This is a genomic window from Streptomyces sp. NPDC002785 (assembly GCF_040295565.1).
GTDB lineage: Bacteria > Actinomycetota > Actinomycetes > Streptomycetales > Streptomycetaceae > Streptomyces.
In genome coordinates, this window is the sequence record NZ_JBEOVN010000030.1 from 1 (window position 1) to 50,491 (window position 50,491).

Genomic DNA, 50,491 nt, shown 5'->3' on the forward strand with positions numbered 1-50,491 from the left:
GGGCCCTCGCCCCCGCCGCCGACGCACATCCCGCACCACCTGACCGGTCCGGCATCCCCCGTCTCACCGACGACCTGGGACGCACGCTCACCCTGCGCGGCTGGAACGTCGCGGACAAGGCGAACAGCGGTGACCAGGCTCTCACCGGCATCACCGAGAAGCACTTCCGTGATCTGCGTGCCAAGGGCTTCGGATTCGCCCGGCTGCTCATCTTCTGGGACGACCTGGAGCCGCGCCGCGGCCACTACAGCACCGCGTATCTGCGCCGGATCGACCGGATCCTGGACTGGGCACGGAAGTACGACATCCAGGTGGTGCTCGACGCCCATCAGGACGTCTTCGGCCCGGCGTTCGGGAGCCGCGGCATCCCGGCCTGGGCGACCCGCACCGACGGGCTGCCCTTCACCCCGCACCCCGACGACTGGTTCTCCGAGTACTTCGAGCCCGCCGTGCAGCGCGCCTTCACCCATCTTTACGAGGACCCCGATCTCCAGCTCGCCCAGGCACGGATGTGGCAGGTCGTCGCCGAGCGCTACGCGCACCACCCCGCCGTCCTCGGCTACGACCTGATCAATGAGCCGATGGGGGAGATGCGGGAGGGGGAGGACCTGGCGACGGCCGCCCGTCGTATCGAGGCCCGGCAGCTCACCCCGATGTACAACCGGCTGGCCCGTGCGATCCGCTCGGCCGACCGCGCCAACTGGCTGTTCATCGAACCCACGCCCATCGTCGGCGAGGGCGTCCCCACGGGACTGGGCACCGTCGGCGACCGGCGGATCGTCTACGCACCGCACTTCTACAACGCCGCGATGGAGGCGGGCGGCGACTACGACCCGTCAGCCGGCTGGCTCGAGGCGTACGAGGCCGCCGTCACTACGTACCCGGCGCAGCAGCGCATTCCGGTGGTCGTCGGTGAATGGGGCCCGCTGAACAACACACTCCCGCGGATGGGCCGCTTCTACCGGGAAGCCATGGCCTCACTGAACCGCTACACCTCGGGCTGGGCGGGCTGGGTGTGGTGCTACGGCCGCGGCTACTGCGCCCTGGACGAGCACGGGGCCTTCGCCGAGAACAAGGAACGGACCGCCACACCGTACGCGCCCGCCGTCGCCGGAGCCGTCCACTCCGACACGTACGACGACACCACCGGCGTCTACCGGCTCTCCTACACGGCGGGCCGCCGCGGCACCACGGAGGTCTCCCTGCCGCCGACGGCCGGGGAGTGGCGGGTCGCGGTGGACGGTCACGCCAAGGTCCGCAGGCGCGGGGGAGAGGTGCGCATCCGGGCCCGCGAGGGGGCTCGCGTCACGGTCACGGTGACCTGGGCGGCACGCGGCTGAGGGAAGGGGCGAGGCGACGGCCCCGCCCCTTCCCTACCCCTGGCGGCCGGGCGCCCCGCCGTCGTCCTTCCGCAGCAACGCCCCGATGTGGGCCGCCGCAGTCGACAGATGGCCGCGAGCCTCCGTCAGCTGGGCCTCTGTGACGCCCCGGTCCCGGGCTGCGTCGCGGATGTCGTCGCGGAAACGGTCGAGCAGGCGGTCCAGATCGCGGGCCGGGTCGCCGGTCCCTGCGGTGTCCTTGCCCCATTCCGGGTCGGCGTCGGAGGGCTCCGGCTTGATGTACGGAGGCCAGCTGCCCGTCCTCGCGAAGCTGCCCAGCTGGCCGGTGATCTCGGCCAGCCCCTCCCGTACGCCCGAGGGCCAGTCTCCGCGCGCGAAGTGCTCCTGGACCTGGCGGGCGGCGTTCTGCATCTGCTCGCGCGCCCTGTCCTGGGCCTCCTTGGCCTGGCGCCGGGCCTGCTGCGCGTCCTCGCGGGCGCGGCGGGACTCGTCCTTCGCCCGGCGGGCCTGCTCCTTCCATTCCTGCTTGGCCTTGCGCAGCTCCTCCTTCGCGGCGCGCCACGCCTCCTTGTCGCCGAGGGCGCCGAAGTTGCCGAGGTCGACGAGGTCGCCGAGGTCGCCGAAGGCGGACTCCCAGTCGCTCTTGCGTCCGGTGGGGCCGGCGGAGGTGTGCCTGGTCTCGTGCGCCGCGGCCCGCATCTCGCTGCGCAGCTTGCCGGCGGCGCCGCGTACGTCGTCCCGGATCTCGGCGGCCAGTTCGGAGACGGAGTCCCTGATCTCCTGTTCCAGATCGGCCAGTTCGTCCGTGCGGCCGGCCAGTTCGGCGCGGCCCGCGTCGGTGATCGAGTAGACCTTGCGGCCGCCCTCGGTGGCATGGGTGACGAGACCCTCGGCCTCCAGCTTGGCGAGGCGCGGATAGACCGTGCCCGCCGAAGGCGCGTACAGCCCCTGGAAGCGCTCCTCCAGGAGCCTGATCACCTCGTAGCCATGGCGAGGGGCCTCGTCGAGCAGCTTCAACAGATAGAGGCGGAGGCGGCCGTGGGCGAATACGGGGGGCATGTCAGAGCACCTTTCCGGTCGGCTCGGCATCGTACGGATCGTCCTCGGCCGGTGGGCGGCGCAGCAGGGCGATCGATCCCGAGACGGTCGTCGCCCTCAGCTTCCCGGTCCCGGCGCCGAGCGTGCCGGTGATCTTCTTCGCCCCCCACTGGCCGCTGACCCGCAGATCCTCGAAGCCGTTGGAGACGGCGCCGCTCGCAGTGTTCGCCTCGACCGTCGCGTCCGCCGGGTGCGGCAGCCGGATGGCGACCTCGCCGGACACCGTGACCAGCTGGATGTCCGTGTGCTTCCCGGTCGGGTCCAGGTCCAGAACCATGTTGCCGCTGACCGAGTCCGCCCGGACCGAGGCCCCGGCGCCCTCGACGACCGTCAGATCGCCCGAGACGGTCATGAAGCGCAGTTCGCCGGTGACCGACTGGGCCTCCACGCTGCCGGAGACGGTCTCGGCACGGACCGGACCTGCGAGCCCGACGAGCGTGGTGTCGCCGGTGACGCCCCGGACGTCCGTACGCCCGCGGATTCCGGATACGACGGCTCCGGCGCCGACCACGCCCACTTCCACCGCCGACCCGGCCGGCACGGCGAGCGAGACGACAGCGCTCCGGTGCCAGCCCTTGGGGTCGAACCACTTGAGGAAGCCGTTCCACGGCAGGCCCTCGTACGCGACCGTGAGGGCGCCGCCCTCCTGGGTCACGATCAGCGGCGGGCCCTCGATCGCGGAGATCTCCAGCCGGGCGGTCGGCTCCTCGGTGCCGACGACATTGACGGTGCCCCCGACGATGCGCACATTGAGCGATGTCACGGGGTCGTCGAAGGTCAGCTTCTGGGGCTCGGCGATGGCCCATGTCGACACAGGCATGGATCTGACCTCCGGGGAGCGCAGAATGACGCAACATATCGCGTCTCTTGAAGAACACGATATATCGCGGCTCGGGGAAGTCAAGGGAAGTCGAGGGGCATCACGAGGTCGCCGGTCGGTCAGAAGGCTTCAAATATGGGCAAATTGCCCTACCTCGTGTGGGCGTGAACGCGACACCCCCGGGGGCTGATGCCGTGCCGTGCCGAACCCGAGACCGTACGGCCGGTGGTCCATCTGCTGGGCGAGCGGGTGCTGCTCGCGCCCGCCGGAGGCGGGTGGTCCGTCCTCGTATCCGAGGGGAAAGCCCTGGCAGAACGATGGGGGTACGGAAGCGGAGCCGGTCGACCGGGCCGGCTGGGTCACCGCGCTCGCGGTCGGACTCGACCTGGCCCCTTCTCGCCCTGTGGTGGGACGGCAGCCTGGCCGGTCACACGCCGGCGTGCGGATTCCCGGCCCGGTCGGCTACGTCCGGCGGCTGGCTCTGCGCGGGGGCGCTGCAGGTGACGCACGGACCGCTCGGCCTCGCCTACGGCCGGTTCGGAGCCGAGGAGATCGAGAGGGCGATGGCGTCGGGCCGGTCCGACTACTCGTCCTCGTCCTCGTCGTCGAGGCGGGCCAGCCAGGTGGCGAGGCGCTCGACCGGCACCTCGAAATCGGGATTGAGATCGACGAACGTACGCAGCTGCTCGGCGAGCCACTCGAAAGTGACCTCTTCCTCGCCTCGCCGCTTCTCCAGTTCCTCGATACCTCGGTCGGTGAAATACATGCGGCAAGCCTAATGCCTGGTGGACAGCCCCTCGAAGGCCGGGAGCGCGACCCCGGGTCCGGTCCGCGGCAGCCGCGCGAGCCCGCCGAGAACCGGCCCGCTGCACCCCGGCGTCATGGTCCATGTATCTCGCATCGGCCGCGTACTGCCGTTAGCCTGCGGGTAGTTGGGAAACGGGGGTTTTCATGGGTGACAGCGGATCCCGTATCACGCGCATCGAGATGCCGGACGGCACACCGGTCTGGGCGCGGATCTCCGGGGCGGAGGAGCTGGCGAAGCCCGCCCGGGGGCCGGCGTTCACGGACATCGGCTACGGGGACTTCGCCGAGCAGGTGCAGGCCCGGGTCGAGAGCCTCCAGGCCGTCGTGACCAGCGTCGCGCATTCGCTCGCCGAGCCGTTGCGGGCGGTGCGGCCCGACGAGGTCAGCGTCGAATTCGGCATCGAGCTCACCGCGAAGGCGGGCAAGGTCGTCGGCCTCCTCGCGGACGGCGAGGCCAAGGGCGGCATCAAGGTCACGCTGACGTGGAGCGGTGGCGGTCCGCCCGCCGATCCGACGGTCCCGGCGCAGACGGGGGCGCGTGGGACGGGGCAGCCGCCACCACAGGCCACGGCGCCTTCGGCAGTGCAGACCGTGCCGGACTCCGCGGCGCACGCGGCGGGGCAGACGTCACCGCACCCCGCACCGCCCATGCCGCCCCCGCCCTCCTCGCCGCCCGGACATCCGCCCGCGCCCACGGCACCACCGGCAGCGGCCCCGGGCGCATCCACGGGGAATCCGGACGCCGGGGCATCCACCGGCGCACCGGCGCAACCGGACGGCGCCGGGCCGGACGCCGGAAGCCCGTCATGACCCGGCCGCCGGGCAGGGGCGCAGGGGGCGGTTCGGAGAGTACGTACCGTGCGCTGGCGGGCCTCGTGATGGCGGCGACCGTACGCATCCATCGCCCGGAGCCCGGGTATGCCCCTGACGGATCCGACAGCGGCTTCCTGGGGAGCGGCTTCTTCATAGCCCCGAGCTGGGTCCTCACGTGCGCGCACGTGGCGATGGAGGGGGAGGGGCGTCATGTGAACGTGGTCTTCAAACCGGACCCGGGCAGCGCCGAGACCGCGGTCGAGGGCACCGTGGCCGCCGCCCTGCCCGAGAGCCGTCACGCCACGGCCGGGCCCGGTGGCATGCGGGTTCCAGCGCCTTCGGGCGGCTGGCCCGCCCCCGACCTCGCGCTCATCCGGCTGCTGCGGCCCGTCGAGCACCCCTGCGTGTACGTCACCGAGCGCCCGGCGGGCATGTTCGGCGGCGGCTCGGTCCTCTACACGGGCTGGACCGACGGCGGCTCGGGGCAGCTGACCCGGTTCAGTGGGCGATGCCAGGTGATGGGCACCTTCGGCGACTGGGCCGAGGACGACGAACAGATGCGGCTCGACGGCGACCGGATGTATCCGGGCCTGTCCGGCGGACCCGTGGTGGACCTGGCCCGCGGCGAGGTCGTCGGCGTACTCAAGTCGCGCTCCGACGGCACGACCGGCGGTACCTCGATCGGCGTCGAGCGGCTGCGTACGCTGCCCGTGCCGCCCGGGACGGTCTCCGCCGAGTCCGACGACCCCTACCGGGCGGTGTTCCACGCCCACGACCGCTACCACGCCGACCGGCACACCAGCCCGGTCGGCACCGAGCGGACCTGGGCCGATCTCCAGCGCGAACTGGGTGCCGGAGCGGGGCTCGCCCTCAGTCCCCAGCAACGCGTCGACCTGCTCGGCCGGCTCGCCGAACTCCCGCCCCCGCTCAGCACCCGCAGCCTCCTCGACCTCCTGGACCGGCTGCCGGACACCCACCCGGCCGAGCACCACGCCGCGCCGCGCGGCTGGCGCGACGGACTGGGGGCGCTGTACGACGCCCCCGGCGGCGACGGCGCACTGGAACTGATCCTGCGTTATTGCATGAGCGCCATCTCCGCCGAACGCCCCTACGTCCTGCCGTCCACCCGACTCGCCGAGGCATCCCTGTGGGAATGGGTGAAGCGGATGGCCGAGGACCGGCTCTCCCGCAAGTTCCGTCATGAACTTGCCGGGCTCCGGCACAACGGCCGGCACGCCCCGGGCCTCGAGCACCTGCGAACCTCGTCGCCGACGCTCGAAACCGCCAGGACACGCAGCGCCCCGTTCGTCCTGCTGGCGCTGGAGCCGCGCGGCTGGGAACGGGACCGCTACGACTGGCGGATCGGCGTCGCCCAGCACACCGGGGACGTCCTGCCCGTAGCCGAGGACAGTCGGGGTACCGCGCCGGAGGCCCTCCCGGCCCGGCTCGCGGGCCCGCTGGCGGAGGCGTTCCGCAGGTGCGACGAACCCGGCGAACCCGCCGTGCTCCAGGTCGCCGTACCCCAGGCCCTCATGGACCTGGAGGCCGACGGATGGCGGGTGCCGCCCGACGGGCGGCCGCTCGGAGTGCTGCGCCCCGTGGTCATCCGCCGCCTGGACCACCATCCGCTCCGGGCCGATGACGGGATCGACGAGCGCGAGGCGCGCTGGAACCGGACCATGACCGCCGCGATGCGGGCCGCCGTCGTCGACTGCGAGGACGGAATGCGGGTACCCGTACCCGTGGTGGAGGAGCTGCGGGGACTGGCGTACGAGACCGTCCCGGTGCTCTGCCGCTACGGCGACCGGACCCACCCGGAGGCCGCGGCCGGGCTCGGGCGGGTGCTCGACGGGGGTTTCGGGGTGGCCCTGTGGCGGCGCCGGACGGGCGAGCCGGCCGCGGTCTGCACGGAATTCCACCGGCGGGCCGGCGATACGATCGCCGAGGCCCGCAGCGCCGTTCAACTCCCGAAAAAGATCCATGAGTTGAGGCAGGGGCTGCATGCGGGCCGTGCAGAGACGTACTGGTCGGACGGGGTGGCCCTGTTCTACGACGATCCGCACCATCCGCTGCCCGGCTCCGGGCAGTTCCTGGAGGCACCGTGAACGACCGGGCCCTTACGGGGTGTACGCCGGATCGCTACCGTGATGCACGTTCGACTGCTGCCCCTGGCGGACGAGTGACGACGAGGAACACGCTATGAGTGAACCCAGCGAGTGGCTCATCTACCGAGGGGCCGGCGAACCGCACGAAGGCATCGAGCAGCTCCCGCCCCCACCGCCCTGGCGGGACTTCGCGGGCCGCGGCGCCCCGGACCCCGACGAGCAGGACGGGGACGGATCAGCCGACCGCCGCCTCGGCGGCTACCGGCACATCGCCGAACTCCACCGGCCGGGCGCCGAAGAGCTCGAAATGATCAATGCCGCGCTCTATCTGCGGCGTCCGCTGCTGGTCACCGGCAGCCCCGGCGCCGGAAAGAGCACGCTGGCCCACTCCGTCGCCCATGAGCTCGGGCTCGGCCGGGTCCTGCGCTGGCCCATTGTCAGCCGCTCGACGCTGCAGGACGGCCTCTACCACTACGACGCGATCGCCCGGCTCCAGGACGTACAGATCGCAGCGCACAGTGCGGCGGCCGGGGCGGCCGGCGCCGAATCGGCACAGAGCGTCGGCAGCTACATCCGGCTCGGGCCGCTCGGCACCGCGCTGCTGCCCTCGGACCGGCCGCGCGTACTGCTCATCGACGAGCTCGACAAGAGCGACATCGATCTGCCGAACGACCTGCTCAATGTGCTGGAGGAGGGCGAGTTCGCCATCCCTGAGCTGGAGCGGATCGCCGACCGGCTGCCCGACGGCGAGGCGGAGGTCCTCGACGACGACGGCAACAAGGTGAAAGTGAGGGGCGGCAGGGTGCAGTGCCGGTCCTTCCCGTTCGTGGTGCTCACCAGCAACGGCGAGCGGGACTTCCCGGCGCCCCTGATGCGCCGCTGCATCCACCTGGAGCTCGGACGCCCCGACCACCAGCGGCTCGCGACTTTCGTACGCGCCCACCTCGGCGACGAGGCGGCGCGCTCCGGGGACGATCTCATCGCCCATTTCCTGGAGCGCTCCCGCAGCGAACTCCTCGCCACCGACCAGCTGTTGAACGCGATCTACCTCACCGATGCCGCCGCCCCGGCCGGCCGCGACCGCCTCGCCGACCTGCTCATTCAGCGACTCGACCGGCCGAGGTGATGTGCTGATGGCCGACGGCAAGGCGCGGCACGGACCGGGTGAGGGACGCGGCCCCGACGGCGGTCCGGGTGACGCCGTGGAGCCGTACGGCCCCCATGTCCCGGGCGAGGCAACGGGCGCCGGGCCCGAAGCTCTGGAAGCTGTCGGGCCGGCGCCGGAGCCCGGCTGCGAGCCGCAGCAGCAGCCGGATTCCGAGCCGTACGACGGAGGCCTGCTGCGCGCATTCGTCGCCCGGTTGCGCGAGGCCGGGCTCGACCCCGACGCCGAGCAGCTCTGCGACGCCCTCTGGCTGGCCCGCTGGACCCGCCACCCCGATGCGCCGGACGACGAGAGCGACGCGGCCACGCCGCCCCTGCCCGCCGACCTGGCCCAGGCGGACCGGCGGGCCGGGCGCCCCGCGCCGCCGGTGACCGGTCGGGACGAAGCCCCGGGCCCCGCGCCGGAGGACGAGCCTGCGGAGCGGCGGGACCCCGGCGACGCCGACCGGCGGATCGCCCTCTATCCCGTACCCCGCACCACGCCACCCGGCGGCCGGCGCCCGGACGGCCCGGCCGGGCGCGGACGGAGCTCCACCCGGGGCGGCCGGGCGAGAGCGCTCACCCTCGGCGTACCCGCCGCCCCCGCCCTCCCCGCGCCGCTCCAACTCCAGCGAGCGCTACGTCCGTTGCAGCGCTATCGCCCGGCCGCGCCTCCGCTGCGCCGCACCCTCGACGAGACGGCGACCGCCGAGCTCAGCGCCCGGGCAGGCGGGCTGATCATTCCGGTGTTCCGCGGCGCGTCCCGGGGCGAGGCGCTGCTGCAGTGCGTCATGGACGCCTCGTCCTCGATGCTGGTGTGGGACCGGATGTTCGGCGAACTGCAGGAGCTCTTCGGCCAGTTGGGTGCCTTCCGGGATGTCCAGGTGCGCTATCTGCACCAGGGGCCCGACGGTGCGGCCGCGGTGAGCCGCAGCCCCGATCCGGCCGCCGCACCGCTGAACTCCGCGGACCGGCTGAGCGATCCGACCGGCCGCCGTGTCACCGTCCTCGTCAGCGACTGCGCCGGTCCGCTCTGGCACAGCGGCCGGGCCCACCGGCTGCTGCACCAGCTGGCCGGACAGGCCCCGGCCGCCGTGCTCCAGCCCCTGCCGCAGCGCATGTGGAACCGCACCAGGCTGCCGGTCACCTACGGTTCGCTGGCCCGGGGCGACGGGCCCGGCGGAGCCGCCGTACTGAAGGTCACGGAGCACGCCGGAACGGGGCCCGCCGTGCACCCGGGAGCCCTCGCGATTCCCGTACTCCCGCCGGTGGAAGGTGCGTTGGCGGCCTGGGCGCGACTGCTCTCCGGCACCGGTGCGGGGCAGATCTCCGGAGCCGTCGGCTGGGTGCGGGCCGATCAGCCCGCGGCGGCCGCGCAGCGCCCCGGCGACGGGCTGTCCTCGCTCCAACTGGTCAGCCGCTTCCGATCCGCGGCCTCCCCGGTCGCCGGACAGCTGGCCGTCTATCTCGCGGCGGCCCCGCTGTATCTGCCCGTGATGCAGCTGGTGCAGCGCACGATGCTGCCCCACTCCGGACCGTCCGAACTCGCCGAGGTACTGCTGAGCGGACTGCTGACACGGAGCAAGGCCGAGGACGGCGGCGCGGACGGCGGCCAGTGGTACGAGTTCGCGCCCGGCGTCCGGGAAGCGCTGCTCGGTCCGCTGGGCCGGGACGAGGCGCTGCTCGTACTCAAGCACTGCTCGCAGTACATCGAGCAGCGGTTCGGGAAGGGCGGGCCGAACTTCCCGGCCCTCGCCTTCGCCCAGCTCGGCGAGGGCAGACACGGATCGGCGCGGTCCACCCCTGCCATGGACACCATGGCGAAGAGCGCGCTCGACGGGCAGATCGAAGACGGTGACGAGAACGGGGAGAGCGGCGCAAGCGGCGCATCGCGCGCCCCCCATCCGTTCGCCGAGGTCGCGGTCCGCGTACTGGAGCGTTTCATGCCTCTGCCCGAGCAGTTCGTCATCCAGACCGACCGGGACGGCTACCGGAGCCCCGCCCGGACGCCGAACGCGGCGGTGGAGAGCGCCCGCGTCCTCGTGCGGCACTTCGAATCGGACAGCATGGTGCAGTACCTGATCGACGCCGTGCAGCTGCTTCGGGGTGCCACCGAGCGCGAGGAGCGGCCGGGTGCCGACCCCGAGCTGTGGGCGGAGTACTCGCGCTGCGTCCTGCGGCTGTGGGAGGTCCAGGGCGACGCCGAGCTGCTCCGCGAGGCCGAGTACGCCGCCGAACGGGCAGCTGCGCACCCCGGGGCGGCACGCGAACGGGCCGTACTGGCCAAGGTGTTGCACGCTGCGGCCGACGACCGGCGGCGGCGCGGCGACCGGCGCGGCGCACTGGAACTGCTGCGGCGCGCCGACCGCGAGTACACGGCCGCCTGCTCGGACCCCGGTCTGGAACCCGCCGAGGCCCTCCGGCTCACGCTGGAGCGGGTCCGGGCCCTGGAGGCGCAGTGGCGGCTCGACGGCGACACCGCTCTGCTGCAGGCCGCGTACGGCATGCTGGAGGCGTTCGCCGATGTCTGGCCCGACCAGGAGAACCGGCCCGCCGCCCTGCCGCTGGCACACGGCCGGACCCTGCTGAGACTGGCCGGGGCCACCGTCGACACCGAACAGTCCCGGGTCTATGCCGGTCGGGCGGCGCGCTCCCTGCGCACGGCGTTCGAACAGGGCGGCGGCCGGCACACCATGGGCACCGAGGTGCGCATCCTGCTGGATCTGGTGGACGCCCTGCTCGCCTCCGGTGAGGAGCCGGACGAGGCGGCGACCCTGATCGAGCAGGCTCTGGAGACCGTACGGGAACAGCGGCAGCGCGCCTTGCTTTGGACTCGGGCCGCCCGAGTCCGTGTCGCCCGTTACGAACACACCGGAAATCCGGATGAACTCCTCGCAGCGGCCGACTGGTTCGCCCGCGCCGCACGCGGCGTCCCGCGCGACTCGCAGGCTCACGCCGATCTGCTCGCCGAATGGGGCGGCACCCTGCTGCGCCGCGCCCAACTGCCCGACGGCCGCGCGCACATCGGCGCTGCGGTACGGGTGCTGCGCGACTGCCGTACGGAGACGGCGGCGGGCAGCGCGCGCCAGGCCGAGCGGCTGCTGATGCTGGGGCGGGCGCTGATGCTGCGGCACCGGGCCACCGAGGACCGGGTCGATCTGCGGGAGGCCGAGCATCTCTTCGGGCTCGCGGCCCAGGAGGCGACCGACCCGCTGACCGCGGCGCGCTGCCGGCTGGAACTGGGCTTGTCCCACCTCGACGCCTCCCGGGTGCTGCAACGTCCGGCCCGGCTCGACGAGGCGGCCGAGGCGTTCCGGGGCGCGGCCGACGCGGCCGGCACGGCGGAAGCGGAGCTGGATAGTCCACAACAGACTCGACAGGCAGTCGAGTTGAGTGCTACGGCCAACCACTGGCGGGGTATGACATACGAGAGGGCGGGACGTCCCCGGGCCGCACGCGAGGCGTACCGGGCCGCCCGCCAGGAATGGCGCAAACTGCCGGACGGCGGCGGCGCGGCGGGCGAGTCGACCGCCGAACGGCTGGCCGAGCTGGAGCCCTGAGCGCCGGGCAGTCGGCGTTCGGGCGGCGCGGCTGGAGGTCCGACGCGATCCGGGCGATGCGCGCTGTGTACGACCGGCATACGACGGATGCCGGTCGATGGCATGCTCAAGAAAGCGTATGCCGGACTGTGCGGGGCATCGGTACCGATGTGCCTGGTGCGACGCACACCGGGCGTCGGCAGTACGCGCACCATCGCAACGCGAGCAGATGTATGTGTGTCAGGGACACGGGCTCAACGGGACGCGCTCAACGGCGAGCGAGTCGTCGCAGGCCCGATGCGGCAGTACACGGTACGGGGAGGCGTGATGAGCGAGTCGGTACGCAACGGCGGGCCGGGCGGCGGGCCGGATGAGCTGCCGGATCTGCTGGGGCTCGATCTGGAGGCGCTGCGGACACTGGACCACCCGGTGCTCCGCGCGGTGGTCGCGGATCTGCGCGGCCGGGCCGAGCAGCCGCGGGAGATGCTGTGGGGATTCAACAACGCCTTCTGAGGCGGGTTGCCCCGCAGCTCCGCGGGGCAGGGCCGAAGCCGCACGATTTCGGTCCGGGGCCCGGTTGAACAGGACATCGTGGTCCGGGACGGGTTTGCCCGCCCGGCAGGCCAGGGATACTCGCCTCGGGCCGGCAACGGGGGCCGTCCCGGCAGACATGCAGCACGGGGGTGCCGGAGTGTCCCGACAGGCGACGCCGCACACACCCCGGTGCAAGGAAACCGGCGCCGACGGCCGACTCCCGGTCCCCTTCGGGCAGTTCATCGTCAAGGTGCACGGCCGGTGCAATCTGGCCTGCCACTACTGCTATCTCTACGAGGGCCCCGACCACACCTGGCGTGCCCGCCCGGCCGCCGCCGCACCCGCCGTCCTGGACCGCACCGCGGACCGGATCGCCGAACACGCTGCGGCCCACGGACTGCACAACCTCGCCCTTGTCCTGCACGGCGGCGAACCCCTCCTCGCGGGCGCCGACCGGCTGGCCGCCCTGGCCGACCGGGTGCGCGACCTGGTGCCCGCGGACTGCACCGTCCACACCACCGTGCAGACCAACGCCACCCTGCTCACCGACGCGCGCGTCGCCACCCTCGCCCGGCACGGCATACGCATCGGCATCAGCCTCGACGGCGGTCTGGCCGTCCACAACACCCGGCGCACCGACCACGCGGGACGCCCCTCCTGGCCCGCCGCCTCGCGCGGCGCCCGGCTCCTCGCCGACCGGCACCCCGGCGCGTACGCGGGCATCCTCACCGTCGTCGACCCGCGGACCGACCCGATCGAGATGTACGAGTCGCTGCTCGCCCTGCGTCCACCGGCCGTGGATCTGCTGCTGCCGCACGGCAACTGGACGAACCCCCCGCCGGGCCTGCCCGATGCGGGGACGGCCCCCACGGTGCCCGGACCGGGCCGCCCGACCCCGTACGGCGACTGGCTCACCACCGTCTTCGACCGCTGGTGGCCGGCCGGACGGCGGGAGACCCGGATCCGGCTCTTCGAGGAGTGCATCGCCCTGCTGCTGGGCCTGCCCGCCGCCACCGAATCCCTCGGCCTCACCCCGCTCAACGCGATCGTGATCGAGACCGACGGGACGATCGAGCAGGTGGACTCCCTCAAGTCCGCCTACGACACAGCCGCCGCCACCGGGCTCGATGTCTTCCGCCACACCTTCGACGACGCCCTGTGCCACCCCGGCGTCGCCGCCCGCCAGGCAGGGGCCGACGCACTCGCCGCCGCCTGCCGCGCCTGCCCGCTGCTGACCGTCTGCGGCGGCGGCCACTACGCACACCGCTACCGCGCAGACAACGGCTTCACCAACCCGTCCGTCTACTGCGCCGATCTCGAACGGCTGGTGCGCCACATCGCGGGCCGGCTGTACGACGCAACCGCAGGAGCGAACCGATGAGCCCCCCACTCCCGGACCACATGCTGCGCCAACTGGGCCGCACCGAGGGCGACGCCGACACCCTCCACGTCCTCGTACGCGACCAGGACACCCGCCGACTCCTCCTCCTGCGCGCCCTGCTGGACGCAGCCGAGGCCGCCCCCACGACCGTCTGTCCGCCCCGGGCGCTCGACCGGCTGCACCAGGACTGGGCGCTGCTGGAGACGGCCGAACGCGCCGACCGCGCCGCCGTGCGCACGGTCCTGTTCCATCCCCTCGCCGGGCCCTGGGCGCAGCGCTGCCTTCGCGGTCTCACCGGTGCCACCTCCGGCGCCGGACTCCCGGCAGACCTCGACCACTTGAGCGCACTCGCCGCTGCGGCGGCGATCCGCGGCGGGGTCGCGTTCGGCACCCGGCTCACCGCTCGCGACGGGCTGCTGTCCCTGCCCACCCTGGGGGCTCTGCGCATGCCCCCAGGAGCGGTGGATATCGACGTCTCGGACGGCGGGGTGACGGTGTGCCGGCCGGCCGGCGGGCCGTCCCTCACCGTGCATGCGCACCGGGACGGTACGACCAGCTCGCCCGACCCCCGCTGGCTGCCCGTCCACGCCCTGCCCGCCGTGCTGCCCGGCGTCGGCCCCGTGCCCCTGGACGACCTCGATCCGTACCGCACCGACGGCAGTGGACCGGAGCGGCACGGACTGAGCGCCGCCACCCGTACCGACGACCACGAACGCAAGGCCTGGACCGAGTCCTGGTCCGGAGTGGAACCCCTGCTCCGCATCGGCGGCGAGCACCGCCTCACCGAAGCGGCCGTGCTGCTGCGCTGCCTGATACCGCTCGGCCGGCCCCCCGGCTCCGCGCCCACCGGCGACGGCGCGGCGCACTGCAGCGGCACCAGGCGTGAGGCGTTCGGCGCCGTCCTCAGCAGCAAGCCGGCCACCCCTGCCTACTTCGCCTCGACCCTCGTCCATGAACTCCAGCACACCAAACTGGCCGCACTCGGCGCCCTCGTACCGCTGCACCACGAGGACGCGACACCACGCCACTTCGCCCCCTGGCGTTCCGACCCCCGGCCCTTCGACGGCCTCCTCCAGGGCGCCTACTCGCACATCGCGCTGGCCGACTACTGGCAGCGGTTCGCGCTCGGCGCGCAGCGCGTCACCCATCGCGACCTGGCCTGGGCCGAGCACGCCCGCTGCCGCGAACAGGTCGGGGCCGTACTGCCCGTGCTGGCCGGATCGGCGGCACTTACCCGCGAAGGCCGGGTGCTGGTCAACGAGATGATCACGCTCTACCACCGTCTGGACGATTGTCCGCCTCCCACGGGTCATCTCGCGTGCGCGCAGGCGTACGTGGCCACCGCCAAGGTGATATGGCAGCAGAGGAACGGCTCGCGAAGGCAGTGAGAGGCCCCGTGATACCGGCCGGAGCGACCATGCTCCGGTGTATGTTGACAAGGCTCGTATCGAGGCAGGGAGCGGCTGAATGCCCGGAACGCGTAAGCAAGTTGGAGCAACCGGGGCGCAGACCGTCACCATCAGTTTCGCCGGTTTCAACCGCGCCTGGGCGGCGTGGATCGGAGACCGTCTGGAGCGCCGTGGAGTGACGGTCGTCCAGCAGCGCTGGGACCCGCCGGTCGAGGTTCCGCTGGAGGAGTCGCTGCGGGACCTGACGCTGTCACGCGGCAGCGTCCTGGTGATTCTCAGTGACTGGTACTTTCAGCTCGGCCCCCGCAGTCACGACGAGTGGAACAGGGCCCTGCGCGAGGTCGTCGCCCCCGCCCCCGACCGCTTCGCCGCCGTCTCCGTCACCACCTCCGCGCTGCCCGGCGCCACCTCGGTCCTCGGCGCGGCCGACCTCACCAACGTCGGCGCCGGCGAGGCCGAACGGCGGCTCCTCGTCCGCCTGGGCCTGCCCACCGACCCGCTGCCCGACTCCGCCGGGGCCGGGCAGGGACCCCGGTATCCGGCCGACACCCCCGAGGTGTGGGGCGGGGTGCCGCGCCGCAACACCCGGTTCACCGGCCGTGAGGAGCTGCTCAGCAAGGCGTACCAGGCCCTTCAGGACGCCGGGCACGGCGCCGGAGTCGTGACGCTGCACGGCATGTCCGGCGTCGGCAAGACCCAGCTGGCCGCCGAGTACGTCTACCGCTTCGGTTCCGAGTACGACGTCGTGTGGTGGGTGCCCGCCGACCGCCGTGTCCTCTATCGCCAGAAGCTCGCCGAACTCGCCCCTGAACTGGGCCTGTCCACGGGTGCCGAGTACGGCGAACGGCTGCGCGCGGTACGGGACGCGCTGCGCCGCGGCGAACCGCACTCCCACTGGCTCCTCGTCCTCGACGGCGCCGACGAGCCCGAACACATCTGGGACCTGGTGCCGACCGGCCCCGGGCACGTCCTGATCACCTCCCGCAACCCGGAGTGGAGCGAGCACAACAGCAACCTCGTCGAGGTACCGGTCTACGACCGCGAGGAGTCGGTCGCCTTCATCCGCCGCCGGGCCCCGCGCCTGACCCCGGCCGAGGCCGATCAGCTCGCCGAAGCCCTCGAAGACCTTCCGCTGCTCCTCGCCCAGACCGCCGGCTGGCTCAATGACTCCGACATGTCGGTCGAGGAGTACATCGAGCTCCTCGAAGGCGGCATCGACCAGGACGTCGTCAAGGTCTCCGCGGACTTCCCGCTCGCCTTCCAGACCGCCTGGTCGATACTGCTGAACAAGCTCAAGGACACCGTCCCCGAGTCCGTCGACCTGCTGCGCCTGTGCAGCTTCTTCGCCCCAGGCTCCATCCCCGTACGGCTGCTGAAGGAAATGCCCCCCGGCGAACTGCCGGAACAGCTCTCCGGCCTGATGAACGACCCGCTGCTGTGGAACAGGGCGATCGGCCAGCTCCGCCAGTACTCCGTGGTCCGTCTGGAATCCCACGAATCGGTCGTCGACGAGGCGTCGTCCGGCGAATCGCTCTACATGCACCGCATGGTCCACCAGATCGTCGGCAAGGACATGCCGGAACGCGACCGCCGGGAGTTCATCGACGTGGTCCGCCGGGCGCTCGCGGCCGCGGACCCCGGCCGGCCCACCGACACCCGTCTGTGGCCTGCCTACGCCGAGATCACTCCGCACCTGAAATGGGCCGACGTGCTCAAGAGCACCGACCCGGCGGTGCAGACCCTGGTGCTCAACTGCCTGCGCTACATGTACCTTTCCGGCGAGTACCGGGCCGGCATCAAACTCGGCGCGCGTGCCATGAAGGCGTGGCGGGAACTCCTCGGCCAGGACCACCCCAGGGTCTGGGACCTCAGCTACCACTACGCCAATCTGCTGCGGGCCGTAGGTGACTACGCCGGTACGGAAGCCATCGAACGGGCCGCCGTCGACCATCTGCGCGCCGAACGCGGCGCACAGGACCTGGAACACCTGCGGGCCGCCGGCGGCCTCGCTGCCGACCTGCGGGGCCTCGGCCGCTACGACGAGGCGCTGGAGATGTCCGGGTGGATCCTCGCCGCCTACCGCGAACTGCTGGGCGACCAGGACTCACGCACGCTCAACGCGCAGAACAACCTGGCCATTTCGCTGCGGTTGCTCGGCCGGTACGGGGAATCCCTGGAGCTCAACCGGCGGACTCTGGAGGCCCGGCGGCAATTGCTGCGTCCGCGTCACAGCTGGACGCTCTACTCCGAGATCAACTACGCCACCGACCTGCGCCTGCTCGGCCGCTACAGCGAGGCCGAATCGCTCCAGAGCCAGAGCGCCCGCGTCCACCGGCTCGTGATGGGGCACGACAATCCGCAGACCCTGAGTGCCGAACACAACCTCGCCCTCTGCCAGTACCGCTCGGGGGAGCGTGCCAGGGCCGCGGCGCTGTTCACCCGGGTCCTGGAACGCAGCGAACGCGTGCTGGGCGAGGACGACCCGCTGACCATGATGTTCGCGGCCGGCCAGAGCTGCTTCGCCCGTGAGCACGCGGACATCGACCAGGCCAGGGACATAAGCGAGAAGGTCGTCCGGGGCTATGCGGGCATGCTCGGCGAAGAACACCCGTATGTGGCGGGCACCCGCGCCAACCATGCCCTGATCCTGCGCAACGTGGGGGAGCGGGATCACGCGTACACCCTCCTGGAGGAGGCGCTCGCCGACATGATCCGGGCCGTGGGTGAGCACCACCCCTGGACCCTGGGCTGCGCGATCAACGCCTCGGCGCTGCGCAACCTGGTGGGCGACCCGGAATCGGCCGCCGCACTGACGGAATCGATCATTGCCAGGGCCGTCGAGGTCCTCGGCCGGACCCATCCGCTGACTCTTTCCGCCCGGATCGCGCACGCCGCGGACCTGCGAGGTGTCCGGGACCGGCGGCGAGCCGAAAAGGTCGAGAGCGAGGCACTGGACGACCTGGCGGCCACACTCGGCGCCCAGCACGTCCATACGGTCTCGGCGCGTTCCCGCAACCGTCCGTTCTGGGACTTCGAGCCCCCGATCATCTGAACCGTACGCACGCCGAAGGGCCCGGCCCCGCGATCAACTCGCGGAACCGGGCCCTTCGGCGTGCGTACAGCGACCGGTCAGGCCTCGAAGACCTCGGCGACCAGCTGTGCCTGCTCGGCCTGGTGGCGCTTGGCCGAGCCGACCGCCGGGGACGAGCCGTGCGGCCGCGAGATGCGGCGCAGGCGCTCACCGTGCGGGACGTCGGCGCCGACGGCCAGGTCCAGGTGGTCGATCAGGTTCAGGGCGATGAACGGCCAGGCACCCTGGTTGGCCGGCTCCTCCTGGGCCCAGAGGTACTTCTCGGCGTTCGGGTACTTGGCGATCTCGGCCTGCAGCTCGGCACCCGGCAGCGGGTACAGGCGCTCCAGACGGATGATCGCGGTGTCCGTGACGCCACGCTTCTCGCGCTCGGCCTCGAGGTCGTAGTAGACCTTGCCGGCGCAGAAGACGACCTTGCGGACGTCGCTCGCGTTCACCGAGTCGTCGCCGATCACCGGGCGGAAGCCGCCGGTGGTGAACTCCTCCGCCTTCGACGCCGCCGCCTTGAGGCGGAGCATCGACTTCGGGGTGAAGACGACCAGCGGCTTGTGGTGCGGGTTGTGCACCTGCCACCGCAGGAGGTGGAAGTAGTTCGACGGCAGGGTCGGCATGGCGACCGTCATGTTGTTCTGCGCGCACAGCTGGAGGAAGCGCTCCGGGCGGGCGGACGAGTGGTCCGGGCCCTGGCCCTCGTAGCCGTGCGGCAGCAGCAGCGTGACGCCGGAGGTCTGGCCCCACTTCTGCTCGGCCGAGGAGATGAACTCGTCGACGACGGTCTGCGCGCCGTTGACGAAGTCACCGAACTGGGCCTCCCAGATGACCAGCGACTCCGGACGGGCCAGCGAGTAGCCGTACTCGAAGCCCATCGCCGCGTACTCGCTGAGGAGCGAGTCGTAGACGTTGTAACGGGCCTGGTCGTCGGAGAGGTAGAGCAGCGGGGTGTAGTCCTCGCCGGTCACCTGGTCGACGAGGACCGCGTGCCGCTGGCCGAAGGTGCCGCGGCGGGTGTCCTGGCCGGCGAGCCGGACCGGGGTGCCCTCCATCAGCAGCGAACCGATGGCCAGGGTCTCGCCCATGCCCCAGTCGATCGTGCCGTTCTCCACCGACGACGCGCGACGCTGCATCTGCGGCATCAGACGGGGGTGGACGGTGATCCGGTCGGGGATGTTGACCTGGGACTCCGCGATGACCTTCACGACCTCCTGGGAGACCGCGGTGGTCACGGCGACCGGGAACTCGGGCTGGACCTCGGGGGTGTGTGCCGGAGCCGGCAGCGAGGTGGCCTCGCGGACCTCCGCGAAGACCTTCTCCAACTGGCCCTGGAAGTCCTGGAGGGCCTGCTCGGCCTCTTCCAGCGTGATGTCGCCGCGACCGATGAGGGACTCGGTGTAGAGCTTGCGCACCGAGCGCTTCTTGTCGATCAGGGTGTACATCTGCGGGTTGGTGAACTCCGGGTTGTCGCCCTCGTTGTGACCGCGGCGGCGGTAGCAGATGAGGTCGATCACGACGTCCTTGTTGAACGCCTGCCGGAACTCGAAGGCCAGGCGCGCGACACGGACGACGGCCTCGGGGTCGTCACCGTTTACGTGGATGATCGGCGCCTCGATCATGCGCGCCACGTCCGTGGCGTACATCGAGGAGCGCGAGGACTCCGGGGCGGCGGTGAAGCCGACCTGGTTGTTGATCACCACGTGCACGGTGCCGCCGGTGCGGTAGCCGCGCAGCTGCGACATGTTGAGCGTCTCGGCGACGACGCCCTGGCCCGCGAAGGCCGCGTCGCCGTGGAGCGCGACGGGCAGGACCGTGAAGTCCGTGCCGCCCTTGTTGATGATGTCCTGCTTGGCGCGGGCGATGCCTTCAAGGACCGGGTCGACCGCCTCCAGGTGCGAGGGGTTGGCGGCCAGCGAGACCTTGATCTGCTCGCCGTCCAGACCGGTGAAGGTGCCCTCGGCGCCCAGGTGGTACTTCACGTCGCCGGAGCCATGCATCGACCGGGGGTCGAGGTTGCCCTCGAACTCGCGGAAGATCTGCGCGTACGACTTGCCGACGATGTTCGCCAGCACGTTCAGCCGGCCGCGGTGGGCCATGCCGATAACGACCTCGTCGAGGCGGGCCTCGGCGGCGGAGTCGATGACCGCGTCGAGCAGCGGGATGACGGACTCGCCGCCCTCCAGCGAGAACCGCTTCTGACCGACGTACTTGGTCTGCAGGAACGTCTCGAACGCCTCGGCCGCGTTCAGCCGGCGCAGGATGCGCAGCTGCTCCTCGCGCTCGGGCTGCTGGGTGCGCGTGCGCTCCACCCGGTCCTGGAGCCACTTGCGCTGCTTCGGGTCCTGGATGTGCATGAACTCGATGCCGGTGGTGCGGCAGTACGACTCACGCAGCACACCGAGGATGTCGCGGAGCTTCATCATCGACTTGCCGGCGAAACCGCCGACCGCGAAGTCCCGCTCCAGGTCCCACAGGGTGAGGCCGTGCTCGGTGATGTCCAGGTCGGGGTGCTTGCGCTGGCGGTACTCCAGCGGGTCGGTGTCGGCCATGACATGGCCGCGTACCCGGTAGGAGTGGATCAGCTCGAAGACCCGCGCGGCCTTGGTCACGTCGTTGTCGTGCGAGGCGTCGATGTCCGTGAGCCAGCGGACCGGCTCGTACGGGATGCGCAGCGCCTTGAAGATCTCGTCGTAGAACTCGTTCTCGCCGAGGAGGAGCTGGGCGACGATCCGCAGGAACTCGCCGGAGGCGGCGCCCTGGATGACCCGGTGGTCGTACGTCGAGGTCAGCGTCATGACCTTGGAGATGCCCAGCTTGTTCAGGGTGTCCTGGGAGGTGCCCTGGAACTCTGCCGGGTAGTCCATCGCGCCGACGCCCATGATGAGGCCCTGTCCGGGCATCAGGCGGGGCACCGAGTGCACGGTGCCGATGCCGCCGGGGTTGGTCAGCGAGGCGGTGACTCCGGTGAAGTCGTCCATGCCGAGCTTGCCGTTGCGGGCACGACGGACGATGTCCTCGTAGGCCTGCCAGAACTCGAAGAAGTTGAGCGTCTCGGCCTTCTTGATGGCCGCGACGACCAGCTGGCGGTCGCCGTTCGGCTTCACCAGGTCGATGGCCAGACCGAGGTTGACGTGCTCCGGCTTGACCAGGGTCGGCTTGCCGTCCTTCAGCGCGAAGGAGTGGTTCATCGCCGGCATGGCCTTGAGGGCCTGCACCATCGCGTACCCGATGAGGTGCGTGAAGGAGATCTTCCCGCCCCGGGCGCGCTTGAGGTGGTTGTTGATGACGATGCGGTTGTCGAAGAGCAGCTTCACCGGAACGGCGCGGACGGACGTGGCCGTCGGCAGCTCCAGCGAGGCGTTCATGTTCTTCGCGACGGCGGCCGACGGGCCGCGCAGCGTCACGTACTCCGGTCCTGCCGGGGCTTCGGTGGCCTCGGCCGCGGCGGGCTTGGCCGGGGCAGGCGCGGCGGCCTTCGCGGCCGGAGCCGGGGCTGCCTTCGCCGGGGCTGCCGGAGCAGCGGCGGCGGGAGCGGCCTGTGCGGGCGCCGGAGCCGCGGGTGCGGCGGCCTTCGCGGCCGGAGCCGGGGCCTGCGTCCCAGTGGCCTGGGGTGCGGTGGCCTGGGGTGCGGTGGCGGCCGGGGTCACCGCGGCTGCGGCGCCGGGAACGGGCTTGTCCGCCGTGCCGGACGTACCCGGCTTGTAGTCGGCGAAGAAGTCCCACCAGGCGCGATCGACCGAACTGGGATCCTGGAGGTACTGCTGGTAGATCTCGTCGACGAGCCACTCATTGGGGCCGAAAGCCGCAGCCGGGTTCGAACCCGGGTTGGCTTGGTCGGTCGAGATGCTCGAGTTACTGGGGGACTGAGACGACACGGCGGCAACCGCCCTCTTCCGCTTCACAAGGTGATGGACAGCGGAAATCAAGGCTACGCCTCCCCAGCCGTTCCATGCAGGCCGGGCCGGTCTTCGTCGTGCAAGTCACATCGGAAGGCGGGTTTCGGTGCAGGAAATGGCGGGAAATAAGCATGGTTCCGCTTCACTTCGGGTACGAGAGGCCGCAGCTACGGCCCCCTGGACCGTACCCCTTGCACAGAACACGCAGAACGTGCCCTTCCGGTTCGAACCCTACGTCAACCTCGCGGTTGCCGGGTCCCCGGAAGAGTGACCTGGATGCGGCAGCCGCGAGCAGATTCGGCCACGCCGATTCGTCCGCCGTGCAGATCCACCGCCCAGCGGGCGATCGCCAGGCCCAGGCCCGTACCGCCGTCGCTGCCCGGACCGTGCGGGGACGGTACCTCGCCGCGGTTGAAACGCTCGAAGACCCGGTGCCTCTCGGACTCCGGAATGCCCGGGCCCTCGTCCAGAATCTCCAGTGCCAGGGATTCCGGTCCGACCCCGCGCCGGGCCAGCACGGTGACCCGGCCGTGCGGCGGGCTGTGCTTGACAGCGTTGTCGACCAGATTGGCCACCACCTGGTGCAGCCGTTCCGCATCCGCGTGCGCGGTCAGCTCGGGCGGCGACACGTCCAGATGCAGATGCACGTCCTTGCGGGTGTGGTTCCCGGAACCGGAGGGCAGCCGGCGGTGCGAGGCGGCGAGGTTCGCCTCCTTCAGCACACCCGAGAGATACGGCCACACCTCGAAACGGCGGGCCTTCAACGTGACGACCCCGTTGTCCAGGCGGGACAGGTCCAGCAGCGTCTCCACCAGCCCGCCGAGCCGCTCGGTCTGCTTCAGCGCCGTACGCATGGTCTCCGGATCGGCCGAGGACACCCCGTCCACGACGTTCTCCAGCACGGCTCTCAGCGCCGCGATGGGTGTCCGTAGCTCATGCGACACATTGGCCACCAGCTCCTTGCGGTGCCGGTCCACGGCCTCCAGATCGTCCGCCATGCGGTTGATCGTCTGGGCCAGATCACCGAGCTCGTCGCGCCGGCCGGCGCCGCTCACCCGTCTGGTGTAGTCACCGTGCGATATCGACCGGGCCACGGTCGTCATCTCGTCCAGCGGCGCAGTCAGGCCGTGCGCCACGAACTGGGTGATCAGCAGGGTCGCGATCACCGAGAACACCGTGATGAAGCGCAGCTCGGTCCTGGTACGCACGGCCACCATCAGCAGCCCGGTGGTGATGAACACCGAGACCACCACGAGCGTGCCCAGCTTGGCCTTGACCGAGAAAGGGCGCAGTCCGGAACCGGGCCGGGTCATGGCGCCGGGGTCTCCAGGGCGTAGCCGACACCGTGCACGGTACGGATCCGCTCCGCACCGATCTTCCGGCGCAGCGCCTTGATGTGGCTGTCGACGGTACGGGTGCCGGAGGCGTCCGCCCAGTCCCAGACCTCGGCCAGCAACTGCTCCCGGGAGAGCACCGCGCGCGGGGTATTGGCCAGGCAGACCAGCAGATCGAACTCGGTCGGCGTGAGGTGGACGTCATCGGCGCGCACCCGGACCCGCCGCTGCGCGTGATCGATCTCCAGCTCACCGAGGCGCAGTATGCCGCTGCGCGGCGTCACCGCGGCCAGCGCCGCACGCTCGACCCGGCGCAGCAGGACGTGCACCCGGGCCGCCAGCTCGCGCATCGAGAACGGCTTGGTCATGTAGTCGTCGGCGCCGACCCCGAGGCCGACCAGCATGTCGGTCTCGTCGTCCCTGGCGGTCAGCATCAGCACCGGCACCGGCCGCTGGGCCTGCACACGGCGGCAGACCTCCAGGCCGTCGAAGCCCGGAAGCATGATGTCGAGCACCATCAGATCGGGCTGCCAGGCCTCTGCCGCGTCCACGGCCGCGGGCCCGTCGAGTGCGGTCTGCACCAGAAAGCCCTCGGCCCGCAGCCGGGCGGAAATGGCATCGACGATCGTGGCGTCGTCCTCGACCACCAGCACCCGGCGCTGCGCGCCCGGGGTGGCCGCGACACCGTTATGGGTGGTGTGTGTCTGTTCCATCGCCCCGCCCCTGCCCGCTTTCACGGGGGCCATTCCCCCGGACGCACGGTCTTCGCTTGTGGATTTCGTGGGTGGTGAATCCCGTTACCGGTCAGCAGCGTAAAGGCAGCGGACCGCTCTCGGCTACGCAGGGTGTAGCGGCTTGGACGCGACGAAGCGGCGGAGTGTCGGCCTTGTGGCGCTTGGCCCCGGGGCTTGCGGGGGCTGAGGGCGTCCGGCAGCGGGTTTCAGACTGTCCGAAGTGCGAGATGAACCACGTCGGGAACACCTCGGGCAACACTGACCTCTTCGGTCCTTACCCCGCTGAACCCGGCATTCCGCAAGGCTTGTTCGAAGTCGGCGGACGGTTGGGCGGACCACACCGCGAGAACGCCGCCCGGTGTCAGCCGCTCCCGGCAGTCCACCAGACCGGCGGGGGAGTACAGGCTCGTGTTGCCCTCGGTGACGGTCCAGTCCGGTCCGTTGTCGATGTCCAGACACAGTGCGTCGTAACGGTCCGTAGTCGTACTCAGGTACGAAATGAGATCCGTCGTCAGGATCGCGGTCCGCGGATCGGCGAGCGCCGCACCGGAGATCCCGGCCAGCGGCCCGTCAAGATGCCAGTCCACGATCGCCTGCTCCCGCTCGACGACGGCGATCCGCCCCCACCGCGGCTCGGCGGCGGCCCGGACGAGCGAGAACCCGACCCCGAGCCCCCCGATGAGCACCGCCGGTGCCGCCCGGTCGGCGGGCAGTGCGGCCAGCGCCGCGTCGATCAGCAGCCGCTCGGAACGCCCGTCGGAGGTGTCCATCAGAAAGCACCCATTGGCGATGATCTCGAAGTCGTCACCCCGCTCCCGCAGAACGACCTCGCCGTACGGGCCTTCGCGGCGGTCGAGCGTGACAGGGGCGAGGGTCTCGGGGCCGTGGCTGTCGGGCATGGCGCGGATCTCCGGTCGATGGCGGACACGGTCCTGCCATCCTGGCTGCTCGAAGCGGCCGGGGCCAGCGGATTGCGGGCTCCGCCCGATCCGTCCGGGGGAGCGTGCGCCGTCGCGCGGCCTGGGGTGTGCGCCGTCGCGGGTTACGTGCTCTCCGGGCGTGTGCCGCCGAGATTTACGTGCTCTGCGGGCGTGCGCCGCGCACCGCGAGGAGGACCGCCCCGACCGCGTACATCGCCAGGGCCACCGCCCACGCCGCACCCTGCGGACCCGGCTGCATCGGCCAGGCCCACACCGCCGCCGCGCCGCCCGGAGTGCCGGGCGCCGCCAGGTAGACGGCGCTCCCGTAGACCGTCATCGGCAGCCAGCTCAGCCGGGCACCGATCAGGGCGGCGGAGGCCGCGGCCACCCCGGTCGCGCCGAGCATGTTGCGCACCATGCCCGGTGCGCCGAACGCCTCCGGGTGCCCGGGGACCGCCAGCGCGAGCGCCCCGCTCGTCAGCACGGTCAGGGCCAGCAGATGCAGCAGCCGGCGCGGCCACCAGCGGCGTACGGCGGTCCGGTCCAGCTCGTCGCTGTGCGCGTGCAGGCTGGTGCTGATCGCGGCGGAGGCGAGCAGCGGGGCCAGCACGATGACCGGGATACGGGCGGTGTGGTCGAAGTGCGGCTGGTCCTGCAGCCAGTGGGCCGCCCAGGCGGCGACGAGGACGATGCAGGTCAGGGCGGCGAGGGTGAGGGGGAGGGCACGGGAGCGGATATAGAGGAGGGGGAGTGCGGCGTGGGCCGGCCGATGGTTCACAGGACCGGTACCTCCGAGGGCGTGCAGCGCTGCGGGGTGGCCAGGAAACGCCCGAGCCAGGCCTTGCGGTCGGCGTCCGGCATGGCCTTGAGGCGGGCGAGATAGCGTGAATTCGGAAACCCCGGCGAGTCTTCGCCGGTCAGCCAGCTCTGCACCGCGTCGGCCGTGCGTACCATGCGCTCGGCCTCCTTCTTCCGGTCCTTGTCGCGCGGGCCGGCCTGGCAGTCGCGGTTCACCAGACCCAAGGCGGTGTCCGAGGCGTACCTGCGGGGATCCGTCAGCCGGTTCCGTGTGATGCCCCAGCCGCGCGTCACGTGCGCGAGTCCGGCTTCGCCGTCCTTCGGGCGGGACTGGGAGTCCACGTATCTGGCGGGCGCGCCCGGGACTCCCTCCAGCCGCGAGAACATTCCTGCCAATGCCTCGGACACCTGGGGCAGTATCGGGGAGTCGGACGCGTTCAGGCAGATCTGCGGCGTGCCGGGGCCGGCCTTCGAGCAGACCCTGCGGGCCATGGCCGGGTCGTCCCGGAACAGGTCCGCGCCCGTGTGCACGACCAGCGTCCCCGCCGCGATCGCCAGGACCAGCGGCACGACCGCGAGGTGGCGCCGCCGTGCCGCGTACGCGAGCAGCGCGGTGACCGCGATGCAGCCCGTCCAGGTCACCAGGACCGGGGCGTACCACCACACCGGCACGGACCCGTCGAGCGAGACCTCATGGGCCGGGCTCAGGAACCGGGTTGCCGAGTCGAGATAGCCCGGGAACCCGAGGCCGACGTACGCGCACACCGCCAGCACCGGGGCGATCAGCCGCCACCGCACCAACCGGCCGACGACGAACCCCACGAAGCCGATGGACAGCAGGAAACCGAGGTCCGCGGCGACGATCGAGACGGACGGACTGCCGGCCCCGGTGTACGGGGCGGTCGCCGCGAACGCCACCGTCAGCGCGAACAGATACCCGGCCGCGGCCCACAGCACGACCGGTGTCGCGGCCGTCGTCACCTGCGCCAGCCGGCTGCGCGGCACCGAGAGCAGCAGATCGGCGGTACGGCCGCGGTGCTCCCGGCCGCCCTGCCAGCAGGCGGCAGCGGCGACGAGCGGACCGGCGAGCAAGGCCGACGCCAAGTGCAGCTGGGTCTGGGTCTCGCCCCAGCTGCCCTGCCACTGGGGCGCCTTGCCCCACAGGGGAACGAGGAGGGTGAGGGCGACTGCCGGCCCGGTCCAGGGGGCGATCCCGCGCCGGAACTCGGCCCGCAGTGCGGTGTGCGCCGGACGGCGTGCCGGTGCTTCGGGGTTCGTCATCGGTGAGCCACCGCCGCCCGGTGCGCCCGCAGCGCAGCGGTGTAGCCGCGCTCGATCCGGTTGCCGTCCGGCCCGTCGGCTCCGGTGTCCTCGCCGCCGAGGGCGGTCAGCTCCTGCGTCGTACCCCGGTATGCGATGTGGCCGGCCTCGATGAGCGTCACATCGGTGCAGGCCGTGGCGACATCCTCGACCAGGTGGGTCGAGACGATCACGGTGGAAGCGTCGCCCAGTTCCCGTAGCAGCGCCCGGAACTCGACCCGCTGCTCCGGGTCGAGACCGGCGGTCGGCTCGTCGAGGAGCAGCAGGTCCGGATCGTTGACGATCGCCTGGGCGATGCCGACGCGCCGCACCATCCCGCCCGACAGGGTCTTCACCCCGGCGTCGATCCGGTCCGCCAGACCCACGCGGTCCACCGCACGCTCCACGGCGGCGGGGACCGCCGCCGCGTCCATCTCCTTGAGCCAGGCCACATAGGCGACGAACTCGCGGACGGTGAAGCCCGGGTAGTAGCCGAACTCCTGCGGCAGATAGCCGAGCCTGCGCCGGACCGCCGCCCGGCTGCGGTGGTCGGACCTCGCGCCGACCTCGCTGCCGAGCAGTTCCACCCGGCCGCCGGACGGTGCGGCGACCGTGGCGAGCACCCGGATCAGCGAGGTCTTGCCCGCCCCGTTCGGCCCGAGGAGTCCGTGCACGCCGGGTGCGAAATCGAGATCGACGGCGTCGAGTGCGGTCGTTCTGCGGTGCCGCACGGTCAGTTCCCTGAGTCTGACCGTGCTCACGACAGTGGTGCTGCTCATGCGTTCACGCTCACAATGTCTCCAGGTGGTCGAAGGATCTACGGCGTGCGGCGAGCAGCGCGGCGCACACCAGCGCCCCGGCGGCCCAGCCGCCCTGTGCGGCGGGCCCCGCGAAGTACCGCGCGGCCTCGGCCGCCGGCCCGCCGATCCCCGGGGGAGAGACGGCGAAGGCGGGCAGGAGCACCGCGGCAGCCCAGGCCGTGGCGACGGACGAGGCGCCGCTACGGCAGCCGATGTACGAACCGAGGGCGAGCGCCGCCAGCGTCATCGCCAGCCCCGGCAGCAGCCATGCCGCCGGGCCCGGCCCCGCGACGGACGGGGGCAGCGCGGCCCCGGCGACGGTGAGCACCGGGATGCTCACGCCGAGCACCGCGGCGGTTCTGGTCAGCAACAGCCGCAGCCCGCCGGACGGGGTGGCGGCGGTGATCTCGTGCATCGGGTCGGTGTGCCGTCCGTAGGAGACGACGACCCCGGCGAGCGGCAGCACCGGTGCGATGACGAGGAGCAGCGGTCGCGTCGCCGCGCCGAGCCCGGCCCCGTACCCCAGAGCGAGGGCCCCGACGGCCACCAGCACCAGTGCCAGCAGCCACGCACCGCGCAGCGCGGGCCCGGCGGCCCACAGCAGACGCCCGGTGCGGGTGGCGGCCCCGGGGAGGCGGAGGCGACCGTTCAGGACGGACCCGGTCGCGGATGCGAGGAAGCGGACCGGGTCGCTTTGGACGGGCCCGCTCTCCGGCGTTGTTTCCGCCGCCACCGCGGCCAGCACCCCCGCCCGCACCCCGTCCAGCAGCGCCGCCGCCTCCTGCCGTCCCCGTACCGCCGCCGAGACCCGTGCCGCGCACCCCCCGCACGTCTCCACGTGCTTCTCCAGGGACCAGGCGTCCGTCTCCGCCACCGAACCGGCGGCGTACCGCTCGGCCAGCTCTGCGCCCACGTGCCAGTGGGTCATGTCGTCGCCTCCCCTCATGCCGTCGCCTCCCCTCATGACGTGCCTCCCAGCGGACCGGCCTTCGGCGCCAGAAGTTCCAGCGCGGCGCGCAGCTCGCGTCTGGCCCGCATCGCCCGGGTCTTGACCGTGCCCTCCGGTATGCCCAGGAGCCGGGCCGCCTCACGGGTCGTCAGCCCGTCGATGACCGTCGCACGCAGGACCTCGCGCAGCTCCGGCGAGATCCGGTCGAGTGCGGCGCCCACCTCGCCGTACTCCAGACCGGCCAGCACCCGCTCCTCGGCGGACGGCGCGGCGGCTGCCCACTCCTTGTTCCCGGCCCGCTCGGCCTCGGCCTGTGCGGCAAGACCGGCGCGGGCGTGGACCCGCTGCGCGTCCACCAGCCGGCGCGAGGCGATCACCCAGAGCCAGCCGCCGATCTGCGCACCGCGGTGCGATCCGGCGGAGCGCCAGGCCGTCACGAAGGTGTCCTGAAGGACTTCCCGTACGGTCTCGGCATCCGCGCACCGCCTGCTCAGCCGGGCGAGCAGCCAGCCGGAGTGCCGGTCGTAGAGCGTCGCCAGGGCAGCCGTATCCCCCTGTGCGACGGCGCGCAGCAGCGCGTTGTCGTCATTTCGGTCGTCCCCCGAGGGGCGCAGCAGGCTCACACCCCTCTATCGGGCACCGGACGCGAGTCGGTTCATCGTGGCTCTTGTGGCTCACGCCATGGACGGCGCGGGGGACGATCACGGAGGGGCCCCGTGGCTGCGGGTGCTGGTGCTCGGCGGCGCCGGTGCAATGCTGCTGCACGATCGGAAGACCAGCCAGGCCGCGGAGACCATCTCGCCGTCGGTCTCAGCGACTGTCGTCTGCCATGACACGTCAGTCGTTCTGCCACGAGAAATGTCAGTGCGACCGACGGTGGCGCCGTGGATTCAGGCTGCGTCCGTGACCTGATGCCACCGCCGCCACGTGGGAGCACCGATCCGGGCGCAACGTGCCCTCGTGTGCGAGGCGGTCTTGCCGACTGGTTCGGAGACCCTGATTCCGAAGATCGAATTTCGGTCGGACTCACGCCGAAAAGAAGAGTCGTTGATCGTTTCTCTTTCCCGGGTGCCTCGCAGTAGCCCGCAGCGTATACAGCGTTTGTACGTACTGCATTGGTCAAGAGCCGGTACTGGTTCACCATGGTCAGGTTTGAGCCGGTAAGAGGTCAACTCTGGTTGCGCGCACCTCACTTGCTTATGGTGATCATCGCGTCACGCCGGGGCCCTGGCTAAGGCGTCACCAGAGCAGAGCCGCGGCACCCGGCGGGCACATGCCCCCGATGCTTCTCCGGCCTGCTCTGTGTCCTTTCGGTATCACCATCCGAAGGAGTGCACACGAATGACGAGGATGAAGTTCATCGCCGCCACGCTGCTCACTGTGGCTCTCGCGGCGCCCACGGCCACGGCCGTTGCCGCTGACGCCGTCGCCAAAGGCGCCCATGCCTGGTCTCCGGCTGACGGCGGTGACAGCGGGAAGACAGCCGTCAAGGACAACAGCAGTGACGGGGACCCGGTGAAGGCCGAGTACTACCGGGTGGACAGCTCGGAGACGAAGCGGACACTGTGGAATCACAGCGGACCGGGAACCACCGTCCACTCCGGTGACGGGTCCAGAATCTAAAAGTTCAAGGCGTGCGACGAGAACTACGGTGCGCCGGACGACTGCTCGGGCTGGGTCATCCCGTAAACCGGCTCTCCACAGCTGCTTCTGCCGCACCAGCCCGTTCGGGGCTGGTGCGGCGTTCCCTTTTCCGAGACAAGAGGCCAGATTCTGTGAAACACAGTGATTCTTCCGGGCTCCGCGTGAGTGGCCTGTGCTACAGGGTCAAGGGACGGACTCTCCTCGACAGCGTGGAACTGTCCGTGTCCCCCGGAGAGTCGGTCGCGGTGACCGGCCCGAGCGGTTCCGGCAAGTCGACCTTGCTCATGTGCATCCTCGGCCTGATCAAACCGCAGGCGGGCACCATCACCGCCGGGGGCCGGGAGATCACCGGACTCGGGTCCGCACGGCTCGCTCAGGTACGGCGGGAGACTCTGGGCATGGTGTTCCAGTTCGGTGAGCTCCTCCCCGAACTCAGCCCGGTGGAGAACGTCGCCCTGCCGGTTCTGCTCGACGGAGGGCGCCACCAGGACGCCTACCGGCGTGCGGAGGAACTCCTCGACGAGCTCGGTGTCCCCGCTGGTTCCACCCCCACCGGGATGCTCTCCGGCGGCGAGCGCCAGCGGACTGCCGTCGCTCGCGCCCTGATCACCGAGCCCGATGTCCTGCTCGCCGACGAACCCACCGGCGCACTCGACCCCGACGCCAAAGAGGGAGTCGCCGGTCTGCTGTTCACCGCCGCCCGTGACCGGGGCTGCGCACTGCTGTTGGTCACGCACGACCTGACAGTGGCCGGTCGGGCCGACCGCCGCCACGAGCTCCGCGGCGGGATCCTGGCCGCAGCGGGAGTTGTCTGATGAAGGAAAGCATCCGCACCGCAACCAAACTGATCAGGATCGGCCTTGCCGCGGGCCGCTCCACTCCCGGCGACCGCCTGCGCTGGTGGGGTCTGTTCGGCGCCGCAGCCGCCGTCGCCTTCGTCACCCTGGCGACCGTGGCCACCGTCGCCACCTATCACGGCCGTGAGACCAGAGCGGACGCCAGAGGACCGGTGATCACTTTCAGCAAGAATGCCGGCGAACTGAAGTACCGGGAGGGGATCGACGCCGTGGGCGGCAGACCCGTCTCCGTCGTGTTCGTCCACCCCCTCACACCTGAGGCTCCCGTCCCCGCCGGTGTGGCCCGCTGGCCGGGGCCGGGCGAGGTCCTGCTCTCTCCTGAACTTGTCAGGACCGGACGTGGCGAGGGGATCCTGACCCGGTACGGAAGGTTCGCCGGAACCGTCACCAACGACGGACTGGTCACTCCCTCCGAGCGGATCGCATATGTCCGGGTGGCGGAAACGCCGCCGAAGGACGATCCCAGATGGATGGACGTGTCCGCCTTCGGGAGCGGTGGCGGAGCGACGGGCGAGATGGCTGACCAGCCGCCCGTGACCTCCCCCGTCCTCGCTCTGTGGGCTTTGACAGGGGTGCCCGCCCTCGCTCTGGCTGTGGTCGCCGCGCGGGTCGGCTCCCGCACCCGTGACCGGCGCGGCAGTCTGCTGCAAGCCCTGGGCGGGACCTGGTGGCACCGGATGATCGTCAACCTCGGTGAGGCCGCGATCCCCGCAGCACTGGGAACCCTCGCCGCGTTCGTCCCGTATGCCGTGGTCTCTGTACGGGACACCCGCCTTGCACCCACCGGATACATCCTCGACCACCGTGATGTGTGGGCGGCATGGCCGGTTGCCGCGGCATCGGCAGCGATGTCCCTGCTGGTCGTACTGGGCATCGTGGTGGGCACACACCGCATTACCCGGGACGGCAGGTCCACCCGCCCCGCCTCCTTCACGTCCCGTGTTCCCGCGTGGCGCCTTGTCGTCTGTGGTGTCGGCGTTGCGCTGGTCCTGACCAGCCAGTACGTGCCCCGGAAGGCCCAGCTCGTCGTGTTCACCTGCGGGACCGTCGTGATGTGGGCCTTTCTGTCCTCCGTCGTGGCTCTCCTCACCCGCCGTCTGGGCTCCTGGCTCGCCGACCACGGGAGGCGTGGGGGGCATGCGGGCCGCATGATCGGCGGGCGGTGGACACACGCGCATCCCGGAGTGATTGTGCGTCTCGCTCTGGCCATGGTGATCGGCATCGGGATCGTCGCCCAGATGCAGGTGTGGACCAGCAGGCTCGGAGCGCACTCCCAAGCAGCCGTCGCCACGCACCAACGGATCAAGGACACGGTCATCGAAGTGACCGCCGGCACCATGACCGCGTCGCAGACAGACCGGTTCCGCTCGTCCCTGCCGACCGGATCGGTGCTGCTGAGCCGCACCTTCCACGATCCGGGACCGCCCAGAAACCCATGGGTGACCATCGGAGGATCCTGTCGCGACCTGCACACGCTGCACGTGACCTGTCGCGGCGACACCGCAGCAGCGGGAAGCAGTGCCCAGTTGGCCAACGTGGAAGAGATGCGCCGCTGGTACGGCGACCTCAAGTTCACACAGACCCCCCGGCTCAGCGTGAAGGCGGACGGCACACAGACCCTCCTCGTAGTGACCCCCACACCGGGGCAGCTTGCCGCGGTGAAGCAGGCCGCGTTCACGCTTCCCAATCCTTCGGTGCAGGTCGAGGCACTGGGCGGAAACTGGCTGGGGTCCTCGCGTCTACGCCTCCCGAACTGGATCCAGCTGTTCGGCGTCACCGGCATCCTGTTCATTCTCGTGGCCGGTGCGGTGAGCGCGGCGGCCGAGTTCGTCCGGATCCGCCACGCTCTCGCCCCGCTCTCCGTCCTGACCGGCCACCGCCGGGTGTTCCGGTCCGTGACCTCATGGCACCTGACCGTCCCCCTGCTCATCTCCACCGTTGTCACCGGGGCCGTGACCGCATGGCATTCGGTGTTCTTCATCGCCCTGGTACAGGAAGGCTCCGTCTCCTGGTCAGTCCTGGCAGTCGGCATTGCGGCATGTGCCGCGGTCTCCCTGACCGTCGGATTCCTCGGCGCACGCGCGGCAGCCCGGGCGGCTGACCAGTGGCGGCCCACAGCCGACTGAACGAAAGCACCCCACGGCCGATCCTCATGAAGGGGACCAGAAGAGTGTGCCCAACACCAACACACGATCCACGACCTGCTGACCGAGCACCCTGATACAAGGTCACGCAGGCCGATGCAAAGTCACAGGCAGCTTTGGTTTGGAAAGTGCAAGGTCTCCCCGCAATAGGACAGCGTTCGCCCGATCGCTCACAGCGAACAGACGTCGGGGAACAATGGGTGGCTCAGGAGCATTGAGTCTGCGTAACTCAACTTGACTGCCGAAGGGGAGATCATGGCTAGCGAGCCCAATGCGGTCACTCCGCTCGCCCTGCCCGTGCTGCCGCTCGACGACGAGGTCGTGCTGCCCGGGATGGTGGTGCCTCTGGACCTGTCCGACACCGATGTACGTGCCGCCGTGGAAGCCGCACAGGCCGCGGCCCGCGAGGGCGGCGGCAAGCCCGAGGTGCTTCTTGTGCCGCGGATCGACGGGACGTACACCGGCACCGGTGTCATCGGCACCGTCGAGCAGGTCGGACGGCTTTCGGACGGAGATCCGGGCGCGCTCATCCGCGGCCGTGGCCGGGTGCGGATCGGGGCCGGGACCAGCGGACCGGGTGCCGCGCTCTGGGTGGAGGGGGCGCGGATCGACGGGGTCGTCCCCGATCCACTCCCTGGAGCCGCCGCCGAGCTGGTCAAGGAGTACAAGGCACTCGCCACCAGCTGGCTGGAGAAGCGCGGCGCCTGGCAGGTCGTGGACCGGGTCCAGCAGATCGAGGACATCTCCGCGCTCGCCGACAACTCCGGTTACTCGCCCTTCCTCACCACTGACCAGAAGGTGCAGCTCCTGGAGACCGTGGACGCGGTCGCGCGGCTGAAGCTCGCCATCCAGTGGCTCGGTGAACACCTCGCCGAGCAGGACGTCGCCGAGTCCATCGCCAAGGACGTCCAGGAGGGCGTCGACAAGCAGCAGCGCGAATTCCTGCTGCGGCGCCAGCTCGAAGCCGTACGCAAGGAGCTCGCCGATCTCAACGGCGGTCCTGGCTCCGGCGCGGACGAGTCCGACGACTACCGGGCCCGCGTCGAGGCCGCCGGTCTTCCCGAGCACGTCCGTGAGGCCGCGCTCAAGGAGGTCGACAAGCTGGAGCGTTCCTCCGACCAGAGCCCCGAGGGCTCCTGGATCAGGACCTGGCTCGACACCGTCCTCGAACTGCCGTGGACCGAGCGGACCGAGGACGCCTACGACATCCGCGGCGCCCAGGAGATCCTCGACGCCGAGCACGCGGGCCTGCAGGACGTGAAGGAGCGGATCACCGAGTACCTGGCGGTACGCAAGCGGCGTTCCGACCGCGGCCTCGGTGTCGTCGGAGGACGCCGCGGCGGTGCCGTGCTGGCGCTGGTGGGCCCTCCGGGCGTGGGCAAGACCTCGCTCGGCGAATCCGTCGCGCACGCCATGGGGCGCAAGTTCGTCCGCGTGGCGCTTGGCGGTGTGCGGGACGAGGCGGAGATCCGCGGCCACCGGCGTACCTACGTCGGTGCTCTGCCGGGACGTATCGTCCGGGCCGTCAAGGAGGCCGGTTCGATGAACCCGGTCGTCCTGCTCGACGAGATCGACAAGGTCGGCTCCGACTTCCGGGGCGACCCGGCCGCCGCCCTTCTCGAAGTCCTCGACCCGGCGCAGAACCACACCTTCCGCGACCACTACCTGGAGGTCGAACTCGACCTCAGCGATGTCGTCTTCCTGGCGACAGCCAATGTGCTCGAAGCCATTCCGGAGGCCCTGCTCGACCGTATGGAGCTGGTCAGGCTCGATGGCTACACCGAGGACGAGAAGGTCGTCATCGCCCGTGACCACCTGCTCCCGCGCCAGCTGGAGCGGGCCGGTCTGGAGAAGGACGAGGTGACGCTCGACGAGTCCGCGCTGCGCAAGCTGGCCGGCGAGTACACCCGTGAAGCGGGCGTACGAAACCTGGAGCGGGCCGTCGCCCGGCTGCTCCGCAAGGTCGCGGCTCAGCACGAACTGGGCGACCGGGCACTCCCGTTCACGGTCACCGAAGCGGATCTGCGCGGTCTGATCGGTCGGCCGCACCACGTCCCCGAGTCCGCCCAGGACCCGGCCGAGCGCCGTACCGCGGTGCCGGGCGTGGCCACCGGACTCGCGGTGACCGGTGCCGGTGGTGACGTGCTGTTCGTGGAGGCGTCGCTGGCCGACCCGGAGACCGGGGCGTCCGGGCTGACCCTCACCGGTCAGCTCGGCGACGTCATGAAGGAGTCCGCGCAGATCGCGCTGAGCTTCCTGCGGTCGCACGGCGCGGAGTTGGAGCTGCCGGTCGCGGATCTGAAGGACCGTGGCGCGCACATCCACTTCCCGGCGGGCGCGGTCCCGAAGGACGGCCCGAGCGCCGGCATCACGATGACGACGGCGCTGGCCTCGTTGCTCTCCGGACGGCTGGTCCGTACGGATGTGGCGATGACCGGTGAGGTCTCGCTGACCGGACGGGTGCTGCCGATCGGCGGCCTGAAGCAGAAGCTGCTGGCCGCGCACCGGGCCGGGATCACCACCGTGGTGATCCCGAAGCGGAACGAGGCCGACCTGGACGATGTCCCCGCCGAGGTCCTGGACGCCCTGGACGTCCACCCGGTGACGGACGTGCGCCAGGTGCTGGAGATCGCCCTCGCCCCGGCCTCCGCGGCCAGGCCCGAGGAAAGGATCCCGGCCGCGGCGTAGGCGCCATGGCGTGACGGGCGTGGCACCACGTACGCGACCGGTACGGACGGCCTGCCTCCCCGGAAACGGGTGGGTGGGCCGTTCCGCGTGCGCCGGGCGTTCTCACGCTTCGGGCCGCACGGCTCAGGGGCGGTAGATGGTCCCCGGGACCGGCTCTGCGGGCGCCATCAGCTGAGGGACGGTGACGAAGGTGTAGCCCTGCTTCTTCAGCGCGTCGATGATGCCCGGCACGGCGGGAACCGTCCCCTTGTAGATGTCGTGCAGCAGGATGATGCCGTCCTGGCTCGCCTGGTCCAGGATGCGCTTCTTGATCAGCGCCGAGTCGTTCGTGGAGTAGTCCTTGGCGGTCGCGCTCCACAGGATCTGGGAGAGCCCCAGGTCCTTGCTGATGTCCGAGACGGTGTCGTCGGTACGGCCCTGCGGCGGGCGCATCAGGCGCGGCTTCTTGCCGGTGATCTCCGCTATCGCGTCCTGCGTCTTCTCCAGCTCGGTGCGTATCTCGGCTGGCTTCTTGTCTGTCAGGATCTCGTGGGACCACGTGTGGTTGGCCACCTCGTGCCCCTCGGCGGCGAGCCTGCGCACGGTGTCGGGGTCCTTCTTGACGTGGTTCTTGCCCAGCAGGAAGAAGGTCGCGTGCACCTTCTTCTCCTTCAGGATGTCCAGCAGGTGCGGGGTGTCCTTGCCGGGTCCCGCGTCGAAGGTCAGGGCTATGCACTTCGCCTTGCGGCAGTCCACCGGGCCGAAGGAGCCCTTGGCATCGGAGCCCGCGTCGCCGCGCGCGGAGGCCGGCGCGGTGGTCTGCATGGAGCAGCCGCTCAGCGTCAGAGTGAGTGCCGTCACAAGAGCGGCGGCCAACCCCGTACCGATCGACTTCGTCTTCATGGACAAGGCGGGTCACTCCTCCGTAGCTGAACAAGGCGCACGGCGTGCGGCAGAGAAGGACTATACATACGGCGTATACGCCGGGTGTATAGAGGGTCTTCGTTGTCGGCTCGGAGGGCGGAATGCCTCATCGGGGGGGCGCGAACGGGGCAGAGCCCCGGCGACCGGGTCGCCAGGGCTCTGTTGTGCGAAGCGCCGGACCGGGCGGGCGCGGCAGGCCGGCTCAGCCGTTGGCGAGAGCCTGTACGCGGTCGAGGGCGCCGTTGAAGCGGTTGTGGTCGCCCACGTACGGGCCGGACTCGGTGTACTGCCACATCGTGTAGTAGCCCCAGCCGGCCGGGAGCTCACCGACCGTGCTGTTGTAGCGGGCCACCCACAGCGGGTTGGTGGCGCCGAAGCTCGCGTTGTTGCCGGTGCAGGTCGTCCACCAGCTGGTCGAGGTGTAGATGACCGCGTCGCGTCCGGTGCGTGCCTTGTAGGTGTTCACGAAGTCGCGGATCCAGGACACCATGGCCGACTGGCTCTTCCCGTAGCACTGGTTGCCGTACGGGTTCCACTCGATGTCGAGCACGCCGGGCAGGGTCTTGCCGTCCCTGGACCAGCCGCCGCCGTGGTCCACGAAGTAGTTGGCCTGCGTGGCGCCGCTCGTGGTGTCCGGGGTGGCGAAGTGGTACGAGCCCCGGATCATGCCGATGTTGTATGAGCCGTTGTACTGCTGCGCGAAGTAGGGGTTCGTGTAGTACGTCCCCTCTGTGGCCTTGACATAGGCCCACTTCACGCCGCTGTTCCAGAGCGTGCTCCAGTCGACGTTGCCCTGGTGGCCGCTGACGTCCACGCCTTCGGTCTGGACGGCGCGGGTGTCACGCGGCAGTCCGCCCTGACCGTCGTGGGCGACGACTCCCATGCCCATCGTGGCCGTGCCACGTGCGGGCTTCTTGGCGGCCGCGGCGGTGTCGTGGGTGCCTGAGGCGCTCGCCGCGCCGGGCAGGGTGAGGAGGAGGGAAAGGGCTGCGAGCAGGGTTCCGGCCGCGGCGAAGTGCGAGCGACGGGATGTTCCGGATCTGGATCTGAGCACCGGCATGTGAGTGCCTCCGAGGACTTGGTGGGGGGACGTGCTGATCCCAGGGGGACGCTGGGCGAACCCCTGTCGACATGTCATGGTGTGAACATGCCATGCGCGACGCTACGCACGTAGACCCGTGCTGCGGAAGGGGGTCTGGGTGCTGCCGTTGGTCTACGCCTGCGAAATACTGGCCAAGCTGCGGCGATGACCAGTGGCGGAAGAAACTTTCAGCGGCAGGAAAGCTCATGAGGGGTGTTGACGTGCACGGGAGCGAAAGCGGTAGTGAACCCGGCGCGACCGGAGAAAGTGGTGTGGACCACGCATTCCTTGCGCTGGAGCGGGAGTTGGCCGTCTTTCTGCGCCGGGCACGCGCCAACTCCGGGGAAATGGCGCGCGAGGTGCACCCCGAACTGGAGGCCGCCGCGTACGGACTTCTCGTACGGCTGGAGTCGGCCGGGCAGCAGCGGGCCACCGATCTCGCGGCCTACTTCGGGGTCGGCAAGGCGACCATGAGCCGTCAACTGCGCGCCCTGGAGGGCCTCGGACTGGTGGCGCGCGAGCCCGATCCGGCCGACGGCCGGGCCTTCCTCGTCCACCTCACCGCCGAAGGTCTGGCCCGCTACCGCAGCGTGCGCGACGCCCGCCGCGACCGCTATGTGCGCAAGCTGGCCGACTGGGACCGGGCCGAGGTGGCCGAACTGGCCCGGCTGCTGCATCACTTGAACGCCCGAGCCGAAGACTGACGCCCCGCCTCGGCCCGTCTTTCCCGGTGGGCCGTCACAGCACCGCGTAGACCGCCGTCGCGTCGTCGTGGGTCTTGCCGCGGCGCAGACATGTGCGCTCCGTGTCCGCGTCCTCCAGTGCCCGGACGCGGTCGATCAGCCCCTGCGTGCCTTCCTTGTGGAGCACTCCGAGGCATTCCGCCCAGTCGCCCTCGTGGAACATCTCGGTCCAGCGGGCCGCCCCGTCGGTCATCGCGGCCAGCGCCCGTACCTGGCCGAGAGGGGTGCGCCCGGTGACCGCGCGGGCCGCCACGGAGGGGTCGGCGGCGGCGGTGAAGAAGCCGCCCTCCTTGTTGCGTACCTGTGCGTCGGCGATCGCTTCGTCCGCCAGCGAGCCCAGCGGCAGACGGTCCAGCCGGTCGTCCAGAAGAGGGCGCACGGTCCCGTCGGGTGCCTTGAACAGCAGTACGGAATCGGAGAGCACCAGGTGCTCGATCTCGCGTTCGTCCCAGCGGGCCATGACGACCGTCGCCTGCGGCGTCCTCGCGTGAGAAAGGTCACACAGGGAACGGTGTGCATCGGCGGTGTGCCGGATGGATTCGGCCAGGATCTCCTGGAGGGTCAGATCCCGTCGCGAACCAGACAGTTCGATCAGCGAGCCGCCCAGCCGTGTGGTGAACCAGGGGACCGAGTGCACACAACCGTCGTCACCCTGAGGTGGAGTCACGCCGTCGAGCAGGACCAGCGTCCCGCCCTGGCCGGAAGCGGGCAGGGCGGTGGCGGCCCAGTCCTCGTTCGGTCGTTCGGCGCTACCGGCGACGGTGGCGAGTTCGATTCGCATACAGCCAGTCTGCACGATGCCTTCACGAGCTGTGCACTGCCCAAAATTGGCCTGTACCGGCAGGTCAGGTGGATGCCCGGAGCGGAAGGAAGGGCTCCGTGTGGCGTGCGGGCGGGCATCCTGCCAAAGCCTGGGCGGAAGTTCCAACCGACGGTCCAGGTGTGCCGGACGCACCCCAGGGGGAGACTTGTTCGTCAACTCCGGATTGATGTTCACTCGTTCAGGTGGCGGAGTGGGTGATGCGCGCCCCCCTCTCAAAAGCACTGGAATGGTCAGAAGCCGTACCAGGGGTCGGGGCGCTCGTTCATATGTGACCGTGCGTCACCTCTGCTTCAAGGGCGGACGAGTCAAGAATGCGAGCACCGGTGCAGAAGAAGCGGCCTCGGAGCAAGGGCGACAAGCACAGCGGTTCCGGGGTGACGCCTCCGGCACCCGCCGAGAGCGAGGGCACCAAACGCACCGTGCGTGTACGCAGCCGGCTGGTTGCCGGTGTCGCGGTCGTCGGTATCACCGTCATCGCCGCGGGCGCGCCCGCGGCCCTCAGCGCTTCCTCCGACCTGAACGAGTCGCAGCGGCTGGTCACTCTCGCCGAGCTGAACCAGCAGGCCATCGCGCTCGCCCACGCCCTCGCGGACGAGCGTGACGAGGTCACCGCCTACATCGCGGCGGGCCGTGACGAGAAGTCCGGCCCCAAGGCGGAGGGCAAGGGCGACCCCGGCAGCCGGAGCGCCCGCGTCGACCAGCAGGTGGACGAGATCAGGGGCGCGGCCCCGGCCGCACTGCGCCGCGACCTCTCCACCATGCCCTCCCTGCGTCGCGACGCGCTCAGCGACAAGGGCACCGCGCTGGAGGCCCATCAGGCGTACTCCGAGGTCATCGCCAAGCTCCACGACCTCGCCGACGAGCTCGCTGAGAAGACCCCGCCGCGCGCCGCCGAGTCCACCCGGGCCCCGCTCGCCCTCGGCCGGGCCACCGAGCAGGCCTCCGCCACCCGCGGGCTGCTGATCGCCGCGCTCTCCGTACCCCGCAAGGTCACGACCCCGCAGATCGACCCGGTCACCGGGCTGCCCGTCCAGACCCAGTACGACGGCAGCAGCAAGGACGACCGCACCCGTGACGAGCTGAGCGTCGCCGCCCAGCAGGCCCGGGTCCGCGAGCTCTCCTCGCTCGCCGAATTCGACCAGGCCGCGGGCTCCATCGCCCGCGACAAGCTGTCGTCGACCGTCACCGGGCCCGAGGTCAACAGCGCGGAGAAGTACCTCAACTCCCTCACCGACCGCCCCGAGCTGTCGGACTCCGACCAGCGGGCCAACAGCGAGAAGGTCGAGGCGGCACTCTCCGCCCGGATCGACCGGATGCGGGGCGCCGAGTCCGCCCTCGGCACCGCACAGGTCCAGCGCCTGGAGCAGCTGCGCGACGACGACGTCACCGCGCTCGAACTGCGCATCGCGCTGCTCGGCGGCTGTCTGCTGATCGCCGTCGGCGTCTCCACCGCCGTGGCCCGCACCCTCACCCAGCCGCTCGCCGTGCTGCGGATCGGTGCCGCCCGCCTCGCCGCGGAACCCGACACCGCCGAGCCGGTCCGCTACACCGGCCGCAACGACGAGTTCGCCCAGGCCGTACGGTCCATCAACGCCCTGCACGGCAAGCTGCACGGACTGCTCCACGAGTTCAACGGCCGCTTCGAGAGCCTGCAGACCGAGCGTGCCGAACTGGTCGCCGGACGCGAGGCCCTCACCGTCCAGCGCGCCGAACTCCAGGTCGTGACCTCCGACCTCACCGCCCAGCTGGAGCGGCTGAAGAACACGGTCCACCACACCTTCGTCAACCTCTCGCTGCGCAACCTCGGCCTCGTCGAGCGTCAGCTCGGTGTCATCGAGAGCCTGGAGGAGCGGGAGCACGACCCGGAGCAGCTGGCCACGCTCTTCAAGCTCGATCACATGGCCACGGTCATGCGCCGCCACAGCGAGAACATGCTGGTCCTCGCGGGTGCCGAGCACGGCCACGGGCACGCGGGCTCGATCCCGCTGGTCGACGTGTTGCGTGCGGCCGTCTCCGAGATCGAGCGGTACGAGCAGGTCACCATCCAGTCCCTGCCGCCGCACACCCAGATCGCCGGTTTCGCCGCGGACGACCTCAGTCACCTCCTTGCCGAACTCCTGGAGAACGCGACCTCCTTCTCGCCGCCGGACTCCCATGTCCAGCTCTCGGGCTGGCTGCTGGAGACCGGCGAGGTGATGCTCTCGGTCCAGGACGAGGGCATCGGGATGTCCGCCGTACGGATGGGCGAGCTCAACACCAGGCTCGGCGACCCCACGTTGTTCGAGGCGGGGGAGCAGAGTGCGGACGGAGCCGGGCTCGGCCTCCAGGTCACCTCTCTGCTGGCCGCGCGCCACGGCGTACGGGTCCAGCTGCGCGACCACAAGGGCACTGGGGGGGTCACGGCGGTCGTCGTCCTGCCCCAGGCCATGCTGCCGAAGGGGCCACCGGCCGCCACACCGTCGCCCGTGAAGGTCCCCGAGGGCGCGCCCGCGCTGAGCCTGCCGGGGTCGGTCGCCGAGGCCAACTCCAACGCACTGTCGGGGCGTACGCTCGCCCTGTCCGGCGACCCGCTGATCGCCGCGGCCGAGCAGACGATCCGAGAGTCCGAGGCCGCTTCCGAGCCCGAGCCCGAGCCCGAGCCCGAGCCCGGGCACGCGGCGGGCAAGGCCCCCGCGCCCGCCCCGGTCGCTGCCGAGGCCGAGACCACGATGCAGGTACGGCTCCCGGTGGTTGCGGAGTTCGCGGACACCCCCGATTCCACGGCGCCCGACCCGTACGCCATCGGCCCCGACCGCCACGAGCGCACCGCCGATGCGTCCCCGGAGCCGTACACCGCCCCGGCCCCCGCGCCTGCCCCGGAGCCGGACACCGCGCCCGCCCCGGCCCCCGCGCCCGTCGCCGACGCCCTGCCCGGCCCCCGGCAGCCGGAGCAGCACACGCAGCTGCAGCAGGAGCGCATCACGGACAAGGGGCTGCCCAAGCGCACCCCCAAGGTCGTCAAGCCCGCCACGGCACCCAGCACCGAGCGCAAGGGAAGTCTGGACAAGGAGGCGCTGCGCCGTCGGCTCGGCGGCTTCCACCAGGGCGCGAAGGACGGCCGCCGGGACGTCGAGGCGGAGATCGCCGAGATCACGGCGACCCAGCCGTTCCCCGGGGACCCCGCACAGGCCGGGCGCTCCGCGCTCACCGAGCACGGTGAGCCGGCCGACCGTAGCGACGGCCGAACCGATGAGACGGGGGACACAGTCGAGGAGGCACGCAGTTGACTGCGCCCAGCACATTCGGGCTGAGTACCGAGGCCCGGAACCTTCACTGGTTGCTGAGCAATCTGGTGGAGGAGGTGCCAGGGGTCCACTCGGTCACCGTCGTCTCGTCCGACGGGCTGATGCTGCTCTCCTCCGACCCCGGCCATCTGACCGCTCAGAACACCGGCCGGCAGGACGGCCCCAAGGGCTCCAGCGCCGACCTGGCCACCATCGTCTCCGGCATCGGCAGCCTCACCATCGGCGCCGCCAAACTGATGGACGGCGGCGGCGTCAAGCAGACCATGGTCGCCATGGACGAGGGCAGCGTCTTCGTCATGTCGATCAGCGACGGCTCGCTGCTCGGTGTGCACGCCACCCCGGACTGCGACATGAGCGTCATCGCCTACCACATGGCGCTCTTCGTCGGCCGAGCCGGACACGTACTCACCCCCGAACTCCGCAGTGAACTGCGCAAATCGATGGAGAGCGCCCAGTGACGCCCGCTGTTGAACCCGCACGCAGGCTCCCCGTCCGCGGGGCCGACCGAAGGCCCGCACGGGTCCGCCCGTACTCGCTCACCGGCGGTCGCACCCGCTTCGGCCACGTCCTGCTCGTCGAGACGTTCGTCGCCGCGCTCGAAGCACCCGAGGAGCGCCGCGAGCTGACCAACGGCAACCTGGCCACCCGCGTCATGCCGGAGCTCCAGGCCATCGTCGAAATCTGCCGTCGGATGCGTACGGTCGCTGAGATCTCCGCCCTGTTGAAGATGCCGCTCGGCGTGGTCCGGGTGCTGCTCAGCGACTTGGCCGACCAGGGAAAGATCCGCGTGTACGGGACCGGTCACGGCACCGGCCAGCCCGACCGCGCACTGCTCGAAAGGGTGCTCAATGGACTCCGCCGTCTCTGAGGCGCCGCTCTTCGCCCCGCGCCGGCCGGGGGTCAAGGACCAGGCCGAAGAATCGCTGCAGGCCTGGCAGTTGGACCACACCAGGGCCCCCATCGCCACGAAGATCGTGGTCGCGGGCGGGTTCGGCGTGGGCAAGACGACCTTCGTGGGGTCGGTCTCCGAGATCACTCCGCTGAAGACCGAAGCGATGATGACCCAGGCCAGCGAGGAGACCGACGATCTCTCCGCGACGCCCGACAAGGTCACCACGACCGTCGCGATGGACTTCGGCCGGCTCACGCTCGACGACGACCTCGTGTTGTACGTGTTCGGCACACCGGGCCAGCAGCGCTTCTGGTTCATGTGGGACGACCTCGTGCGCGGCGCGATCGGTGCGGTCGTGCTCGCCGACACCCGGCGGCTCGCCGACTGCTTCCCCGCACTCGACTACTTCGAGAGCTGCGGCCTGCCGTACATCGTCGCCGTCAACCACTTCGAGGGAACAGAGGAGTTCGAGGCGGAGGACGTCAGGGAGGCCCTGACCGTGCCTCCGCACGTGCCGGTTGTGATCATGGACGCGCGTAACAGGATCACCGTCGTCGAGTCGCTGCTGGCCCTCGTCGGCCATGCCCTCGACGCCACCCCGGCATAGGAGGGCCCTGAACATCTTGTCCGGGCTCGCGACGCCCGGCACGCACATCTGCGGCGTTGCCGAAACGGCCTAATGGCTCCGCTATGAAGCCGCTCCGGTGCCTTGCAGCTGCACGCACCGAACGCCGCTCCCTGATCCGGCCAAGATGTTCAACACCCTCATGGCTCGCACGCAACACGTAACGGAGAACCGCGATGCGGAAGATACTCATAGTCGGAGCCGGTCAGTCCGGCCTCCAGCTCGCCCTCGGACTGCAGTCCAGAGGGTACGAAGTCACCCTGATGTCCAACCGCACCGCCGACGAGATCCGTTCCGGCCGGGTCATGTCGACGCAGTGCATGTTCAACACCGCGCTCCAGTACGAGCGTGATTACCAGCTCAACTTCTGGGAGTCCCAGGCCCCGCGCATCGAGGGCCTCGGCGTCTCGGTCGCCGCGCCCGACTCGTCGCGCGCCGTCGACTGGGTCGGAAAGCTGGACGGCTTCGCCCAGTCCGTCGACCAGCGCGTGAAGATGGCCGGCTGGATGGAGACCTTCGCCCAGCGCGGTGGACAGCTCGTCATCCACGGTGCCGCCGTCTCCGACCTGGACTACTTCTCCCGCACCTACGACCTGGTGATGGTCTCCGCGGGCAAGGGCGAGCTGGTCTCCATGTTCGGCCGGGACGCGTCCCGTTCGCCGTTCGACGCCCCGCAGCGCGCCCTGGCCGTCGCGTACGTCCACGGCATGGGCCCGCGTCCCGAGCACCCCGAGTTCGACGCGGTCCGCTGCAACCTGGTCCCCGGCGTCGGCGAGCTCTTCGTGATGCCGACCCTGACCACGTCCGGCCGTGCCGACATCCTGTTCTGGGAGGGCATCCCGGGCGGCCCGCTCGACGTGTTCCAGGGCATCAAGGACCCCTCCGAGCACCTCGCCAAGACGCTGGAGCTCATGGAGCGGTTCACGCCGTGGGAGTACGCCCGCGCCACCAAGGTCGAACTGACCGACGCCAACGGCACCCTGGCGGGCCGCTACGCCCCGACCGTCCGCAAGCCGATCGGCCGGCTGCCCAGCGGCGGTCTGGTGCTCGGCGTGGCGGACGTCGTCGTCGCCAACGACCCGGTAACCGGTCAGGGCTCCAACTCGGCCTCCAAGTGCGCCAACGCGTACCTGGAGTCGATCATCGAGCACGGCGACCGGGAGTTCGACGCGGACTGGATGCAGGCCACGTTCGACCGTTACTGGGACACCGCGCAGCACGTCGTGAAGTGGACCAACGCGATGCTCGGCGTACCGCCGGAGCACGTGCTGAACCTGATCGGCGCCGCCGGCCGGCTCCAGCCGGTCGCCAACCGCTTCGCCAACGGCTTCAACAACCCGGCGGACTTCGAGAACTTCTTCTTCGACCCGGAGAAGTCGAACGCGTACCTGGCCGAGGTATCTGCCGCAGTGTAAGCGTCTGACCTGCGAAGCAGCGGTCAGTGTTGGTGAACGTCAGTGACTGTGGGCCGCCCTCGGACGGCCCACGGACGGCCCGGCCGGTCTTCATGGGTACCGCCGACGGCGACAAGTGCCTGAGCCGCAACCCGTGTTGCCCAGCAGCCGGGAGCACACGCGAATCGCCATCGCGGCGGCCTGCGGCAGGCTTCCGGTTCAGGGCTGACGGCCCAGAGACGGCACACAGCACGTCAGGGGTCCCTCGTCTGCGCGGAGTTCGCAGGTGAGGGACCTCTGACATGAGCGGCATGCATCTTCGAACCGGAGAAGACGAACGCGTACCTCGCCGACGTGTCCGGGGCCGTGTCGGCCCGACGGTCATGTGCGGGCGTCACGGGACCCGGCTGCCTACTGTTTGGGCGCCGACGACGAGCTGTACCCCGCGTCCGAGCCCGAGGACGCCCCCTGCGGGGGCTGCGGCGGCTTGTACGCGGAGAGCGGCGCGCTCTGCGGATCCGGCCGTACGGCACCCAGCAGCGGATTCGAGGCCATCGGCGAGACCTTCACCTGCGAGCCGGGCCGGGGGGCCTGCACCACCCGGCCGTTGCCGATGTACAGCCCCACATGAGTGGCCTTCGGGAAGTAGATCACCAGATCGCCCGGGCGCAGTGCGTTCAGGGGCACCTTCGGCAGCTGCCGCCACTGCTCCTGCGAGGTCCGCGGAATGACGCGGCCCGCCTTCGCCCAGGCCTGCGAGGTGAGCCCGGAGCAGTCGAACGAGTTCGGCCCCTCCGCGCCCCACACATACGGCTTGCCGACCTGCCGGATCGCGTACTTGACCGCCTCGCCGCCCGCCTGGGACGGAGACCTGGCCGAGGACAGGGACCCGGAGGCGGCCAGGGCGCCCTGAGCCTTCGCCATGCCCTGCTGTTCCAGCCGGGACAGCTCGGTGAGCTGCGTGCCGGAGAGCGTGGCCAGCTTCGCCTCGACAGCCTTCAGCCGCGACCGCACCGCGTCCCGCTGCTTCTTCTGCTCGGCGGCCAGGACCTGCTTCCGGTCCAGCACCTTGCGGGACTCGGTCGCCAGGTCGTCGGCGCGTTTCTCGGCGTCGGTGAGCCGCTTCACGGTCGCCGCCCGCCCGGCCGCCGCGTGCCGGACCACATGCTCCTGGTCCAGGAAGTGCTCGGGATCGCGGGCCAGCAGGAGCTGCATGTACGAGGAGATGTCGGACTGCCCCTGGTACTGCTCACGGGCCAACTGCCCCGCCTCGTCACGGCTGTCGGACAGCGCGATCCGGGCCGTGGCGAGGGCGGCGCCCAGCTTCTTCGCCTGCGCCTTGCGCTTCTTCAGCTCTGCCGCGGTTCCGTTGTACGTCTCGGTGGCCTCCTCGGCCTGCTGGTAAAGCTTCTGCAGCTCGGTCAGCAGTTGGGCGACGCTTTTGTTCGTGGTCGTGGGGGCGGCGGGCAGCTTCGCGGTGGGGCCCGCGGCGGGGCTCCGGTCCGCGGGTGCGGCTGCTGCCGGCGAGGTTACGACCAGCGTGGTCAGGGTCGCGGTGCAGACTGCACGCAGGACTCCACCTGACACGACATCACCTCCGGTGACGGGGCGAGTCATGAGACTTCCCCCTGAGTGAGCGAAACGCATCAAGTACGGTCACTCGGTGTCACGAGATGCAAGAACCCTGCGGTGTGGCGGCAGAAGGGTTCGCCCGGAAGGCGGTGGTTGCGCGATTCGGCTGGTGCTGTGGCCGGAACGGTTTGCCGGGAAGCTCGCGGCGTTCGGTGTGGTGCATCGCAAAAGGGAGGATCCCCCTCGCACCGGACGTACTCGAGGTGGTGCGACAACGCAGGAAGGTGCCGTGCGGGGCGTCGCGAGCCGGCGAACCTTTCCGGTCTCAGGCGACCGGGAAGGCGTAGAAGATCCGGTCGCGCTGGACCACGGCGGTCTTTCCGACCGCCAGCACCCGGTACGCAGCGGTGACCGTGGGCCCCTTCGGGTCCTGGGACCCGATGTCCTGGAACTTCCACAGCCGTCGCCCGTCGTCCGCCGCGAATGCGGTGACCTGGGCCCTGCCCGCGGCCAGCAGCGTCCTGCCGGTCGTGCTGAGCGTCACCGCGGGGGCGGCGGTGCCGGGCGCCGCCTCCGTCGAGCGCCGCCAGCGCAGCCGCCCCGTCTCCCGCTCGACCGCACCCACTTCCTGGTTGCGGTTGGTGGTGTGCAGAAGCGTTCCGGTGGCGACGGGGGTTCCGTACGCGGTCCCGCTGGTGCCGTTCAGCGTCCACTTCGGCTTGCCTGAGGGGATCTCGAACGCCTGGAGGTCGTCGCCCACCGCCGCGTACAGCAGCCCCCGGCCGTCGCCCATGGCCGCGGCGTACGGTGCGACCGTGCCGAACGGCCTGCTCCACAGCAGCTTCCCGGTCTTCCGGTCGAAGCCCCGGAAGACGGCTTTCCCCTTGGCGGCCTTCACATCGCCGGGTGTCAGCGTGCCTGTGCTCTGACGTACGACGAAGTCGTCCTGCCCGACCGCGATCAGCCGGTAGACGGGGGCGGCCGGCCCGCGACCGGTGGGTACGGGGGTCCGCCACAGCTCCTTGCGCTGCAGGATGTCGTAGGCGAACAGGTACGACTTGACGACCTGAGTGTCCTTGCCGCGCTTCTTGCCCTTCTTCGCAGGCGGGGCCTTGACCGTCACCTTGTTGGAGCCGGTGAACCAGACCACCGGTCCGGACGCGCCGACGACCTTTGACACCGCGAGGTTCGGCGTCCCGGTGAACTCGTCCGCGTAACCCGCCCGGTGCGCGATCTTGCCGTCCTTCGGTGACAGCCACAGGAACTCGGACGGACCGGCGACGAAACAGAGTTCCTTCCCGGCCGGCAGCGCGGCCCGCCCCTTGGCGGCGTCCGTGTTCTCCCAGACCCGGCGCCCGGTACGCAGATCGATGCCGGTCGCCCCGCTGTCGCTGGTCAGCACCAGCAGCCGGTCGTTCCAGAGGGCGGCGGTGAGTGGCGGCAGTTCGGCCGCCGGATGCGTGTACACCCAACGCGGCTGCGGGGGCAGCCCCGCGACGGTGGGGCCGCTGCGGCTCGGTGCGGGCTTGGGATCGTCCGCCGTCCCCCCGTCGCCGGACCCGAGTGCGAGCGCTCCACCCCCGCCGACCACCAGCCCGGCGGCCCCGGCGGCGAGCCCGATGAAGAGACTGCGCCGACCGACGGCAGGGGTGGCGGGAGCTGCGGGGACCGGCAGCGGGCGGGGCGGTATCGGCGCGACGGGCGGCAGTACGGCGGGGAGCCCCGCGGCGGGCGCGGCGAGCTCGTGCGGTACGGACAACTGGGTCGTGGGCCGGTCGGTCGCCGGGACGTGGCGCCCGATGTCCCCGAGCTGAGCGGTACGGGTGTCCCTGGCGGGGGCGAGTTCGCGCGCGGGCGCACCGGCCGGCGCGCCCGACGGCGGAGCGTCCACGGGCCCGTCGGCCGGCCCGTTCGCGGACCTGCCGGCCGACCCGTTCACCTGCGCATCCACCGGATGACCCGCTGCGGCCAACTCCCGTACCCGCAACCCCTGTTCCACCACTGCTGCCGCCGGCAGCTCCGGCAGCCAGCCGCCCTTTGCCAAACCCGACGCTCCCTCGAGCGCCAGCTCTGCCGCCACCGTCCCCGCGCTCGGCCGGTCGGCCGGGTCCTTCGCCAGGCAGCGGGCGATCAGGTCGCGCAACTCCGCCGGTACCGCGCCGAGTTCGGGGTCGGTGCGGGCGATCCGTTCTGCTCCCTCGGCGGCCGGGCCGTCGGCGAGCGGGGTCGTGCCGGTCGCCGCGTACGCCAGCAGCAGGCCCAGGACGAAGAGATCGGATGCCGGTCCGGGCTCCTCTCCCTCGACCTGTTCCGGGGTGAGATAGCCGAGCCGTACGGACAACTGCCCGCCGGGCCGGGCCTCGGCGGCGGCTGCGGCACCCAGCGGGCCGAATGCGGTGAGCCGCGGCCCGTCCTCGGCCAGCAGCACCGTCCCGGGGGCCAGGCCCTGAAGCACGGCTCCGGTGGCGTGCACGCGGGAGAGGGTCTCGGCGATGCCTGCGCCGAGTATCCGCACGGCACGCTCGGGAAGCGGACCCATGACCTCGATCGCCTCGGAGAGCGTCAGTGCGGGTACGTAGAGGCCGGCCGTCCACAGCAGGTCGTCGTCCACGTCGTCGGCCGGGAGGCCGAGCTGCGGCTGGACCCAATCGCCGGCCAGCCGGTCCGCGGTGCGGGCCTCCGCATGGAAGCGGCGCCGGAAGGCGGGCAGCGCGGCAAGTTCGGGGCGGGCGGCGGTGATCACCACGGGTCCGTCGGCGGCCGCGTCGTGCGCGAGGTACTGCACGGCGCTCGCGGTCTCGCGGAACCGCGCCAGCACGGTGTACGGACCGATGAGGCGTGGATCGTCCTGACGCAGCGCCTCCATGGCGCACCCCCTTGCTGACCGTGCCCGGCACCCGAGCGTCGATCTTAGACCGACCGGCAGATGGGGGGCGGCGTCGCGGGGCTGGGCACGCACATCTGCCGCGTTGTCGTCAATCACCATGGCTCCTTCCCCAAGCTCTCGGCTGCGCTCGAGCAGGGGAGACCCCATCTGCCT

Annotated in this window: 36 protein-coding genes; 19 read left to right on the top strand and 17 right to left on the bottom strand. The window is 71.0% G+C overall.

Annotated elements, in window-relative coordinates:
- Positions 1-1,340 (top strand): cellulase family glycosylhydrolase (locus ABTZ94_RS10730; protein WP_351199608.1); only part of this gene is annotated, 1,340 nt, incomplete at its 5' end.
- Positions 1,341-1,373: 33 nt separating this feature from the next.
- On the opposite strand, the gene ABTZ94_RS10735 is transcribed toward ABTZ94_RS10730, so the two are convergent.
- The 3 genes from ABTZ94_RS10735 to ABTZ94_RS10750 all read right to left on the bottom strand — a co-directional run bounded on the left by ABTZ94_RS10735 (position 1,374) and on the right by ABTZ94_RS10750 (position 4,024).
- Entirely contained in the window at positions 1,374-2,399 is a 1,026-nt protein-coding gene (locus ABTZ94_RS10735; protein ID WP_351199610.1) for a PadR family transcriptional regulator, read from the bottom strand.
- A gap of 1 nt (position 2,400) precedes the next feature.
- Positions 2,401-3,258 (bottom strand): DUF4097 family beta strand repeat-containing protein, encoded by an 858-nt coding sequence (locus tag ABTZ94_RS10740; RefSeq protein ID WP_351199612.1) that lies wholly within the window; start codon positions 3,256-3,258, stop codon positions 2,401-2,403.
- Between the two features lie 583 nt (positions 3,259-3,841).
- Positions 3,842-4,024, bottom strand: a complete 183-nt coding sequence (locus ABTZ94_RS10750) for a DUF6104 family protein (protein WP_003961784.1) — start codon at positions 4,022-4,024, stop codon at positions 3,842-3,844.
- Between the two features lie 185 nt (positions 4,025-4,209).
- On the opposite strand from ABTZ94_RS10750, the gene ABTZ94_RS10755 reads away from it, so the two are divergent.
- From ABTZ94_RS10755 to fxsT, 8 genes are all read left to right on the top strand, one after another.
- Positions 4,210-4,875, top strand: a complete 666-nt coding sequence (locus ABTZ94_RS10755; protein WP_351199614.1) for a CU044_2847 family protein — start codon at positions 4,210-4,212, stop codon at positions 4,873-4,875.
- Entirely contained in the window at positions 4,872-6,983 is a 2,112-nt protein-coding gene (locus ABTZ94_RS10760) for a VMAP-C domain-containing protein (protein ID WP_351199616.1), read from the top strand. The genes ABTZ94_RS10755 and ABTZ94_RS10760 overlap by 4 nt, the downstream gene beginning before the upstream one ends.
- Before the next feature lie 94 nt (positions 6,984-7,077).
- The gene (locus ABTZ94_RS10765; protein WP_351199618.1) at positions 7,078-8,109 is read left to right on the top strand and encodes an AAA family ATPase; all 1,032 of its coding nucleotides are present in this window, start codon (positions 7,078-7,080) and stop codon (positions 8,107-8,109) included.
- Between the two features lie 7 nt (positions 8,110-8,116).
- A complete protein-coding gene (locus ABTZ94_RS10770; RefSeq protein WP_351199620.1) occupies positions 8,117-11,686 on the top strand; it encodes an SAV_2336 N-terminal domain-related protein in 3,570 nt (1,189 codons plus the stop codon).
- A gap of 306 nt (positions 11,687-11,992) precedes the next feature.
- Positions 11,993-12,178, top strand: a complete 186-nt coding sequence (gene fxsA / locus ABTZ94_RS10775) for an FxSxx-COOH cyclophane-containing RiPP peptide (protein WP_351199622.1) — start codon at positions 11,993-11,995, stop codon at positions 12,176-12,178.
- Between the two features lie 157 nt (positions 12,179-12,335).
- On the top strand, positions 12,336-13,580 hold the full coding sequence (locus tag ABTZ94_RS10780) for an FxsB family cyclophane-forming radical SAM/SPASM peptide maturase (protein WP_351199624.1): 1,245 nt from the start codon (positions 12,336-12,338) through the stop codon (positions 13,578-13,580).
- The gene (locus tag ABTZ94_RS10785; protein WP_351199626.1) at positions 13,577-14,968 is read left to right on the top strand and encodes an aKG-HExxH-type peptide beta-hydroxylase; all 1,392 of its coding nucleotides are present in this window, start codon (positions 13,577-13,579) and stop codon (positions 14,966-14,968) included. Before ABTZ94_RS10780 ends, ABTZ94_RS10785 begins: the two co-directional genes overlap by 4 nt.
- 79 nt (positions 14,969-15,047) lie before the next feature.
- Positions 15,048-18,041: an FxSxx-COOH system tetratricopeptide repeat protein gene (gene fxsT, locus ABTZ94_RS10790; RefSeq protein ID WP_351199628.1), complete on the top strand. Its 2,994-nt coding sequence runs from the start codon at positions 15,048-15,050 to the stop codon at positions 18,039-18,041.
- 77 nt (positions 18,042-18,118) lie between these two features.
- On the opposite strand, the gene ABTZ94_RS10795 is transcribed toward fxsT, so the two are convergent.
- From ABTZ94_RS10795 to ABTZ94_RS10835, 9 genes are all read right to left on the bottom strand, one after another.
- The gene (locus ABTZ94_RS10795; protein WP_351199630.1) at positions 18,119-21,946 is read right to left on the bottom strand and encodes a multifunctional oxoglutarate decarboxylase/oxoglutarate dehydrogenase thiamine pyrophosphate-binding subunit/dihydrolipoyllysine-residue succinyltransferase subunit; all 3,828 of its coding nucleotides are present in this window, start codon (positions 21,944-21,946) and stop codon (positions 18,119-18,121) included.
- Between the two features lie 257 nt (positions 21,947-22,203).
- Positions 22,204-23,280: a HAMP domain-containing sensor histidine kinase gene (locus tag ABTZ94_RS10800; RefSeq protein WP_351199632.1), complete on the bottom strand. Its 1,077-nt coding sequence runs from the start codon at positions 23,278-23,280 to the stop codon at positions 22,204-22,206.
- Positions 23,277-24,014 (bottom strand): response regulator transcription factor, encoded by a 738-nt coding sequence (locus ABTZ94_RS10805; protein WP_014154105.1) that lies wholly within the window; start codon positions 24,012-24,014, stop codon positions 23,277-23,279. The genes ABTZ94_RS10800 and ABTZ94_RS10805 overlap by 4 nt, the downstream gene beginning before the upstream one ends.
- Before the next feature lie 227 nt (positions 24,015-24,241).
- Positions 24,242-24,934 (bottom strand): spermidine synthase family protein, encoded by a 693-nt coding sequence (locus tag ABTZ94_RS10810; protein ID WP_351199634.1) that lies wholly within the window; start codon positions 24,932-24,934, stop codon positions 24,242-24,244.
- 175 nt (positions 24,935-25,109) lie between these two features.
- Positions 25,110-25,733 (bottom strand): hypothetical protein, encoded by a 624-nt coding sequence (locus tag ABTZ94_RS10815; RefSeq protein ID WP_351199636.1) that lies wholly within the window; start codon positions 25,731-25,733, stop codon positions 25,110-25,112.
- Entirely contained in the window at positions 25,730-27,034 is a 1,305-nt protein-coding gene (locus ABTZ94_RS10820; protein WP_351199638.1) for a hypothetical protein, read from the bottom strand. Before ABTZ94_RS10820 ends, ABTZ94_RS10815 begins: the two co-directional genes overlap by 4 nt.
- On the bottom strand, positions 27,031-27,831 hold the full coding sequence (locus tag ABTZ94_RS10825) for an ABC transporter ATP-binding protein (RefSeq protein ID WP_351199640.1): 801 nt from the start codon (positions 27,829-27,831) through the stop codon (positions 27,031-27,033). The genes ABTZ94_RS10820 and ABTZ94_RS10825 overlap by 4 nt, the downstream gene beginning before the upstream one ends.
- Positions 27,832-27,841: 10 nt before the next feature.
- The gene (locus tag ABTZ94_RS10830; RefSeq protein WP_351199642.1) at positions 27,842-28,780 is read right to left on the bottom strand and encodes a zf-HC2 domain-containing protein; all 939 of its coding nucleotides are present in this window, start codon (positions 28,778-28,780) and stop codon (positions 27,842-27,844) included.
- 32 nt (positions 28,781-28,812) lie between these two features.
- Positions 28,813-29,424 carry an RNA polymerase sigma factor gene (locus ABTZ94_RS10835; protein WP_351199644.1) on the bottom strand — a complete coding sequence of 204 codons (612 nt, stop codon included), beginning with the start codon at positions 29,422-29,424 and terminating at the stop codon, positions 28,813-28,815.
- Positions 29,425-30,142: 718 nt separating this feature from the next.
- On the opposite strand from ABTZ94_RS10835, the gene ABTZ94_RS10840 reads away from it, so the two are divergent.
- The 4 genes from ABTZ94_RS10840 (at position 30,143) to lon (ending at position 36,134) form a co-directional block, all read left to right on the top strand.
- Complete coding sequence (locus ABTZ94_RS10840; RefSeq protein WP_351199646.1) at positions 30,143-30,424, top strand: hypothetical protein; 282 nt, start codon at positions 30,143-30,145, stop codon at positions 30,422-30,424.
- Positions 30,425-30,576: 152 nt separating this feature from the next.
- Positions 30,577-31,260, top strand: a complete 684-nt coding sequence (locus tag ABTZ94_RS10845; protein WP_351199648.1) for an ABC transporter ATP-binding protein — start codon at positions 30,577-30,579, stop codon at positions 31,258-31,260.
- Entirely contained in the window at positions 31,260-33,428 is a 2,169-nt protein-coding gene (locus ABTZ94_RS10850) for a permease (RefSeq protein ID WP_351199650.1), read from the top strand. The genes ABTZ94_RS10845 and ABTZ94_RS10850 overlap by 1 nt, the downstream gene beginning before the upstream one ends.
- 273 nt (positions 33,429-33,701) lie before the next feature.
- Positions 33,702-36,134 carry an endopeptidase La gene (gene lon / locus ABTZ94_RS10855; RefSeq protein ID WP_351199652.1) on the top strand — a complete coding sequence of 811 codons (2,433 nt, stop codon included), beginning with the start codon at positions 33,702-33,704 and terminating at the stop codon, positions 36,132-36,134.
- 123 nt (positions 36,135-36,257) lie between these two features.
- On the opposite strand, the gene ABTZ94_RS10860 is transcribed toward lon, so the two are convergent.
- Entirely contained in the window at positions 36,258-37,016 is a 759-nt protein-coding gene (locus tag ABTZ94_RS10860; RefSeq protein ID WP_351199668.1) for a polysaccharide deacetylase family protein, read from the bottom strand.
- 223 nt (positions 37,017-37,239) lie between these two features.
- Entirely contained in the window at positions 37,240-38,097 is an 858-nt protein-coding gene (locus tag ABTZ94_RS10865; protein ID WP_351199654.1) for a lysozyme, read from the bottom strand.
- 227 nt (positions 38,098-38,324) lie between these two features.
- On the opposite strand from ABTZ94_RS10865, the gene ABTZ94_RS10870 reads away from it, so the two are divergent.
- Positions 38,325-38,822, top strand: a complete 498-nt coding sequence (locus ABTZ94_RS10870) for a MarR family winged helix-turn-helix transcriptional regulator (protein ID WP_502967221.1) — start codon at positions 38,325-38,327, stop codon at positions 38,820-38,822.
- Positions 38,823-38,856: 34 nt separating this feature from the next.
- Here ABTZ94_RS10870 and ABTZ94_RS10875 read toward each other — a convergent pair whose 3' ends face one another.
- The gene (locus tag ABTZ94_RS10875) at positions 38,857-39,642 is read right to left on the bottom strand and encodes a protein phosphatase 2C domain-containing protein (protein WP_351199656.1); all 786 of its coding nucleotides are present in this window, start codon (positions 39,640-39,642) and stop codon (positions 38,857-38,859) included.
- A gap of 365 nt (positions 39,643-40,007) precedes the next feature.
- Between ABTZ94_RS10875 and ABTZ94_RS10880 the strand changes: the two genes are divergently transcribed.
- From ABTZ94_RS10880 to ABTZ94_RS10900, 5 genes are all read left to right on the top strand, one after another.
- Positions 40,008-42,950, top strand: coding sequence for a sensor histidine kinase (locus ABTZ94_RS10880; RefSeq protein WP_351199672.1), 2,943 nt, complete (start codon positions 40,008-40,010; stop codon positions 42,948-42,950).
- A complete protein-coding gene (locus tag ABTZ94_RS10885; RefSeq protein ID WP_351199658.1) occupies positions 42,947-43,426 on the top strand; it encodes a roadblock/LC7 domain-containing protein in 480 nt (159 codons plus the stop codon). Before ABTZ94_RS10880 ends, ABTZ94_RS10885 begins: the two co-directional genes overlap by 4 nt.
- On the top strand, positions 43,423-43,836 hold the full coding sequence (locus ABTZ94_RS10890; RefSeq protein WP_351199659.1) for a DUF742 domain-containing protein: 414 nt from the start codon (positions 43,423-43,425) through the stop codon (positions 43,834-43,836). Before ABTZ94_RS10885 ends, ABTZ94_RS10890 begins: the two co-directional genes overlap by 4 nt.
- Positions 43,817-44,467 (top strand): GTP-binding protein, encoded by a 651-nt coding sequence (locus ABTZ94_RS10895; RefSeq protein ID WP_351199661.1) that lies wholly within the window; start codon positions 43,817-43,819, stop codon positions 44,465-44,467. Before ABTZ94_RS10890 ends, ABTZ94_RS10895 begins: the two co-directional genes overlap by 20 nt.
- A 194-nt stretch (positions 44,468-44,661) precedes the next feature.
- Positions 44,662-45,900, top strand: a complete 1,239-nt coding sequence (locus tag ABTZ94_RS10900; protein WP_351199663.1) for a styrene monooxygenase/indole monooxygenase family protein — start codon at positions 44,662-44,664, stop codon at positions 45,898-45,900.
- 390 nt (positions 45,901-46,290) lie between these two features.
- Here ABTZ94_RS10900 and ABTZ94_RS10905 read toward each other — a convergent pair whose 3' ends face one another.
- On the bottom strand, positions 46,291-47,466 hold the full coding sequence (locus tag ABTZ94_RS10905; protein WP_351199665.1) for a C40 family peptidase: 1,176 nt from the start codon (positions 47,464-47,466) through the stop codon (positions 46,291-46,293).
- A gap of 310 nt (positions 47,467-47,776) precedes the next feature.
- The gene (locus tag ABTZ94_RS10910; RefSeq protein WP_351199666.1) at positions 47,777-50,317 is read right to left on the bottom strand and encodes an outer membrane protein assembly factor BamB family protein; all 2,541 of its coding nucleotides are present in this window, start codon (positions 50,315-50,317) and stop codon (positions 47,777-47,779) included.
- Positions 50,318-50,491: the final 174 nt, after the last annotated feature.

What these genes read in the sequence shown, in the direction of transcription:
- ABTZ94_RS10740 (WP_351199612.1), bottom strand. Translation starts at nt 3,258, where the DNA reads ATGCCTGTGTCGACATGGGCCATCGCCGAGCCCCAGAAGCTGACCTTC.
- ABTZ94_RS10810 (WP_351199634.1), bottom strand. Translation starts at nt 24,934, where the DNA reads ATGCCCGACAGCCACGGCCCCGAGACCCTCGCCCCTGTCACGCTCGAC.
- ABTZ94_RS10870 (WP_502967221.1), top strand. Translation starts at nt 38,325, where the DNA reads ATGAGGGGTGTTGACGTGCACGGGAGCGAAAGCGGTAGTGAACCCGGC.
- ABTZ94_RS10895 (WP_351199661.1), top strand. Translation starts at nt 43,817, where the DNA reads ATGGACTCCGCCGTCTCTGAGGCGCCGCTCTTCGCCCCGCGCCGGCCG.
- fxsT (WP_351199628.1), top strand. Translation starts at nt 15,048, where the DNA reads ATGCCCGGAACGCGTAAGCAAGTTGGAGCAACCGGGGCGCAGACCGTC.
- ABTZ94_RS10860 (WP_351199668.1), bottom strand. Translation starts at nt 37,016, where the DNA reads ATGAAGACGAAGTCGATCGGTACGGGGTTGGCCGCCGCTCTTGTGACG.
- ABTZ94_RS10800 (WP_351199632.1), bottom strand. Translation starts at nt 23,280, where the DNA reads ATGACCCGGCCCGGTTCCGGACTGCGCCCTTTCTCGGTCAAGGCCAAG.
- ABTZ94_RS10875 (WP_351199656.1), bottom strand. Translation starts at nt 39,642, where the DNA reads ATGCGAATCGAACTCGCCACCGTCGCCGGTAGCGCCGAACGACCGAAC.
- ABTZ94_RS10785 (WP_351199626.1), top strand. Translation starts at nt 13,577, where the DNA reads ATGAGCCCCCCACTCCCGGACCACATGCTGCGCCAACTGGGCCGCACC.
- ABTZ94_RS10830 (WP_351199642.1), bottom strand. Translation starts at nt 28,780, where the DNA reads ATGACCCACTGGCACGTGGGCGCAGAGCTGGCCGAGCGGTACGCCGCC.
- ABTZ94_RS10850 (WP_351199650.1), top strand. Translation starts at nt 31,260, where the DNA reads ATGAAGGAAAGCATCCGCACCGCAACCAAACTGATCAGGATCGGCCTT.
- ABTZ94_RS10750 (WP_003961784.1), bottom strand. Translation starts at nt 4,024, where the DNA reads ATGTATTTCACCGACCGAGGTATCGAGGAACTGGAGAAGCGGCGAGGC.
- ABTZ94_RS10755 (WP_351199614.1), top strand. Translation starts at nt 4,210, where the DNA reads ATGGGTGACAGCGGATCCCGTATCACGCGCATCGAGATGCCGGACGGC.
- ABTZ94_RS10820 (WP_351199638.1), bottom strand. Translation starts at nt 27,034, where the DNA reads ATGACGAACCCCGAAGCACCGGCACGCCGTCCGGCGCACACCGCACTG.
- ABTZ94_RS10865 (WP_351199654.1), bottom strand. Translation starts at nt 38,097, where the DNA reads ATGCCGGTGCTCAGATCCAGATCCGGAACATCCCGTCGCTCGCACTTC.
- ABTZ94_RS10840 (WP_351199646.1), top strand. Translation starts at nt 30,143, where the DNA reads ATGACGAGGATGAAGTTCATCGCCGCCACGCTGCTCACTGTGGCTCTC.
- ABTZ94_RS10910 (WP_351199666.1), bottom strand. Translation starts at nt 50,317, where the DNA reads ATGGAGGCGCTGCGTCAGGACGATCCACGCCTCATCGGTCCGTACACC.
- ABTZ94_RS10825 (WP_351199640.1), bottom strand. Translation starts at nt 27,831, where the DNA reads ATGAGCAGCACCACTGTCGTGAGCACGGTCAGACTCAGGGAACTGACC.
- ABTZ94_RS10735 (WP_351199610.1), bottom strand. Translation starts at nt 2,399, where the DNA reads ATGCCCCCCGTATTCGCCCACGGCCGCCTCCGCCTCTATCTGTTGAAG.
- ABTZ94_RS10770 (WP_351199620.1), top strand. Translation starts at nt 8,117, where the DNA reads ATGGCCGACGGCAAGGCGCGGCACGGACCGGGTGAGGGACGCGGCCCC.
- lon (WP_351199652.1), top strand. Translation starts at nt 33,702, where the DNA reads ATGGCTAGCGAGCCCAATGCGGTCACTCCGCTCGCCCTGCCCGTGCTG.
- ABTZ94_RS10760 (WP_351199616.1), top strand. Translation starts at nt 4,872, where the DNA reads ATGACCCGGCCGCCGGGCAGGGGCGCAGGGGGCGGTTCGGAGAGTACG.
- ABTZ94_RS10765 (WP_351199618.1), top strand. Translation starts at nt 7,078, where the DNA reads ATGAGTGAACCCAGCGAGTGGCTCATCTACCGAGGGGCCGGCGAACCG.
- ABTZ94_RS10780 (WP_351199624.1), top strand. Translation starts at nt 12,336, where the DNA reads ATGCAGCACGGGGGTGCCGGAGTGTCCCGACAGGCGACGCCGCACACA.
- ABTZ94_RS10805 (WP_014154105.1), bottom strand. Translation starts at nt 24,014, where the DNA reads ATGGAACAGACACACACCACCCATAACGGTGTCGCGGCCACCCCGGGC.
- fxsA (WP_351199622.1), top strand. Translation starts at nt 11,993, where the DNA reads ATGAGCGAGTCGGTACGCAACGGCGGGCCGGGCGGCGGGCCGGATGAG.
- ABTZ94_RS10900 (WP_351199663.1), top strand. Translation starts at nt 44,662, where the DNA reads ATGCGGAAGATACTCATAGTCGGAGCCGGTCAGTCCGGCCTCCAGCTC.